Annotated in this window: 42 protein-coding genes; 23 read left to right on the forward strand and 19 right to left on the reverse strand. The window is 42.2% G+C overall.

The annotated features are described in order from the left end of the window. Positions 1-297: 297 nt before the first annotated feature. Positions 298-4,311, reverse strand: coding sequence for a rhombosortase-dependent M36 family metallopeptidase (locus ABMY41_RS13315; protein ID WP_349274989.1), 4,014 nt, complete (start codon positions 4,309-4,311; stop codon positions 298-300). Positions 4,312-4,438: 127 nt separating this feature from the next. Between ABMY41_RS13315 and ABMY41_RS13320 the strand changes: the two genes are divergently transcribed. After that, a complete protein-coding gene (locus tag ABMY41_RS13320; protein ID WP_349274991.1) occupies positions 4,439-4,933 on the forward strand; it encodes a hypothetical protein in 495 nt (164 codons plus the stop codon). 212 nt (positions 4,934-5,145) lie between these two features. On the opposite strand, the gene ABMY41_RS13325 is transcribed toward ABMY41_RS13320, so the two are convergent. Together ABMY41_RS13325 and ABMY41_RS13330 are read right to left on the reverse strand one after the other, a co-directional pair. After that, positions 5,146-5,847 (reverse strand): M15 family metallopeptidase, encoded by a 702-nt coding sequence (locus ABMY41_RS13325; protein ID WP_349274993.1) that lies wholly within the window; start codon positions 5,845-5,847, stop codon positions 5,146-5,148. A 51-nt stretch (positions 5,848-5,898) separates the two neighbouring features. Further along, the gene (locus tag ABMY41_RS13330; RefSeq protein ID WP_349274995.1) at positions 5,899-7,524 is read right to left on the reverse strand and encodes a sensor domain-containing diguanylate cyclase; all 1,626 of its coding nucleotides are present in this window, start codon (positions 7,522-7,524) and stop codon (positions 5,899-5,901) included. A 360-nt stretch (positions 7,525-7,884) separates the two neighbouring features. On the opposite strand from ABMY41_RS13330, the gene ABMY41_RS13335 reads away from it, so the two are divergent. Further along, positions 7,885-9,072, forward strand: coding sequence for a heparan-alpha-glucosaminide N-acetyltransferase domain-containing protein (locus ABMY41_RS13335; protein WP_349274997.1), 1,188 nt, complete (start codon positions 7,885-7,887; stop codon positions 9,070-9,072). Positions 9,073-9,129: 57 nt separating this feature from the next. On the opposite strand, the gene ABMY41_RS13340 is transcribed toward ABMY41_RS13335, so the two are convergent. After that, entirely contained in the window at positions 9,130-11,994 is a 2,865-nt protein-coding gene (locus tag ABMY41_RS13340; RefSeq protein ID WP_349274998.1) for an FAD-binding and (Fe-S)-binding domain-containing protein, read from the reverse strand. A 351-nt stretch (positions 11,995-12,345) separates the two neighbouring features. Between ABMY41_RS13340 and ABMY41_RS13345 the strand changes: the two genes are divergently transcribed. Genes ABMY41_RS13345 through ABMY41_RS13365 form a run of 5 tightly spaced genes read left to right on the forward strand, consistent with a single transcriptional unit; the run spans position 12,346 to position 17,446 of the window. Beyond that, positions 12,346-14,154, forward strand: a complete 1,809-nt coding sequence (locus ABMY41_RS13345; protein WP_349275000.1) for a glycoside hydrolase family 3 protein — start codon at positions 12,346-12,348, stop codon at positions 14,152-14,154. Between the two features lie 48 nt (positions 14,155-14,202). Continuing rightward, positions 14,203-15,000, forward strand: a complete 798-nt coding sequence (locus tag ABMY41_RS13350; protein ID WP_105180596.1) for a putative hydro-lyase — start codon at positions 14,203-14,205, stop codon at positions 14,998-15,000. A gap of 6 nt (positions 15,001-15,006) precedes the next feature. Next, a complete protein-coding gene (locus ABMY41_RS13355; protein WP_274168292.1) occupies positions 15,007-15,738 on the forward strand; it encodes a 5-oxoprolinase subunit PxpA in 732 nt (243 codons plus the stop codon). Next, complete coding sequence (locus ABMY41_RS13360; RefSeq protein WP_274168249.1) at positions 15,723-16,586, forward strand: glutamate cyclase domain-containing protein; 864 nt, start codon at positions 15,723-15,725, stop codon at positions 16,584-16,586. Before ABMY41_RS13355 ends, ABMY41_RS13360 begins: the two co-directional genes overlap by 16 nt. A gap of 2 nt (positions 16,587-16,588) precedes the next feature. Beyond that, entirely contained in the window at positions 16,589-17,446 is an 858-nt protein-coding gene (locus ABMY41_RS13365) for an aminotransferase class IV (protein ID WP_349275003.1), read from the forward strand. 49 nt (positions 17,447-17,495) lie between these two features. On the opposite strand, the gene ABMY41_RS13370 is transcribed toward ABMY41_RS13365, so the two are convergent. Further along, complete coding sequence (locus ABMY41_RS13370) at positions 17,496-18,476, reverse strand: WD40 repeat domain-containing protein (RefSeq protein ID WP_349275005.1); 981 nt, start codon at positions 18,474-18,476, stop codon at positions 17,496-17,498. Positions 18,477-18,951: 475 nt separating this feature from the next. Beyond that, positions 18,952-19,329 carry a VOC family protein gene (locus ABMY41_RS13375; protein ID WP_055021764.1) on the reverse strand — a complete coding sequence of 126 codons (378 nt, stop codon included), beginning with the start codon at positions 19,327-19,329 and terminating at the stop codon, positions 18,952-18,954. Between the two features lie 162 nt (positions 19,330-19,491). Here ABMY41_RS13375 and ABMY41_RS13380 point away from each other — a divergent pair, with 162 nt between their 5' ends. Further along, positions 19,492-21,513 (forward strand): S9 family peptidase, encoded by a 2,022-nt coding sequence (locus ABMY41_RS13380; protein ID WP_274168253.1) that lies wholly within the window; start codon positions 19,492-19,494, stop codon positions 21,511-21,513. Between the two features lie 825 nt (positions 21,514-22,338). Here ABMY41_RS13380 and ABMY41_RS13385 read toward each other — a convergent pair. Continuing rightward, positions 22,339-23,940 (reverse strand): isocitrate lyase, encoded by a 1,602-nt coding sequence (locus tag ABMY41_RS13385; RefSeq protein WP_274168254.1) that lies wholly within the window; start codon positions 23,938-23,940, stop codon positions 22,339-22,341. Between the two features lie 227 nt (positions 23,941-24,167). Between ABMY41_RS13385 and ABMY41_RS13390 the strand changes: the two genes are divergently transcribed. After that, on the forward strand, positions 24,168-26,345 hold the full coding sequence (locus ABMY41_RS13390) for a malate synthase G (RefSeq protein ID WP_349275035.1): 2,178 nt from the start codon (positions 24,168-24,170) through the stop codon (positions 26,343-26,345). A 187-nt stretch (positions 26,346-26,532) separates the two neighbouring features. On the opposite strand, the gene ABMY41_RS13395 is transcribed toward ABMY41_RS13390, so the two are convergent. The 4 genes from ABMY41_RS13395 to ABMY41_RS13410 form a co-directional block, all read right to left on the reverse strand. Continuing rightward, positions 26,533-27,258, reverse strand: coding sequence for a YebC/PmpR family DNA-binding transcriptional regulator (locus tag ABMY41_RS13395; protein ID WP_054553380.1), 726 nt, complete (start codon positions 27,256-27,258; stop codon positions 26,533-26,535). Between the two features lie 130 nt (positions 27,259-27,388). Beyond that, positions 27,389-28,006 carry an HAD family hydrolase gene (locus ABMY41_RS13400; RefSeq protein WP_054563153.1) on the reverse strand — a complete coding sequence of 206 codons (618 nt, stop codon included), beginning with the start codon at positions 28,004-28,006 and terminating at the stop codon, positions 27,389-27,391. A gap of 124 nt (positions 28,007-28,130) precedes the next feature. After that, positions 28,131-28,634 carry a DUF6702 family protein gene (locus ABMY41_RS13405; protein WP_055021252.1) on the reverse strand — a complete coding sequence of 168 codons (504 nt, stop codon included), beginning with the start codon at positions 28,632-28,634 and terminating at the stop codon, positions 28,131-28,133. Continuing rightward, a complete protein-coding gene (locus ABMY41_RS13410; protein WP_349275007.1) occupies positions 28,634-31,072 on the reverse strand; it encodes a M1 family metallopeptidase in 2,439 nt (812 codons plus the stop codon). The genes ABMY41_RS13405 and ABMY41_RS13410 overlap by 1 nt, the downstream gene beginning before the upstream one ends. A 271-nt stretch (positions 31,073-31,343) precedes the next feature. Here ABMY41_RS13410 and ABMY41_RS13415 point away from each other — a divergent pair, with 271 nt between their 5' ends. From ABMY41_RS13415 to ABMY41_RS13455, 9 genes are all read left to right on the forward strand, one after another. Next, positions 31,344-31,580, forward strand: coding sequence for a hypothetical protein (locus ABMY41_RS13415; RefSeq protein WP_274168257.1), 237 nt, complete (start codon positions 31,344-31,346; stop codon positions 31,578-31,580). A gap of 134 nt (positions 31,581-31,714) precedes the next feature. After that, entirely contained in the window at positions 31,715-31,951 is a 237-nt protein-coding gene (locus ABMY41_RS13420; protein ID WP_054553375.1) for a hypothetical protein, read from the forward strand. A gap of 69 nt (positions 31,952-32,020) precedes the next feature. Next, complete coding sequence (locus ABMY41_RS13425) at positions 32,021-33,253, forward strand: exonuclease SbcCD subunit D C-terminal domain-containing protein (protein WP_349275010.1); 1,233 nt, start codon at positions 32,021-32,023, stop codon at positions 33,251-33,253. Further along, complete coding sequence (locus tag ABMY41_RS13430) at positions 33,250-36,903, forward strand: SbcC/MukB-like Walker B domain-containing protein (protein WP_349275012.1); 3,654 nt, start codon at positions 33,250-33,252, stop codon at positions 36,901-36,903. The genes ABMY41_RS13425 and ABMY41_RS13430 overlap by 4 nt, the downstream gene beginning before the upstream one ends. Before the next feature lie 9 nt (positions 36,904-36,912). Then, positions 36,913-37,575 carry a class I SAM-dependent methyltransferase gene (locus ABMY41_RS13435; protein WP_349275014.1) on the forward strand — a complete coding sequence of 221 codons (663 nt, stop codon included), beginning with the start codon at positions 36,913-36,915 and terminating at the stop codon, positions 37,573-37,575. Positions 37,576-38,025: 450 nt separating this feature from the next. After that, entirely contained in the window at positions 38,026-38,286 is a 261-nt protein-coding gene (locus ABMY41_RS13440; protein WP_274168263.1) for a hypothetical protein, read from the forward strand. Positions 38,287-38,399: 113 nt separating this feature from the next. Next, entirely contained in the window at positions 38,400-38,636 is a 237-nt protein-coding gene (locus ABMY41_RS13445) for a hypothetical protein (RefSeq protein WP_274168262.1), read from the forward strand. An 83-nt stretch (positions 38,637-38,719) separates the two neighbouring features. Beyond that, complete coding sequence (locus tag ABMY41_RS13450; RefSeq protein WP_269408252.1) at positions 38,720-39,019, forward strand: hypothetical protein; 300 nt, start codon at positions 38,720-38,722, stop codon at positions 39,017-39,019. Between the two features lie 134 nt (positions 39,020-39,153). Continuing rightward, on the forward strand, positions 39,154-39,504 hold the full coding sequence (locus ABMY41_RS13455; RefSeq protein ID WP_274168261.1) for a hypothetical protein: 351 nt from the start codon (positions 39,154-39,156) through the stop codon (positions 39,502-39,504). Between the two features lie 1,035 nt (positions 39,505-40,539). Here ABMY41_RS13455 and ggt read toward each other — a convergent pair. From ggt to ABMY41_RS13480, 5 genes are all read right to left on the reverse strand, one after another. Further along, the gene (gene ggt / locus ABMY41_RS13460; RefSeq protein ID WP_349275017.1) at positions 40,540-42,237 is read right to left on the reverse strand and encodes a gamma-glutamyltransferase; all 1,698 of its coding nucleotides are present in this window, start codon (positions 42,235-42,237) and stop codon (positions 40,540-40,542) included. Positions 42,238-42,379: 142 nt separating this feature from the next. Further along, a complete protein-coding gene (locus ABMY41_RS13465; RefSeq protein WP_349275019.1) occupies positions 42,380-43,192 on the reverse strand; it encodes a transporter substrate-binding domain-containing protein in 813 nt (270 codons plus the stop codon). A 25-nt stretch (positions 43,193-43,217) separates the two neighbouring features. Continuing rightward, complete coding sequence (locus ABMY41_RS13470) at positions 43,218-43,586, reverse strand: response regulator (RefSeq protein WP_349275021.1); 369 nt, start codon at positions 43,584-43,586, stop codon at positions 43,218-43,220. A gap of 70 nt (positions 43,587-43,656) precedes the next feature. After that, positions 43,657-44,199, reverse strand: coding sequence for a hypothetical protein (locus tag ABMY41_RS13475; protein WP_349275022.1), 543 nt, complete (start codon positions 44,197-44,199; stop codon positions 43,657-43,659). Continuing rightward, a complete protein-coding gene (locus ABMY41_RS13480; RefSeq protein WP_062565438.1) occupies positions 44,196-44,645 on the reverse strand; it encodes a YaiI/YqxD family protein in 450 nt (149 codons plus the stop codon). The genes ABMY41_RS13475 and ABMY41_RS13480 overlap by 4 nt, the downstream gene beginning before the upstream one ends. 104 nt (positions 44,646-44,749) lie before the next feature. Here ABMY41_RS13480 and ABMY41_RS13485 point away from each other — a divergent pair, with 104 nt between their 5' ends. Beyond that, positions 44,750-45,283 (forward strand): lipocalin family protein, encoded by a 534-nt coding sequence (locus tag ABMY41_RS13485; protein WP_055198908.1) that lies wholly within the window; start codon positions 44,750-44,752, stop codon positions 45,281-45,283. A 210-nt stretch (positions 45,284-45,493) separates the two neighbouring features. Here ABMY41_RS13485 and ABMY41_RS13490 read toward each other — a convergent pair whose 3' ends face one another. From ABMY41_RS13490 to ABMY41_RS13500, 3 genes are read right to left on the reverse strand one after another with little or no spacing between them, the layout of a single operon-like run. Then, positions 45,494-45,829, reverse strand: a complete 336-nt coding sequence (locus ABMY41_RS13490) for a DUF3325 domain-containing protein (RefSeq protein ID WP_287245942.1) — start codon at positions 45,827-45,829, stop codon at positions 45,494-45,496. Then, positions 45,826-47,427 carry a PepSY-associated TM helix domain-containing protein gene (locus ABMY41_RS13495; RefSeq protein ID WP_349275025.1) on the reverse strand — a complete coding sequence of 534 codons (1,602 nt, stop codon included), beginning with the start codon at positions 47,425-47,427 and terminating at the stop codon, positions 45,826-45,828. The genes ABMY41_RS13490 and ABMY41_RS13495 overlap by 4 nt, the downstream gene beginning before the upstream one ends. After that, positions 47,424-47,768, reverse strand: a complete 345-nt coding sequence (locus tag ABMY41_RS13500) for a hypothetical protein (protein WP_349275027.1) — start codon at positions 47,766-47,768, stop codon at positions 47,424-47,426. The genes ABMY41_RS13495 and ABMY41_RS13500 overlap by 4 nt, the downstream gene beginning before the upstream one ends. A gap of 201 nt (positions 47,769-47,969) precedes the next feature. Here ABMY41_RS13500 and ABMY41_RS13505 point away from each other — a divergent pair, with 201 nt between their 5' ends. Genes ABMY41_RS13505 through ABMY41_RS13520 form a run of 4 tightly spaced genes read left to right on the forward strand, consistent with a single transcriptional unit; the run spans position 47,970 to position 50,373 of the window. Beyond that, positions 47,970-48,662 (forward strand): aspartate/glutamate racemase family protein, encoded by a 693-nt coding sequence (locus ABMY41_RS13505; protein WP_349275029.1) that lies wholly within the window; start codon positions 47,970-47,972, stop codon positions 48,660-48,662. Between the two features lie 9 nt (positions 48,663-48,671). Next, the gene (locus ABMY41_RS13510) at positions 48,672-49,034 is read left to right on the forward strand and encodes a VOC family protein (protein ID WP_062565443.1); all 363 of its coding nucleotides are present in this window, start codon (positions 48,672-48,674) and stop codon (positions 49,032-49,034) included. A 19-nt stretch (positions 49,035-49,053) separates the two neighbouring features. Further along, positions 49,054-49,635 carry a uracil-DNA glycosylase family protein gene (locus ABMY41_RS13515; RefSeq protein WP_349275031.1) on the forward strand — a complete coding sequence of 194 codons (582 nt, stop codon included), beginning with the start codon at positions 49,054-49,056 and terminating at the stop codon, positions 49,633-49,635. 3 nt (positions 49,636-49,638) lie between these two features. Further along, positions 49,639-50,373: a phytanoyl-CoA dioxygenase family protein gene (locus ABMY41_RS13520; protein ID WP_349275033.1), complete on the forward strand. Its 735-nt coding sequence runs from the start codon at positions 49,639-49,641 to the stop codon at positions 50,371-50,373. The last annotated feature ends 150 nt before the right edge of the window (positions 50,374-50,523 follow it).

Raw genomic sequence — 50,523 nt, forward strand, 5'->3', positions numbered from 1 at the left:
GGAATGGAGCAGGAATAAAGAAAGAACAAGTATAAACTGGATGTTTAATGTTGAATTAGCTCGTGAAAAACTTCAGAGGGCCTATGGTGCCCTCAACTAGTCAGAACTTGTGTGATGAAGTACTAGGCTCTAGGCGCTAGGTACTAGGCGTTAGGACACGATGTAAAATCGCTGCTACCTCGTACCTCGCACCTTTCCCCTCGCTAACTTTACTCTCGCTAACTTTCCCTCACTAACTTAAAACAAAAAAGCCCTTACAGCGAACTGTAAGGGCTTTGTTATCACTATTTAAAAGTCTTATTTACGTTTACGGCGACGGCCGATAAGCGCTAGTGGTGCAAGTAGTAGTGTTAAGAAACCAAAGCTACCGTTGCTAGATTTAGTTACTTTCTTCTCTTCTACTGGCTCAGCTTCGTTAGTTACGGCAACAGTGAACTGCTCTGATACAGAGTCTGTACCATCGCTTACTGTTACTTCAAATACTAACTCGTCATCGCTTGAGATAGCACCTGGCGTGAAGCCTAGAGTTGCAGTGTCAGCACCTGTAAGTGTTGCTGTAGTACCGCTTAGTTGCGTCCACGTGTAGCTTAGCGTGTCATCACTGTTACGGTCTGACGCTGTTGCCGTTAATGTGCCTGAAGCAGACTCAGAAACAGACTCATCACCCGATACAGAAAGTAATGGTAGTGCGTTATCACATGCTAATGCATCACCAGCAATTACATTTGAGAAGATTGGTGACGTTACATTGCTAACAGTTACGTTATCAATCCACCAGCCGAACTCACGTACTGCGCTGTCTGATGACATACGGAAACGTAATTTTGCACGGTTACCGTTTAGTTCAGTACCGAAACGAATTGTTTCGTAGTTACCATAAACACCGTTACCATCAACATTGTTACCTGTGAAGGTATCGCGATCTTGTAGCGCTTGCGCATCGTTTTCGATTAGTGGGCCATCGTAACCAACATCAAATGTGCCGCCCATTTCAGTAACATCTACCCAGTTACCACCGTTTACGCTGATCTCTACAACACCACCATCCCATTCGTTTTCGATTAGGTAGAAGTGCCAGAATGAAACTTCAAAATCACCAGCAAAACCGATATCAAACTCTCTTGATTCAACCGCAACATCTGACTGGAAGTCATTGTTGTTTAGGTACATGGTTTGCTCGCCAAGACCGAAGCCAAAGCTGTTGAAGAAGTTAACATTACCGCCGGTTGCCATGCTTTGTGTGCCAACCGCTAAGTCATCACCTGTCATTACGTTTTCTTTCCAGTCACGTAATGAAGCGCCTGCTACTTCCATATCGTCAGCAGTTTGTGAGCTAACTGGTGCTTTATCTTCAAAGTCCATGTTCACAAGGTAAGATACTGTATCGCTTGCAGCTTCAACAATCTCGTCATCTGCAGAAAGCTCTGGGAATGACACTTCGATTTCAAGTGTATCAGCAGTGCCTGCATCATTTAGTGTAAACGTGATAGGTGCGCTTGTTTGTGAAGCGTACGGGTTTGTATCGTCAAATGTGATTAAACCATCATTTTCGAACGTTACATCGTGACCACTAACAACCGTTAACTGTGCTTGTGTACCCGTTAGTACTTCACTACCTGTGTTCATGATGCTAACTGTTAATGTGCCTGTTTCACCTTTGTCTAGCACGTTATCGTTTGAACAATAACCTAGCTCTGCACCGTTGTAGTTTGGATTCATTGCCACATCTTTGAATGTGAAGCTAGCAAGTTTCATTTTGTCAGATTCAACAACACCTGTTAAATCTGTGCTGAAACGCTCTGGTGCTTCAGCACCTAAGCCCATACCACGCTTAGCAAATGCACCTAAAATTAGTTTGTAATCTTCTGGGTCAACTGCGTACGCTGCTGCTAAGATTGCATCACGTGCTTCTGTATATAGCGGAGCAACCGGAGTTAGCTTGTAACCAGCAACTAAGTAGTTAGCCATGCGGTTTTGTGCTTCTTCAAAGCCGTGCTCGTTGATAAGTGCTACATAGCTTTCCCAAAGCATAGTTGCCCAAATTTCACCTGCTGCGTGTGGCGAACCAACATTAGTTGGAGCAATACCTACATCAGCACCTTCATTTTCAGTAATGTGGCGGAAAGACAGCGGGTTGACTTCCATATTGGTTGAATATGGAACACGACGAATACCATAGTAGAAATCTTCTACGAATGTACCGCTACCGTACGCTTTTTGGAACTTGTCGTTACCTGGGATGTTAATGTCATCAGCTTTAGCAATGAACATCAGTGAGTGGAAATCACCCCAACCTTCGCCCATCGCACGGCCTTGGAAGTTGATAAGACCTGATGAGTTACCCACTAAACGGTTACTGATATAGTGACCCCATTCGTGAGCAATAATACCGTTATCTAACGTACCGTCTTTTAACGTTGCTTTGTTGAACATATTAACAGTAACAGTGTCGCCTGCAGCGATACCGTCGTAAAGTGCGTGACCGTCAGCATAGTTCAGACCCATGTTAGGAATGATAACGGCATCATCTTCACCGCCCATTGGCGCTGGTTCATCTGTATCAGGGTTGTTGTTTACAACGATTGCACCAATGGCACCCGCTTCTTGAGCGTGTAGTACTTTTGCTGTGAAGTTACAAGAACCACGATCGACTAGCGCAATTTTACCAGCCAGTTCAGCTGCATTTGTTGCAGGTTCACAGCCATCTGTTACGCTACCAGAATCTACATCATTGCTATCAACTAAACGAACAACTTCGCCTGCGATATCAGCAAATTGCATTTGACCAAAGCCAGATACTTTAGAAGACTCAAGTAGACCAATTGTTTCATCTGATGTTACAACCACACCAAAGTCTACACCCACTTTCGCATCTTTCGAGTTGTATAAGTACATTTGCATGCGTGGGCTTGCACCGTCAGCAGGTGTTGCCATATTAGCGTTATTTAAACCGCTATTATCTTGCGCTTGTGCTTCGATTGGGTCGCCTTCTACACCACCACGGCCGTAGTTTGATACTTGAGCAACATTTGATGTTTCGTCAAAGCCATGGTCATAGAAGAAATCGTGTAAGAAGTTGTTCATGTAGAACAAGTTAACGATCGCCGCTTTACGGTTGTCGTAGCTGTTTGCTACTTGATCAACTTGGTAAGGGTAATCGAATGTGTAATCTGATGTAGTTTCAGCAGTGAAGTCACCTTCAGTGTAACCTTGAGGTGCAATTACATCAGCATAAGCAAATACGTTGTTACCTGATGTTGTTGTAGCGTCATCAGCAAGCCACGGATCCATCGTGCTTAATTTTTTGTAGTAAGACAAGCTTACAAGTGGTGCATCTAGGATTTCAGTTTCATCAATTTGATCTGGGCCATCAGCTGGGATCACGTCACCGTGTGGACCTTCCCACGGATAACCATCTTCGTCAGCCCATACACGGTAGTTAAAGTCTGCCGCGTGTGCTTTTAAGTCTTTCTTGAAATAAACTTTGCTGTTTTGCGCGCCAATAACATAGCTGAAGTAATCGCTTTCTAGGCTGTTTTTGTCAGCAACTTCTACTTCAACATAGTATGCAGACTGCAGCTCACCCGCTACTTCAAAGAATACTTTCTTAGCACGTGGCTGACCTAATACAACTTTGTCACCACTTTGGTTAGACACAGTGTACTTAACATAGTCGCCTTGCTCAGTTGATTTAGTTAACGACACATTGATGTCAGCAAGTTCTTTAATCGCACGTTTAATGCTTTGCTCAGCACCTACAAACTCATCAAGTGGCGCGAACGACTGCGTTGCATTTGAACTTGTGTTAGCGAAATAACCAGAACCTGCAACTAGGTTATATTCTTTATCCATGATCAGGTTGTATTCACGGTTGAATACTTCAATGTCATGAACTTTTTGCTTGTATTTAGCTGTGATTGAGCCAAGCTTCTGCTCAGATAAATCTGCTAATACAGCGCTTGATACACCTTTTTTAGCTGTGCTAACGCCCGTCAAGGCATTTAAATAAAAATCTGCAGCGTAAGCATTACGTTGCTCAGGAAGCACCATTGCCATATCAGGCTTCGCTTGACCTACTGCATTCCATAAGAACGTAGCTTTACCTAATTGCGCATCGAAAATAGATTTGTGACCCGATACAGTGCGACGCTCAGCTAATGCACGTTGCTGAGATACTTGAGGATTAAATTGTACTTGAGAGCTAACGCTTGAAGCATTATAAAAGCGAGTTTGTTCACTTGCCTGTACTTGAGATGATGCCAAGATAGCCGTTACCATGGTAGCAACTGCTGTTACTTTAAATTGAGACATTCCTTACGTTCCCTATTGTTATATTTTTATTTTCGGTTAACAATCATAACCAAGCCCAATGTACCCAATACAGCAATTAAAAAACAGAATTAATTGTAAACAAAAGTAACAAACAAGCAGGAACATAATGAACCAAACAATTAAGATACAAGCACTTACACTAGCATTAGTACTAGTATCAGGCTGTCAAAAAAGTGAAATATCTGATCAAAATACAGTACAGCAGCCAACAACCAGTTCACAAAAAGAACAACTGTCAGTTAAAGATGTTAAAAAAGCTGTCGAAATCAACAAGCAAAAGTCGACGAACGCTTTTAGTAATAATGGCGAAAAAATTACCTTTGATGCGCCTACTTTAACCAAAGGCACAGAAGTCTTTAATCACGCAATGCAAGAGCGCGGCATCGCAACGGGTGCAATTTACTTAACGCTAAAAGAAAACAGCTTACCAGTAGCGCTTAGCAGCCAATATACACTGAAAAAAATGACCAACAAAAGCTATCGCTACCTTGCTGAAAAAGACACTGATTTATTAAATGTGCAAAACGCTTTTAAACAAAATGCCAATGTCGATGTTGTTGAAATTAAAGTTGATTATTCGCCGATAAAAGAGGTGATGTAGGTTGGGTAGAGCGCAGCGAAACCAACGTGAAGAAGCTGTCAGCCGTCAGACGCGCGAAACAAGTTTCACGCCTACTTGTAGCAGCGGGATTATCCCGCGTCATCATGTGCTAGGTTCTAGGCCTTAGGCTCTAGGTTCTAGGACGCGATGTAAAATCGCTGCTACCTCGCATCTCGTACCTCGCATCTCGTACCTCGAAACTCGCTAACTTACTACTCCACCACAAAATCAAAATAGGTGGCGGGATATGCTTGCGGTTGGTAGGTAAAATGCCACCATTCCATTGAATAAGGCGCGAAACCGGCTTCAATCATCAGGCTTTTAAGCTTGTATCGATTGGCTTTTTGCTCCGCACTAATTCGCGGGTCGTCGGTGTTAGAAAGAGTGTCGAACATATCAAACGGTGAGCCCATATCGAGCTCTTTGCCTTTTGTATCAACTAACGTTAAATCAATAGTTGAACCACGGCTGTGACCCGATTTAGCGGCGATGTAATCACCAAGCAGCTTGTCTTTGCCTAAGTTTGGATAAAACTCAGCTTTAGTGCGGGTATCTTCTAAATCGTTAACCCAACGTACAAAGTGATCAACGGCGCGCTGCGGGCGATAACAATCAAATATTTTTAAGCTCAGGCCTTGGGTTTGCGCTGCTATTTGCACATTTTTAAGCGCCGTAGCAGCAGTGCTATGCAATAAACATTTAGGTGCGTTGTAGCCATCAACAGGTTTGCCAACAAAGTTATGATGACCAAAATAACGGATATCTAACACGGCATTCGGGAGCAAAGCACCTACATCCACAAATTCGCTACGTTTATCATCGCCAGGGGTGGCACAAAGAGCACTTGCACTCATAAGCGCAATACCTAACAAAGAAGTGGATTTAGTTAAACGAGCCAAAAAAGTGAATGCCATTTTGATTTCCATAAATAACTTAATAGCATCCACTATTGCACATTAAATAACTTATTCCAAGATTGAAGGCTCAGAAACTGGAGCAAGGTCTTGGCTGTATGTGGCATCGACAACTGAGCGGTTACGACCGGTTTTTTTAGCTTGATATAAAGCCTGATCAGCAAGCTTAAATACTTCATCAATGCTTAATTGCTCAATTGGCCAGCCCGAAATACCAATTGATACATTAATGCAGCCAACCGGGTCAATGTAGCTTTCTGACACCCGCATACGCAAACGCTCAGCCAGCTGATACGCACGTTTAGCTTCGACTCTTGGCATAATCACAATGAATTCTTCACCACCTGTACGAGCAACTACATCACTATCACGAGTAACATCTAACAAAATTTTAGCTAACGACTGTAGAACCACATCACCAATGTCATGACCGAACTCGTCGTTAACCCGTTTAAAGTGATCGATGTCGATAGCCAATACAGCAAAAGGGCAACGTTGAGCTATCAAATGGCTAATTTTCATATCGAGGCTACGGCGATTATGCAGGCAAGTGAGGGGATCAGTTTGCGCTTCTTGACGTAATAGTCCTATTTTACTTTGTAATAGCCCGACCCCTTTTAACATGGCTTTTCTGAGTTCATTACTTTCAAAGTACCATGAGCGAATTTGTGTCAGCTCGATTGACGTTGAAGGGCGATCTAACGTATTTGCAGTGTCGGCTAACTGCCTTAAAGGCTGAGCAATTAAACGTGCTAACACCCAAATCAATATAAATGTGAGTACACCTATTGGGGCGGTTTTGATAAACACTTGCCACATTAAATCATCAAGCGGAGCAAGTGTGTTTTCGAGCGGGCGCTGAGTGACGACTCCCCATGGAGCAACTGTCATAGGAGCGTAGCCTGCAAGCATCTCAACGCCTTTGCTGTTGGTAACAAGCTGGGTGCCGGCGTTTCCTTTTAGTACTTCTTCAATTACTTGGTTATCAAACACTTGCTCACCAATACGGCTTTTATCTGGGTGATAGAGTAAGCGATGGTTTTCATCAACCACATACAGATAAGAGCCATCTTGATAATAATGAACTTGCAGCAATTCATTTAAAATACTGGCACGTTTTAAGTACAAAGTGCCGCCAATATAACCAATGAAGTTACTTTGTTTATCGAATAAAGGCTGCGACATAAAAATCAGTAAATTGCCTGCCATCGAAATGTACGGCTCGCTGATCATTGGAGTACGATACGACAAAGCCGCTTTAGTGCCAAAGCTATCTACTTTACGGTTTTGTAGTTTCAATGACTTTGGAGAAACGCCTAAAATATCGCCTTGTGCATTAACAATAATGGTCGAATTAAAACTATTGGTTTGTAGCCTTAGTCGGTCAGCCTCAGAATTAATTAAGCCTTGATTATTAAAATCGTCTTCAAGTATTTTTCCAACATAAGCAAGCTGTTGCTGAGCAGTCAGTAAAAAGTTATCGGTCGCCGACACCAACTTAGCGGCGTATGCTTTATGGTTATTTAGGGTTTTATCTATTAGTTGTTGCTTCTGAACTTGATAGCTCGAGTAATAACTATTTAGAAAGGTAATAAGCGTTGTAGAAAACGCTAACACTAAAATTAAGCGGCGTAGGTTTAAACCATGGCTAAGACTATTAAGCACGATATTTCTCACATACAGGCCCAAAGTCCATATCGGGAACATCTAATACCTTTATACTAGCAAGATGTTCTATGTACCTCTATAAAACTTTTGTCATAATTTGATTTAGCGCAAACAAATGAGTGCAATTACTCTAATTAAAGTAGCTCTATTTAATAACTTCAGATACCAAGTGCTCGTTAAACATGAACGACATCAAAGCCACTTACCAATAAAACAGTCGCTATTTAACATATTGAATTTAATAAACTATAAACTTAAGAAAGTTAAAAGAGCGACTAATACATACGATTTATATTGTTCAAAAAGCCGCTTGCTTTGATGTAATAATTTATTACACTTGTAAAAACAAAATGACAATAAAATTTTCCTATGCGTCAACACTGTGCTGAAATCATCAATAAACTCCCTTCACATCGCCTCATGGCGTTAGATGTAATGCGGGGCTTGACTATTACCGCCATGATATTAGTGAATAACCCTGGTAGTTGGGGAGCGATGTATTGGCCTTTGAAACATGCACAGTGGCATGGTTGGACGCCCACCGACTTAATTTTTCCGTTTTTTATTTTTATCGTCGGCATGTCTATCACGCTTTCAGTAAATAGCTTGCGCGCTAGAGGGATCAGTGATCAACACATACTAAAAGCAGGGGTTATTCGTACCATTAAACTCATTGCCCTCGGTTGGTTTTTAGCCTTGTTTTATTACAACTTTCGAGACCCTTCTTTTAGCTGGCTTGATGACAAGTTATTGCAGCTGCGTGTGTTGGGTGTGCTGCAACGTATCGGTTTGGTCTATTTAGTTGCTCTGTGTTGTTATCTCTATTTATCGCCTAAGAAAATAACCATTACTTGTATCGCTCTTTTATTATTTTATGGTGCCGCCATGCTTTATATCCCGTATACCTTGCCAAACGGCGAGGAAGTGAGTGGCTTATGGTTACATGGCAATAACTTAAGTGCCTTTATCGACAATGCCGTACTTGGTAGCCATCACCTGTATTATGCCAATGCTAAGCCACTGCCATTTGACCCTGAAGGGCTATTTTCAACACTGCCTGCCATTGCAAGTGCGCTTAGCGGCATGTTGACTGCGGTTTATTTAACTAAGCAACCCGACCTTAAAAAACAAGCCCATACACTTATTTTTCTGGGTACATTAGCTGTTATTGCCGGCTATGCAATTTCGCCATTAACGCCTATCAATAAAGCCTTATGGACGCCGAGCTATGTGCTACTCAGCTCAGGGCTGGCAGTGATTTTCTATGTACTGTGCAGTGCTATTTTAGATATTTATAAGCTGCGTAGTTGGAGCGCTCCATTTATTGTATTTGGTGCGAATGCGATACTCTTTTTTATGTTTGCAGGCGTGTTTGCACGGCTATTAATTATGATCCCGCTCGGCGATAGCAGCTTAAAAGGTGGTATTTATAGCCTAATACAATTAGTGATCAGCAATGATTACCTCGCTTCTTTTAGCTTTTCACTGCTGTTTTTAGTGGTGTCTTATGGGGTGATGTACAGCTGCTACCGCAAAGGCATTTTTTGGAAAGTGTAAGCTTTAAATTAGATGAGCCAGTCAATCACTGGCTCATCTAATTAGCAATGAAGCCTGTTATATTGCATGGCTTTGTTTATCGAGTAGATACAAAATTGACTGATAACTAATGCCACTGTGTTCAGTTAAACCAATTTCGCAACTACGGCTATTAGACACGCCACGACTACAGTTTTTTGGTACTTGTTGTTTAAGGGTTTTTAACGCGTTGCCATTGAGCTCTGGCAAGTTAAAGCCCTTATCACCGGCAAAACCACAGCACTCAATATCAGCTGGAATAATCACCTCATTACTACATGCCTTGGCAAGTGATACTAGGCTTTGCTCTTTACCTAATCGCTTAGAACTACAAGTAACATGGAGCATCACCGGCTCATTTACGGGCGTGACTTGCAAATAAGGCAGTAAATGCAGGGCTGCAAAATCGGCACTTTCATAAATTTTGAGTGCCGTATTTTGCGCGGCATTTACAGTAGTAAGTGCACAAGGGCTGGCATCAAAAACAATGGGATATTGGCCATTATTTGAAAGCGCCTCGAGCTCAATAAGTAACTGCTCACTTTTGTTTTTAGACTCTTTATTAAAGCCTTTGCTAGCAAATGGCATACCGCAGCAAAGTGAATCTGCCTGTTTAGGAAGTATCACTTCATAGCCAGCTTTGGCAGCGAGTGAATAGACAACATCTAGCAGTGGGCGCTTATCATCGGCAAGTTTATCAGCCGCAAAAATCCGGCTTGCGCAGCTTGGCATATACACCAACTTTTTCGCTTGTTGGGGTTGTTGAAGCTTTCTATTAATTGGTTGCTCGGCTCTTGGCCACGCCGAGTAATACAGCGGTGTACCAAGCAACTTATTAGCAGGTTTACTCAGGCTTCTTAGGTTACTGCTGCCGATTGCTTTTTCGAGCACCTGTATTACGGATAAGCCAAACCGTGCACCATTAGCAACAACCGCAAAATGCTTGCCTGCAAAGCGTGATAATGATCGCGCAACCTTGTTTGATGAGGCTTGCTCAGCTCTGAGCGATTTTATAAATTCGCCCGTGTTTATCCCCACCGGGCATTTAAGACCGCAAAGACCCGTTGCCGCGCACGTATCATTACCAAGGTATTTAAAGTCGGCCTCGATAACACTGAGCTTTTGATTTAACTTCTGCTTGCTTGCTACATCATCGGTTGTTAGTAATTGATTGTGTAGCTCTGTGCGGTGTCGCCATAAAGTAATACGCTGCCTCGGTGTTAAGCTAAGCCCTTTTGATGGGCAAACCACTTCGCAAAAGCCACATTCAATACAGGTATCGATAATATCATTACTTTTTGGCATGACTTTTAAATGCTGAGTGTGGGCATTTTTGTCATGATTAATAATAACCCCAGGGTTAAGAATATTTTGTTTATCGAATAGTGCTTTAAGCGCAACCATCACCGCGAAGCCATCGTCTCCCCATTCGGTAGCAACAAACGGCGCCATGTTACGCCCAGTGCCATGCTCAGCTTTTAATGACCCTTTTAGTTCAACCGCCACTAAATTTGCCACATCAGCCATAAATTGCTCGTATCGGCTTACTTGTTCAGGTGTATCAAAAGCTTGGGTGAATACAAAGTGTAGATTTCCGGCAAGGGCATGGCCAAAAATAATGGCTTCATCATAACCATATTTAATAAACAATTGATGCAGCGCATTCACGCCCTCAGCTAATTTATCAAGAGCAAAGGCAACATCTTCAATAATTACAGTAGTGCCAGTTTCGCGCACTGCGCCAACCGCAGGAAACGTGCCTTTACGGATATTCCAAAGTGCCGCATTACGGGCACTGTCTGCTGAAAACTCAATCGCTGCCAGTTGACTTTGCTTAAACTCAGCAAGAAGTTGCTCGGTGACCTTTGTGAGCGCATCAAGAGCCTGTGCATTTTCAGCTCTTAACTCAATTAGCAGTGCCGCTGATTGCTCAGGGTAGCTGGCCACTTCTTTTGGCATTATGGCATGCTCAGACACCGACATCAGAGCACGTTTATCTAGCAGCTCAACGGCCGCAACATCAAGTTCACTCAGCCTTTGTACCAGCTCACACACCTTGCTGATATCGTCAAAAATAAAGAAACCTGTGTGTTTGTACTGATGCTCAACCACGGTGTGGTAGGTGATATCAGCGATAAAAGCTAACGTACCTTCAGAGCCAATAATGAGGTGCTTGATGATTTCGATTGGATCAGAAAAATCCAGCAGCGCATTTAAACCATAACCCGTGGTATTTTTTAAACGGTATTTATGGGCGATGCGCTCACTCAAATCGGGGTTTTGCTTTACGCTCTCAACAAGGCTCATTAGCTCATCAACCCAAGGGCTATGGTTTTGCAAAAAGTCATTACAGCTTTGGCTATCAGCCGTATTAAGCACTGTGCCATCGGCAAAAATGAGGGTCATATCTTTTACTGTGTGGTAGCTGTTTTGCGCCACCCCACAACACATGCCTGATGAATTATTTGCCGCCATCCCCGCTATTTTGCAGCTATTAATAGATGCGGGATCAGGGCCAATTTTTTTACCAAACGGGGCTAATACTTGATTTACTCGAGCACCAATGATCGCCGGTTGTAAGCGTATTGCCTCGGCGTCATCAAGGACTTCAAACTTGCTCCAACTATCACACAACAAAACCAATACCGAATCGGTAATTGCTTGCCCAGATAAACTCGTTCCAGCGGCGCGAAATGTGATGGGTACCTGTTGCTCGTTGGCAGCAATGATCACTTGCCTTGCTTGATTTTGATTGCTCACTAATACAATTAATTCAGGTATTAATCGATAAAAGCTGGCGTCTGTCCCGTACGCATAACGGCGCGAGTAATCTTCTATTAATGCAGACTCTGGTAAAAAAGGTTTAATTTGCTGTTTAAATGCGTGCAATCGAGTTAAAGCCATCTCGCCCCCAGGCTTGTCATATTTACGCTGATGATTATGGAATATATTATTACTTTAAATTGTACTAAAAAGCGACCCATTAAATTGATAAATTATCAACTTGCCACGCTTTTAATAAGTATAAAGGTTTGTTTATTTAAGCCTGTTAGCCCTATTTGGTGATCTAACTTAGCTTTTTGCAGTCGGACTGAAAAACCGCTAGGGTAGCAAAAAAAATACTGTATTTATATTTAAAAACCCATTAACATCAAGAATAATTTATTCTAAAAACTAAATAAGCGTTTTGCTTTGGAGCTTGCTGTGTTAAATAAGTTTGCACTATCGTCACTGGTTATCGGATTAGGATGTTTCATGCCATTACAATCATCATTTGCTGAGTCTGCATTAACTTTAAAACAACAGTTAGGGCAAAAGCTCATGCTTGACCTACGTTATTACTGCGAGCAAGACCCGGATGAACAAAAATGCCGTACACCGGTGACAGAGCTGCCGGCCGATTTAGCGAATATCATCACTAAACATAATATTGGTGGGGTGATTTTATTTGCAGAAAATATCGATACCGTGCCGCAAGTGATCAAACTTAATAATGACCTACAAAAAGCCGCTGCTAAGTCAGAGTTAGGCTTACCGCTGTTTATTTCGATAGACCAAGAAGGTGGCCGAGTTGCCCGAATTCCTCGTGATGTAGGTACGTCGTTTACCGGTAACATGTCGATTGGCGCGACCTATAAAGAACATGGCACCCACTTCGCGACTGAGTCTGCACGCATCATTGCCGACGAGCTATTAGCACTGGGTGTTAATGTTAACTATGCACCCACGGTTGATGTAAACATGAACCCAGATAACCCAGTTATTAACGTGCGCTCTTACGGTGAAGATCCGCAATTGGTTGCAAAACTAGGTGGTGCCCAAGTGGCAGGGTTTGAAAACAACGGCGTTATTTCATCGTTAAAGCACTTTCCGGGGCATGGCGATACCAATGTAGATAGCCACACAGGCCTGCCAAAAGTAATGCATGATAAAGAAACCATTTGGCAGCAAGACTTACCCCCTTTTAAAGAAATTATTAAAAACCAACAACCGGGTATGATCATGACTGCACATATCCAATACCCAGCCCTCGACGACAGCACGTTTGTCAGTAAAGAAGGCAAAACCATGATCAAACCTGCAACGATGTCGCGCAAAATCATCACCGACTTATTACGTGATGAACTTGGTTATCAAGGTGTGGTGATCACAGATGCCCTAGATATGGCGGGGATCAGCCACTTTTTTGAACCAATTGAAGCGGTAGTAAATACCTTTGCAGCGGGTGTTGATATTGCCCTGATGCCAATCGAAATCAGAAGCCCTAAAGACTTAGCAGTACTTGAAGCCCTGATTGAGCGATTAGAGCAAGAAGTACATCGCGGCACGTTAAATGCCAACGAAATGAGTGCTTCTGCAACACGTATTTTAAAACTTAAAGAAAAGTTTAAACTTACCTCTTCACTTGATGACGAAGCAGCCATCAAAAAAGCGCAGCTGTTACTCGGTGATCAAAGCCATCGAAAAGTAGAATCTGAATTAGCATTAGCTGCTATCACCGAAGTGAAAAACGAGAAAAACACCCTACCGCTTAACATTAAATCGGGCAGCAAAGTGCATATTATTATGCCTGATACCCGCAAATGCTATGCTTTGCAGCAGGCGTTAATTGATAACACCGATAAGCTAATCAGCTTTAGCTGCACAAGTTTGCAAGGCTATGAGCCGCTTGCAACATTAAAAGAAATTAACGAAGCCGACATTATCATTGCCGCTAATGCGTCACCAAAACAAAGTGCTGTTGAAGTCGGCGGGATGGATGATTTAGCTGATAACCCTGAGTTTGCAATTGCTAAAGCAGATCAATCAGCGGCATTAGAGTCATTGTTAAAACAAGCAAAATTAGCCCATAAAAAGACCGTATTTGTCAGCTTACGAGCCCCTTACGATATTGCCCAATTTGGAAAATTTGGCGATGCTGTACTTGCCACCTATGCTTACAATATAGATGTAGATACAGATGAAAAGATTGCTGGCCCTGCTTTTACAGCGCTGGCAAACGTTTTACTAGGGAAAGCCCCTGCTAAAGGGCAACTGCCGGTTACTATTAATGACCTGAACTGAGTGTTATTGTAGCAACAATGGGCAAGTGTTAATTTCAAGGAGAGTCACATGCAAAAAAATGCATCTTTAACCACTCCAGCGGCTATTCGTAAAATGGTACGCGAGGGTGACTACACTGGCAATACATCGGGCTTTGCACCGGGCTTTGTGCAAGCTAATTTAGTGATTTTACCTAAACAATACGCGTTTGATTTTTTGCAGTTTAGCCAAGCAAACCCGAAAGCTTGCCCAATCATTGCAACTAGCCGCATACCGGGCGTTACCGATATGCCAACTGTTGGTGAAGACATTGATATTCGTAGCGACTTACCTCGTTACCGCGTCTTTAAACATGGCCAAATGGTTGAAGAAGTGACCGATATTTCGAATCACTGGCGCGACGATTTAGTCACCTTTTTAATTGGTTGCTCGTTCTCATTTGAAGAAGCGCTGATTGCCGCGGGTCTTGAGATCAGAAACATCAGCGAACAAAAAAATGTGCCAATGTATGTGACCAATATGGCTTGCCAGAGTGCAGGGATTTTTCACGCCAATATGGTTGTAAGCATGCGCCCAATGAAACCTGCCGATGCCATTCGCGCGATCCAAATTTGCAGCCGTTTTCCGAGTGTACATGGTGCACCTGTGCATTTTGGCGACCCTGCTGCAATTGGCATTAAAGATATCAACAAACCTGAGTTTGGTGATGCGGTGACCATTAAAGAAGGCGAAGTGCCCGTATTTTGGGCCTGTGGTGTGACTCCACAAGTTGCAATTGCCAACGCGGCACCTGATTTTTGTATCACGCATAGCCCAGGGCATATGCTGATCACCGATATTCCAAATAGTAAAATGGCAGCGTTATAAATGACGATGAAACTAAACTGTGACCTTGGCGAAAGCTTTGGCATGTGGAAAATGGGCTTAGACGAGCAAGTTATGCCACATATTGATATGGCAAATATTGCTTGTGGCTTTCATGCTGGCGATGCCGATGTGATGGCAAACACCCTAGCCCTCGCCAAGCAGAACAAAGTAATGGTTGGCGCGCACCCAAGTTACCCAGATAAGCAAGGCTTTGGTCGCCGCTCAATGGCTATGAGCGAAAAAGAGCTGACCAATTGCCTGCATTATCAAATTGCTGCAATTGATGGTATGGCTGCAGTACATGGTTTAACGCTTGAATACGTTAAGCCACATGGCGCATTGTATAACGACATGATGAGTGACGAGCAAACGCTGAATATTGTTATGCGTGCAGTGGCAAGTTATGCAAAGCCATTAAAATTAATGATTTTAGCTACCAACCAAGCTGCCAAACACAAAGTACAAGCAAAAGAGCTTGAACTAGAACTCATTTTAGAAGCGTTTGCCGACCGCCAATACACAGACGAAGGTAAACTTGTTGCACGTTCTTTAGCGGGCAGCGTACACGACAAACCGGCGTTAATGGCGCAAGTTAAACAGTTAGTTGCACATGGCACAGTCACTACACGAAGTGGTCAGCAGCTGGCACTTAATGCTGATAGTCTATGTGTACATGGCGATAATGAAGCGGGTATTGCGCTCATTCAAGAGATCAAAGCACTATGTCAGCAAGCCTAAGCGACGCTGCGCTCAGCCAACAAATTGAAACCATGATGGTTGAACAAAACCCGCGTGGAATGCAGCATTTATACGCAAAACAACTTACGGGTACGTATTTACGTGCAGCAAAATACCTTTATAAAGCTCAAGGCACTGTGTTGATAGGTACTGGCTTTGCGGTTAACAATACTTTCGAGACTGATGGTCCGGTTGGTGCAATTGCACTTTACAAGGTGCTCGAAAAGCTTGGTAAACAGCCCATTTTGGTTACTGGCAACCCCCTTTACAGTGCCTTGAAAAATGACTTTAACTGTTTTGAGCTGCCAATTAATAGCATTGATAATGCGCACACTTTTAGCATTAAAGCCCTTGAGCAGCTAAAACCTGAGTGTGTTTTATCAATAGAACGCCCGGGGCTTAACGAGCATCAGCGTTATTATAATATGCGCGGTATTGATATTTCGGAGCATTGCGGCTGCTTTGATTTTTTTGTGACAGAAGCACCTTGCCCCACCATAGCGATTGGTGATGGCGGTAACGAAATAGGCATGGGTAACCTTGCACAGCACATGCAAGCGCTAAACATCACTCCTTGTTTAACAACCTGTGATGAGCTGTTACTCGCCGATGTATCTAACTGGGCAGCATACGGGCTCATTGCCTTTTTAAGTCGCTGGCATAACACTGATTTGTTGGCTGATATTGAGCCACTCAACATTTTACATTACCTAAGTGAGCGCGGTAGTGTCGATGGCGTCACCCATAAAAATGAGCTCACCGAAGACGGCCTGCATGCAATGCATGGTCAACAATTAATAACTCGGCTTCGCCAACTTGGCGGCTTTACGACAGAGAATGAGGTTTAACAATGGGCACGGTATACCTAAACGGTGAATACCTTGGCGCTGATGAAGCAAAGATTTCACCCATGGATCGCGGCTTCTTATTTGGCGATGGCATCTACGAAGTGATCCCATCATACCAAGGCAAAATGCTTGGCTTTGGAGCACATATTGAACGTATGAATAACGGTTTAAACGAGCTTGAAATTAAGCTTGATTACAGTGCCGATACGTGGCGTAAAATCTGTAATGATTTATGCGAGAAAAACCAAGGTGATAACTTGGGGATTTATTTACACGTGAGCCGCGGCGCCGACACTAAACGTGCCCACGGTTACCCAACTAATATTACCCCAACCGTATTCGCGTTTGCTTTTGAAATTCCGGCAGAGCCAAAAAGCGACATAGATAGCGCAACAACTTACACCGTATCGCTTGAGCAAGACCGTCGCTGGCAACGCTGCCATATTAAATCAACGGCACTGCTTGGCAACGTGATCCATTACCAGCACGGTGCAGCAGCCGGTAACAAAGAAACCATTCTATTTAACCGCTTAGAAGAAATTACCGAAGCTAGTTCAAGTAACGTGTTTATTGTTAAAGATGGTGTGATCAGTACGCCACCACTTGATAACCAAATTTTACCGGGGATCACCCGCTGGTTAATCCTCAATATTCTTCACAGTTACAGTGACTTTAAAGTGCAAGAGCGCATTATTAGTAAAGATGAGTTACTTGATGCCGACGAAGTATGGATCACCAGCGCCACTAAAGAAGTTGGCCCTGTTGTAAAAGTAAATGGCAAGTTAGTTGGCGATGGTAAACCTGGTGCAGTTTGGCAACAAGTACAAAGCCTGTTTTCCAAGCATAAGTTTGATTACTAATTTAATCGCACTCAAAAACAAACGCCTACTGCAAGTAGGCGTTTTTGTTTTAGCTTTTATTTGCTTTATAAGGCCAAGCTTGCAATAGGCCGTCACTGGTTTCTGAATATAATTGCTTACCATCGTAAGCCACACTTAGTACTGACGTTCGCTGGCGCTGTTGTTTAGCTTCGTATTCAGCGATTAATTCACCATCTGCAACGCGATATAAACGCATCTTCATTTTTGGTGAGCCCGTTAATAGCCATTTATCTTGATTGATAAATTGCGATGCAGTGAATTCAATAAAGTTAGAGTATGAGGCCACTTCTGATAGCTCTTTTTGATTGGCTAAATCAAAAAATACACGATCATCAACCGAGTCAATTGCAAAGCCCAAGCTTGCTGTTTTATTTAAAGTAACGTGATTCACTCTAGTCGCTAAACGCTCTTCAAAGCGAGTGCTACCATCGCTCGTTGACCAAAGCTTTACGTACTTGTCGCTTGAGCCAGTAAACGCCCACTGACCATCAGCCGATAACGCCACGCTATTAATATCTAAACGATGAATATCAAAACGCTTAGTATCGCCTGTGCGGGTATTTATTACCTCAGCCTTGCCGCTACGATAAGCGATAACCAAAGTATCGCCTACGGCTGAAATAGCGATGTCTCTAGCGATTTCTTGCCCGGTAAGCCAAGTACCAATACTACGCCCAGTGCGAGTATCGTATAAAGTCACCGATAATCGATTTGAAATGAAAAAACGAGATTTGTTAGCGCTAAAGCCCACAAGCTCAACATGTTCAGCGCCCTGCCCTGTTATACAATCGTACAAACGCGCTTTTAACTGATTATCCCAAACGCACACCTCAGATTGAGTTGCCACTAACGCGTGACTCGCATCTTCGGTTAGCGCCGTGGCACTTAGTAGCTCATTGCCGTGGGCAAATTCACTACTAGCAGGGGCAGTAAACACCTCACCTCCACCACAGCCCACAAGGCTTAGTGCAAATACACAGCACAGAGGTTTAAACAGTTTCGACGTCATGATCATTCTCAATTTTTATAATTATTTTTGTATTGGAGCAGTGTAATAAAAATAAGCAGAAGTTGGTAGGGGAACTAGCTGTCAGCTTTCAGCCGTCAGCCATCAGAGTCAATAGATTTAAGTCGTTAGTTGTTAGATAGAACGAGTAACGAAATGCGAGGTAAGAGATGTGAGGTAGGAGGTGCTTTAGCGCCGAACAACAGCTTCCTAATCACAGCTTAAGATAACCCCACTACTTTCTTGTAAACATGAAATTTATTTCGCGCGAAGAGCCGGTAGTTATGCGATGTTACTGGCATGCCATGTAAGCGTAGCGTAAAGTAAAGTTAAGAGTTACGCGGCATAAAGCTACATAAGCTAGGCCCTATTTCCTAGAGCCTAGCGCCTGTTAACTTTACTCTTTCTAACTTTCCCCTTGCTACCTTTTGAATTTCAATCTGATAGCTGACGGCTGAAAGCTGACAGCTCACTCCCCTCACCCATGCGTAAAACAAAACACATTAAGTTTGTTACCGTCTAAGTCTCTAAAGTATCCCGCATAAAAGCCGGGCATTTCGCGTGGGCCGGGGGCGCCTTCGTCTGTGCCACCTAGTTCTATGGCTTTTTTATAAAAGGCATCTACTTGGGCTGGGGTTTCGACTGCTAGAGCAATCATAGTGCCGTTACCTACTGTGGCTTTTTCATCGTTATAAGGTTTGGTAACCGCAAAACCGGGCTTATCTTGACCTGTGCTCCATGCGACAAAGCGGTCAGTTTCTAAAAAGCGCTCGGCGTTTAGAGTGGCGAACAATTCATCGTAATACTTTACTGCTTTAGCTAGGTTGTTAGTGCCTAACATTGTGTAACCTATCATTGTGTGCTCCTTACGTTTAAAAGTGTCTGTACTCAACATAAAAGGGAAATGACCATCTGTCTATTGATTTCTCCATTCATCGCAATGGACTATATTTCTCATGGTTGTTACTTTATAACAGGTTAACACGCCCTAATTTCTGCTCACTAACAAGGAAATAAAATGAAGTTTAAAACGTCTTTAGCACTGCTTGCAGCAGCCAGCTTTTACAGCCATGCAGAAGCTAGCAATACCTTTCAACTTGAAAATGTTTTTGATCTTGAATACGCCAACCAAATAGAAATGACAAAAAATGGCGATACAATTTACTTTGTGCGTAATCGTATGGATATCAAAAGCGACCGTAAAGTCAGTAATATTTGGTCAGTAAATCCAGATGGTAAAACCATGCTACCGCTAACGTCTGGCGTGCATATGGATTACTCTCCGGTATTGTCGCCAGATGAAACTCGTTTAGCGTTTATTTCTACACGAGATGGCAGTAGCCAAATCTATGTAAAATGGTTAAAAACCGGTAACGTAGCAAAAATTAGTAACCTTACACAAAGCCCTGGCGGATTAACTTGGACGCCAGATGGCAAACAATTGGTGTTCAGCCAGTTTGTGCCAGCAAAATCAGCAAGCCCAGTGTCTCTACCGGGTAAGCCTGAAGGCGCTAAGTGGGCAGAGCCAGCTAAATATATCGACGATACCTATTACCGTGCCGATGGTGGTGGCTACTCTGAAAAAGGTTATCGTCACTTTTTTATCATCAGTGCAACGGGCGGCAATGCACGTCAATTAAGCGCTGGTGATTTTGATCATGGTGGTGCTATTAGCTTTAACGAAAAAGGCGATGCGTTTTATTTTTCGGCTAATCGTTATGAAGACAATGAATTACACCCAACTGAATCTGAAATCTATAAACTTAGCTTAGCGGATCATTCAATTACCCAAATAACAGACCGTAAAGGCCCAGATTCACGCCCTAAAGTCTCTCCAAATGGTCGTTACCTGGCATACACAGGCTATGATGACAAAAAGACTAACTATGAAAATAGCGACATTTATTTACTTGATTTGAAATCAGGAAAAACCTCAGTACTCACTGCTGACTTAGACCGCAGTGTCGAAAGCATTAAATGGGATGATAGCGGCAGAGGGCTTTATTTTAGCTACGATAGCGAAGGTAAAACACACCTAGCTTACCAGCCGCGTAGTGGTAAACATAAGGTGATTACCTCAGAGATTGGTAGTGTCGCCTTTGGTCGCCCATATTCAGGTGGTGACTTTGATGTGAGCGAAGATGGTGAAGTTGCATTCACACTCGCAGATACCCAGCGTCCAGCTGATGTAGCATTAATTAAGCGTGGTAAAACCGCACGTTTAACACAATTAAACGAAGATGCACTGGGTGACAAAGAGCTAGCTAAGGTTGAAGAAATTTGGGTTAAATCAAGCCACGACGGCTTGGCTATTCAAGGTTGGATTGCTTACCCACCGGGCTTTGATAAAAACAAAAAGTACCCACTTGTTTTAGAGATCCACGGCGGTCCTGTTGCAAACTACGGCCCTCACTTTAGCCCTGAAGTTCAATTATACGCAGCAAAAGGTAATGTTGTACTTTATATGAACCCGCGCGGCAGTGACTCGTACGGCAAAGAATTTGCGCAAACAATTCATCATAACTATCCAAGTAATGACTTTGATGACTTAATGACAGGTGTTGATGCTGTCATCAATAAGGGTTTTATTGATGAGAGTAAGTTGTTTGTTACCGGCGGTTCAGGTGGTGGTGTATTAACTGCATGGATTGTAGGTCATACAGACCGCTTTGCAGCTGCTGTTGTTGCTAAACCTGTTATCAATTGGATCAGCTTTGTACTAACTGCTGACTTCTACCCTTTCTTTGCTGACTATTGGTTCCCAGGTAAACCATGGGACAATATTGAGCATTATATGAAGCGCTCACCTATTAGCTATGTAGGCAATGTAAAAACACCCACTATGCTGTTAACCGGTGAATCAGACTATCGTACGCCGATTTCTGAAACCGAGCAATTTTACCAAGCGTTAAAGTTACAAGGCGTTGATACAGCGATGGTGCGTATTCCTAATGCCTCACATGGTATTACCGCGCGTCCATCAAACCTGATGACCAAAGTCGCCTATATTCAATGGTGGTTTGATAAGCATAGTAAGTAGTTGTGAGTTAGCAAGTTAGCAAGTTAGCAAGTTAGCAAGTTAGCAAGTTAGCAAGTTAGCAAGTTAGCAAGTTAGCAAAGCATTATGGCGCGATTTTATATCGCGCCATATCCGAAACGTAATTAAATAAAACCACAACGCGGGATAAACCTGCTGCTACTTTCTAACTTTCCCCTTTCTAACTTGAGAATTTCAATCTGATAGCTGACGGCTGAAAGCTAATAGCTCTCTTTTCCTGTAAACCCCCTTTACAGTTAAAATGTGAGTAACTCCTTACATACACTTTTTCAAATATCGGACATTAATCCAAAAGCAGTTAGTAAAAAATCGGTTTATAGCCAAAATCAGTAACTTGAGTTAGTAAAAAATCGGTTTGTGCCTCTAAAAACCTAGCTTCAGTTAGTAAAATTTTGGTTTGTGAGGATGTTGAGTTGGTAAAAAATCGGTTTATAGCTTGGGTGAGTTAATAAAAAATCGGTTTGTAAATCGCAAGATTCTACAAAACAGTCCTAAATTGCCGTTTATATGACCTAATTTTAGCCATTCTAGAGGCTTTGCTCTGCCAATAAGCCCTAAATTAAGGCCCATAAGGCGGAGGTAGTTAAATCCTGATCTAAAATTCTTAGGCTGGTAAATGCGTGATCTGTATTTTTATAAAGCTAGTAAATGGCTGATCCAAGACTTGGTTAAAGAGTGATCCGAACTGCTAGGTGCGAGATGCGAGTCTGATGGCTGAAAGCTGATGGCTACAAATGAAAAAGGGCCCGAAGGCCCCTAACAACATTATTGAATAGCTATAAAGGAATATTACATTTTACAACTTGGTTAGAACTGGTTCATGGTATTTGCTTCACCACCGGCTTTAAGTGCATTTTCACCAGAGAAGTACTCTTTATGAGTATCACCAATGTTAGAACCTGCTAGGTCTTGGTGTTTCACTGATGCTTGCTCACGGCGGATTTCTTGACGTTGTACGTCGCGAACATACGCTAGCATACCTAGGTCGCCGAAATAGCCTTCTGATAGAATATCAGTGCTTAGCGCCGCTGTATGGTAAGTTGGTAGCGTGATTAGGTGATGGAAGATACCCGCTTCACGTGCACCATCTTTTTGGAAGTTTTGTACAAGTACATCTGCTGCCGCTGCAAGCTCTGTGTTATCCATTTCTGGCGCCATTAATGCTTTATTGTCATCGATGCTTGGGTAAGCAGATAGGTCTTTACCTTGTTCTTGCCACTCAGCATATACTTGCTCACGGAATTTAAGTGTCCAGTTGAACGACGGTGAGTTGTTGTATACCAGCTTAGCATTTGGTACTTGCTCTTTAACGCGGTTTACAAGCTCAGCGATTTGTTTAACGTTTGGCTTTTCTGTTTCAATCCACAGTAAGTCTGCGCCTGATTGTAAGCTTGTTACACAATCAAGAACTACGCGGTCTTTCTCTGTGCCTTCACGGAACTGGTATAAACCATTATCTAAACGTGTTGGTTTGCAAAGCTGACCATTCAGCTTCATTGCTGTGTCGCCTTCATTTAAGTCATCTACACTGTTTACTGGTGTTGTTTCAAGGAACGACGTGTATTGGCTAGCAAGGTCGCCAGGTGTTTTAGATACTGGCACTTTTTGAGTAAGGCTTGCACCTAATGAATCTGTACGAGCAACGATAATACCGTTATCAATACCAAGCTCTAAGAATGCGTAACGAACAGCGTTAATTTTTGCTAGGAAATCTTCATGCGGCACAGTTACTTTACCAGCTTGGTGACCACATTGTTTTGCGTCAGATACTTGGTTCTCGATTTGGATAGCACACGCACCCGCTTCAATCATCTTTTTAGCAAGTAGGTAAGTTGCTTCTTCATTACCAAAACCCGCATCGATGTCAGCAATAATTGGCACAACATGGCTTTCAAAGTTGTCGATTTTATCTAATGCAGCTTGAACGTCACCACCGTTTGCTTTCGCTTCGTCTAGGTCTTTGTAAAGGTGGTCAAGTTCACGTGCATCAGCTTGCTTTAAGAAAGTGTAGATTTCTTCGATTAGCGCTGGAACAGATGTTTTTTCATGCATACTTTGGTCAGGTAATGGGCCAAACTCAGAGCGAAGTGCCGCAACCATCCAGCCACTTAGGTATACATAGCTGCGTTTAGTTGTTTTGTTATGACGTTTAATTGCCATCATCATTTGCTGTGCAGTGAAACCATGCCAACAACCTAATGATTGTGTGTATTGGCTGTGGTCAGCATCATAAGCTGCCATGTCTGCACGCATAATATCTGCAGTGTATTGAGCAATGTCTAGACCCGTACGAAAACGGTTTTGTAAGCGCATACGGCTTGCGTATTCTGGGTTGATTGACTGCCACGTTTTGCCTTGTGTTTGACATAAAGTAGCTAGGTTATCGGTTTCGCGTTGATATGTTGTCATAATAAAAATCCTTCGAACGGGTTATCTATTTTTTGTTAGTGAGAGTGGCTACTTGGCGTTTGCTTCGTAGCGCTTAATTCAACATTAGGCGGATTTTTTGGATTTAGTAAATTTATAGTTGTTATTGCCACTATATTTTTAGTGAATGGCAAATAGCCTGCTTATTAGCCTTTTTTACGATATGGTTGAACCATGAATGATCAAATTAAGCTCGTTTGAAGGACATTATTATGACCACTCTCTCACTTAACGGTTTAAGCGTTGATCAACAACTTGCACAGTTTGTTGAACAGCAACTTTTACCTGGAACAGGCATTAGCACAGACACCTTTTGGCAAGGTTTTGCTGATATCGTCAATGAACTAACGCCAATCAATCGTGCGCTTTTAGAAAAACGCGAACAACTACAAGCTAAGATTGATGACTACCATAAGCAGCAGCCGGTATGGGATGCAGCTAACTATCAAGCATTCCTTGAAGACATTGGCTACCTCGTTCCTGAGCCAGCTAGCTTCAGCATAGAAACAGAGCAAGTAGAGCCAGAAATCGCAAGCACTGCAGGGCCGCAGCTTGTTGTGCCAGTAAGCAATGCACGCTTTGCCTTAAATGCAGCAAATGCTCGCTGGGGCTCTTTGTATGATGCACTATACGGCACTGATGTGTTGAGTGAAGACGACGGCGCTGAGAAAGGCTCTACATACAACCCTGTACGTGGCTTTAAAGTGATGGCTTATGCCCGCCAGTTCCTCGATAAAGCATTGCCTTTAGCAAATGGCTCACACATCGAAAGCACCAGCTATTCGGTGGTAAATAATGAGCTTTTAATCACATTACGCGATAGTAGTCAGGTTCGTTTAGCAAACCCTGAACAACTTATTGGCTACCAAGGTGAAGCGCAAAACCCAAGCGCTATCTTATTGAAAAATAATGGCTTACATGTAGAACTGCAAATTGACCATCATCACCCAATCGGCCAAGCAGATAAAGCTGGCCTTAAAGATGTACTACTTGAAGCAGCCCTCACAACAATTATGGACTGTGAAGATTCTGTTGCTGCCGTTGATGCCGAAGACAAAGTAAACGTTTATCAAAACTGGCTTGGTTTAATGCAAGGAAACCTTGTAGAAGCATTTAACAAAGGCGGTAAAACCATTGAGCGTCGTTTAGCACAAGACCGCCAATACCAAGCTTTAAGTGGTGAAACAATCACGCTAAAAGGCCGTAGCATGATGTTTGTGCGTAATGTTGGCCATTTAATGACTAACCCAGCTATCCAAGATAGTGAAGGCAATGACGTGTTTGAGGGCATTATGGATGCCATTATCACCAGCACTGCAGCACTTCATGACTTAAAAGGTACCAACAGCCTTAAGAATTCAACGGCTAATAGCATTAATATAGTTAAACCAAAAATGCATGGCCCAGAAGAAGTGGCATTTACAAATACTCTATTTACGCGTGTGGAGCAGCTGTTAGGTTTGCCTGCAAACACCATTAAAATGGGTATTATGGATGAAGAACGTCGTACTTCAGCTAACTTAAAAGCCTGTATTTTCGAAGCTAAAAAGCGTGTTGTATTCATCAATACCGGCTTCTTAGACCGCACTGGTGACGAAATTCATACTTCAATGCAAGCAGGTGTAGTACTGCCAAAAGGCGCTATTAAACTTGAACCTTGGATCAGCGCATACGAAGACCGCAACGTAGATATTGGTCTTGCAACTGGCCTTAGTGGTAAAGCACAGATTGGTAAGGGTATGTGGCCAATGCCAGATAAAATGGCGTTAATGATGGAACAAAAAAGTGGTCACCCTAAAAGTGGTGCAAATACCGCGTGGGTGCCCTCTCCTACTGCAGCAACACTGCATGCTATGCATTATCACGATATTGATGTATTTGCTTGTCAAAAAGCGCTTATGGACCGCAAAGAAGCAAGCCTTACCAGCTTACTCACTCCGCCACTTATGAAAGATGCCAGCAGCTTAAGCAAAGAAGATATTCAAGCCGAACTTGATAACAATGCTCAGGGTATTTTAGGTTATGTTGTACGTTGGATTGACCAAGGTATTGGTTGCTCAAAAGTACCAGACATCAACCATGTCGGTTTAATGGAAGACCGTGCCACACTGCGTATTTCAAGCCAGCACATGGCCAACTGGCTGTATCATGGCGTTTGTTCTGAAGAGCAAATTAGAAAAACCATGGCACGTATGGCGAAAGTTGTTGATGGTCAAAATGAAGGTGATCCGGCCTACAATAATATGGCTGATTCAGCCGAAACTTTAGCACAAAGCGTTGCTTATCAAGCAGCTTTAGCCCTTGTATTAGAGGGAGTTAAACAACCTAGTGGCTATACTGAACCATTATTGCATGCGTTCCGTATAAAGTATAAGTCGTTAAATTAGCCACTACACAACTCCCCTTCGAGTTTCATGTGTCGTTCATAGCAGCCCAAGGGCTGCTTTTTTTTGACTAATATCAATTTAAATCATAACGACAGTGAATAGCCACCATTCATGGCATAATAAAAATCTATTAAAAAAGGGGCATTTGTTACCAAATGCCCCTTTTTACGTACTAATTTTTTAAAAATTAGTTTTTGACAATCGCATTGTGATAAACGTTTTGCACGTCATCACAGTCATCAAGCATAGAAATAAACTTTTCAAAGTTTGCGATATCATCTGGATCAGTGATGTCAGTATGAACTTGTGGAACAAACGTAATTTCGTCTACTTCAAAGTTAATACCTTCAAATGCTTCTTCAAGAGCAGTTTTTGCTTTGTAGTACTCAGTATGTGGAGCGAAAACTGACACTTTGCCATCTTCTACTTCTACATCCGTTACGTCTACATCAGCCATCATTAGCGCTTCAAGTACAACTTCGTCGTCATCACCTTCAAAGCCTAAAACAGCTAAGTGATCGAACATATGCGCTACACAACCCGGTGTGCCAATTTTTGAATCTGTTTTTGTAAACGGTAAACGTACATCTTTGATAGTACGGTTAGGGTTATCAGTTAAACAGTCTACAATTACCATACAGTTACCAGGGCCATAGCCTTCGTAGCGTGCTGGAGAATAGTCTTCCCCTGCTCCACCGGCGGCTTTTTTGATTGCATTATCGATTACGTGTGCTGGAACTTGGTCTTTTTTTGCACGCTCAATAATACGTTTTAGCGCTTGGTTAACTTCTGGATCTGGTTCGCCATTTTTAGCAACAACGTAGATTTCTTTACCGTACTTAGAATTTACTTTAGTTTTTGCATTGGCTGTTTTAGCCATGGCGTTTTTGCGGACTTCAAATGCTCTGCCCATCTTATGCCTCTATGAATACATTTGATAATTGCCGATATTTTAGCAACTCATGACGGCTTGGGCTAGTACTAGGACATTTTGAAAAATAAAAAACTAACAATTACTCAGGAAAAATAAAAAACAAGGCTATTTAACATAACACCTTATTTTCTTGGAATGAGTCAACCAAAGTAGGTAGTTCTGAAAAATGATGCATTACATAATCGGCCTGATTCGCATACTCAGGAATTTCATCTGGTGCGTACAAGCAAGCACGCATATTGGCATTATGCGCAGCCTGAATATCAAATAAGTAATCGCCAACATAAAGTAACTCTGATTGATCAAGCTCCCATAATGTCGCAATCGCATTCAAGGCACTTGGATCAGGCTTAGCTGGCGCATCAGAGCGAGTCAGCACAGTTTCTATTGGTAAGGGGTTATTCTTTAATTTAATAGCAGCTGCACGGTCGTAGTTACGAGTTACAATCGCCATCGGGATGTTATTTTCTTTAAGCCTAGTTATTGCATCAGCAACACCTGGCAATAAATGAGCGTGTTGTGCATCTATGAGTTCATGCTGATGAACTATGTTCATCGCCTCTTCACGCATGTAAGGCGAAGGTAATGATGCAATGTAAGCAAGTAAGTCATTCTCAACAGGACAGCCTACCTGCGCTTTGATCAGTGAAAAATCCAACTCTGATGAAACCAAAGTACCATCTAAGTCAAAGATTACACCACGGATATTGTTGTCATGGATAGTCATATAAATCCCTGTATATGAGAGTTGGGAAAATTTTGAAGCCCATTAATAAGATAGTTTACGAAATGGGTTAATTAAAGGATCAAAGGATTAAAAAAGGAACTTTTTTAATCCTTTTGGATTGGTATTACTCTGGATTGACCGACTCAAACCTTGCCTCAAGCCAGGTATCATCTTGGCTAAAGGTCAGTGTTTTTACCTTTCCTTTGCCTTCAATGTTTACCATATTCACTTGTGCAGGCCATAGGTCACGAAGTGCTCCGTTGCTCATACGAATGCCATGAATTCCCTCAGGTATCGTGACTTCTTGATAAACCCAAAAGAATTTACCATCAACTTGCGCACCCACATCTTTAAGTTCAAGTGGTTTGCCACCTAAAGTTTGTAGAGCAATATGTGACTCAACATAATCAGCAAAACGCTTTTGATCTTCTTTATTACTTAAGATATCAGCATTGCCGTCAAACAAATGTTCAACGGCGTGTTCTGTATCATGTAAATAAAAACGATGCATCAGCTCTATGTTGTTAGTGCGTTTGTTAAATAACACGGTAGTCACAGACGCTTTTAACTGGTGCGCCATGCTTGGCGCACTCAGTAACAAAGCAAAAATAATCGCTGCAAAGCGCATTATTTTTGCTCCTCAGCATCTTTTTCGTCGTCTTTTTTCAGCTCAGTTTTAATATCTTGCATGATATCGCGGCTAACTTTCGCTTTACTCTTCTCACGTTTGTACACTTCAATGCGTGATGGAATAATACGACGCGGGTAGTTATTGTTTTCTACATCAACATCCGCTGTTTCCCAGCGTGGGTCGACTGTTACAGATACTAGGTTTTTACCTTTTTCTGTAACAATTAGCTTTTGTACATGCTTGTGGTTACGACGCCAGATTTCAGCCGGAATGTACTGCTCTTCTTTCGTACCATCTTCATAAGTAAGCTCTAATAAGATAGGCATGACTAAGCCACCTAAGTTTGAGAACTCAAGTACGTAGTAGTTTTTATCTTCTTTGATTGCACGCTCAAACGTTTTACGTTCCCAAGGCTCTAAACCTTTAAGGAATTTGTTATACGCGTTGCGCTCTTTGTTAGTTACTGTAAAGCGGTCGTTTTCGTCGTAGAAGTCAGTTACGTCTGGGTTTTCTTCAACCCACAGTTTTTTGCCTTCTTCTTTATTACGTTTTACGAATAACGGCATTGGCTTGTCAGCTTCGATATCACGTAAACGATTAAAGTCGATATCAGGGTTTTTGGTATCTAAACGAAGTTGGTAAACCTTGTCTAGCGAGATGTCAACGTGATCTGTGGTGTAGAACCAACCACGCCAGAACCAATCTAGGTCAACACCTGATGCTTCTTCCATAGTACGGAAGAAATCTGCAGGAGTAGGGCGCTTGTACTTCCAACGCTGTGCATATTCTTTAAATGCAAAATCGAATAACTCACGACCAAGGATCACTTCACGTAAAATGTTAAGTGCAGCAGCAGGCTTAGTATAAGCATTAGGGCCTAAACGTAATACGCTGTCTGACTGAGTCATAACAGGCACTTGGTTTTCAGACTTCATGTATGCAACGATATCACGAGGTTCAACACCCCAAGGAATTGTATGGTCCCATTCACGACCAGCAACGCCATCTAAGAAGCTATTAAGGCCTTCATCCATCCACGTCCATTGACGTTCATCAGAGTTAACCACCATAGGGAAGTAAATGTGACCTACTTCGTGGATAACAACGCCGATTAAGAAACGTTTTTCTGCTTGTGAGTAAGTACGTGTACCGTCGTCTTGTAAATCAGTACGCGGACCGTTGAAGGTGATCATTGGATATTCCATACCACCTACAGGGCCATTTACAGACTGAGCCACAGGGTAAGGGTAGTCAAACGAGAAGCGCGAATACACTTCCATTGTATGGACTACAGCTTCAGTAGAGTACTTCTTCCAAAGGTCGCCACCTTCTTTCGGGTAGAAAGACATTGCCATTACTAACGGCTGATCTTTACCGCCTTGATGATAGCCTTTTGCATCCCACATAAATTTACGTGAAGATGCCCATGCAAAGTCACGTACATTTTCAGCTTTGAAGTGCCATGTTTTTGTTTTGTCTGTGCCTTCTTTCTCGTTTTCTAGCGCTTCTTCTTCAGTCACGATGAAAACAGGGCGCTTAGTATCTTCAGCTTGCTCAAGACGCTTACGCTGTGTGCTGGTTAAAACACTGCGAGCGTTATCAAGTTGACCCGTTGCCGATACGATGTGATCAGCAGGTACTGTAATTTCTACATCGTAATCACCAAACTCAAGCGTAAACTCACCGCTGCCTAAGAAAGCTTTGTTAGTCCAGGCTTCATAGTCAGTGTATGCAGCAAGACAAGGGAACCACTGCGCTAATAAGAAGATATCGTTACCATCTTCTTCAAAGTGTTCATAACCTGAACGCGCGCCAACGGCGTCTTCTTCAACAATGTTAAAGGCGAAGTCCATGCTGAACTCAACGTCTTTACCCGGTTTAAGCGGCTCGTTTAAGTCGATACGCATTAAGGTATCTACTACAGTAACTTTAAGCTCTTTTCCGTCTTCGTCTTTAACATTGGCGATTTCATAACCCAGCTCGTTGTCGGCCATGAATTGCTGACGACGTAACTGACCTAAGCTCAATTTAGTTGATTTTGGCTGAGGGTCACCTTGCAATGTTTTACCATTGAAAGTTGAAGTCATTTCAGCAATTGAGTCAGATTTAAAGATATTTTGGTCTAGTTGTAACCAAAGATATTTTAAAGTATGCGGCGAGTTATTTTTGTATTCGATAGTTTGGCTTGCTGTTAAGCGGCGTTTCTTTTCATCAAGCTTTACATCGATGTCGTAGTTTACTTGCTGTTGCCAGTAATTTTCAGCGGGTTCACCGGCTGCACTACGGTATACGTTTGGAGTTGGAAGTGCTTCATCTAGCTGACGGAACTTGTCAACGAATGAGCCTTTAGTTTGCTCAATAGATGACGCCATCACAGCTGAAGATACTGCTAAAGGCAATACCAAAGCACTCAATTTGAGAACTGCTTTTTTCATTGTTAATCCTGTAATTAATTTGCCAGCGTACCATCGCAAACTGCTAACAAAGTTGCAATAAAATAACGATAAAGTGCGGGATTTTTCGGGTAGTATTCGATGTTTTATTGAAGACCTATTTTTCACAAAAAAATTGCCTTGATTAACACCTTGTAAACCCCCTTTACAAAACACTGGTTAATTTTAGTTCAGCACTAATTCATCCCAAAGTATTACAGTTAAAAAGAAGGTAATCGACTTAAATTCTAGTTAATGATGAAAGGGTGATTAGATGAAGTTTTATATTGTAAAAAAAGACTCTCGTTTAGCAGCCATTCCTGCTCAAGAATCGATTTTAAACGAGTACAAACAACGCGGATTTGAATTTGTCGAAGTGATTGCAGCTTGTGATGAGTCAGATGCATTATCTCGCACGAACCCGAGTGTAAATGGGTCTAAAAAGTGGCTAATTTACCCGACTGCACTGGTAATTTTATCCTTAATTGCCATTATTTTTGCAATAAATTAAATTTTGCGACATTTGCTATTGAAATTTACTGCCATTTGTATTTAAAATCGCCCACTTTTTTGATTTTGGGGTCTGCGAAGCATGCATTTTAAACCCCAAAATGTTTGGTAATCAGCATAGAATTCGGTGAGCGTATGGATTTCTATATCCTAAAAAAACAACAAGAACTAATTGCAATTCCAGCGGACGAACAAAATTGTAAGCAGTACCTAGATTCAGGGTATTTTTATATCGACAAAGTAGCGGCATGTAATGAAACAAATGCCCTTAAGATTTTACAAGCTAAGCAAACCAAAGCGCTTAAAGTACCTATGATAATGGCATTGTTAGCATTGCCTATGGTGGTTTTTGCTTGGTATAGCTTAAGTTAACAAACCAGGCTGGGCATCTTGGCTCAGCTTAGGTATATTGACGCTCTTAATAAATAATAAGAGCGTTTAATGAAAGTCCTTCATACATCTGATTGGCATTTAGGCCAACAATTCTACGAGCATTCCCGATTCGATGAGCATCAAGCATTTCTAGCTTGGTTAACCGATACGCTTGTGTCAGAACAGATCGACTTACTACTGGTTGCGGGTGACATTTATCATACGGCAACGCCACCTGCCAGCGCAGAAAACCAACTCTACCAATTTATTAAAACCACTAAGCAGCATTGCCCTGACTTACACATAGTGATTATTGCTGGCAACCATGATTCAGCAAATCGTATTATGGCAGCAAAACCTTTATTAGCTCAGTTTGATACCCATGTTGTTGGCCGCTTTGATAGCAACGCTCCTCATGAAGTGGTACTGCCAATCAGCACAAAAAACGGCGATGCGAATGTTGTTGCCATGCCATTTTTACGTAGCAGTGATTTAAGCAGTTATAACCGCCAACAAGAGCAACCGTTAAGTTACAACCAAGCCGTTGCTCTTGCCTACAAAGATGCATTGCAAGCAGCAAGCGAGTTACCAAACGCGCCATTAATTGCTATGGGCCACCTGCATGCAAAAGGCGGAGACATCTCATCTGATTCTGAACGCAATTTAGTCATTGGCGGTGAAGATGCGATATCGGCAAGCATATTTACTGATCAACCTGATTATGTCGCACTAGGGCATCTTCATAAAGCTCAGACCGTCGCGAAGAAAGAGACCATTCGCTACAGTGGCACGCCAATGCCGATGTCATTTTCTGAAAGACGCTATCAGCATCAAGTTGTACTAGTAGAGATTAGTGACTCTGGTACTTCTGTAAACCCCCTTTACATTCCTAGCTTTTGTAAAGTCATGTTGCTACCAGAAAAAGACTGCGTGCCACTGAACGAACTCTGTGAGCTTATAAAACAACTCGATTTAACGGATGAAGATTTAGCGCCATATCTACGGGTTAAATTGAGCGCCCATGACACTGACACCACTTTCAGAGAACAAATAGAACAAGCCCTTGAAGGTAAGCAGGTTAAGTTTTGTGGCATTGAAAGGGTACGTCAGCAGGGCAATCAGCAAGACGATGAACAAACTCTATTTGAAGATGTCTCGCAAATTGAAGCGCTAAACCCACATTCACTTTTAGAGCAAGCATTTGCAAACAATAAAGATATGGCAGGGCAGGCGGTGCCAAAAGAACTAGAAGGTTTACTAAGCCAAGTGATCGATGAGTTGAATGCAGAGGACCTACTATGAAAATTTTAGCAATTCGTGTTCATCAACTCGCCTCTATCTTAGACGCCGAAGTCGACTTTAGCGCTTCGCCTTTAAAAGAGGCGGGGTTGTTTGCCATCACCGGTGATACTGGCGCCGGTAAAAGCACATTACTCGATGCCATTTGCTTAGCGCTTTATAACAAAACAGCAAGATTACGCGGCGATACAGGCAATAAAATTGACTTTAACGGCGACAATATCAAACTCAATGACTCGCGAAACTTATTACGCCGCGGGGCAGGGCAGGGCTATGCCGAAGTCGACTTTATTGGCCAAGATAAGCAACATTACCGTGCACGCTTAATGTTTAGCCGTGCACATAACAAAGCTACGGGTAAATTAAAAAAGGCTGAACACACCTTACACACCTTGCCTGATAAAACCCTAATCGCTGATAGGAGTGCTGCAAGTAAAGAAATCGAGCGTATTATAGGTTTAAGCTTTGAGCAATTCTCACGCGCTGTACTACTTGCGCAACATGAATTCGCGGCATTTTTAAAAGCAACAGGGGATGAGCGTGCGCAACTACTTGAATGCTTAACAGGCACCGATAAATTTAGCCGCATTGGACAGCGAATTTTTGAGCGCCATCGTGATCAGCTGCAAGCATTAGAGCAGTTAAAGTTAAGTTTAAGCAACTATCAGGTTTTAAGCCCTGAAGAGGTCGAAACGAAACAAGCAGAACAAAAAGCGCTTGAGGCTAAACTTGCTGAGTTGCAAAAGCAAATAAAACAATTTGAACAGTACCAAACGTGGTACAAGCAAGCATCTCAGCAGCAGCAACAGCTAAACCAAGCTGAGCAAGCAAAGCAAGAGTTACAGCAACAAATAAACGCGCTTGCTGAAAAAGCCACTGAAGCGAAACAAGCTCAGCAATGCTTAGAAATAAAAGATAACCGCGAGCGCGTTACTTCGATTGCTGCTCAACATGGGCAACTTATTAAAAACCGTGAGCAGCTTTTAAATGTTGACCATGAAACACTGATCAAAGACGCTGAGCAAACACTTGAGAAGCAAACCGCGCAACTAAACCAAGCAAAGCAAGCACAAAAAGACGCGCAACCTATTATTAGCCAGGCCCGTGAGTTAGATAAGCAACTTGCCGTATTAAACCAGCAAGCAGCGGCGCAAAAAGTACAAGCAGAGAAAGCTAAGCACCATCATCAAGAGCTGACTAATACACTAAATAGCCATAAAGCAGAGCAGCAAAAACAGCTCGATCAACAAGCGCAAATAAATAGCTATTTAGAAACGCATGCACAATGGCAACCATTAGCAAAAGACTGGTCATTCTTTAAAAGTGAGTTAAGCCGCTTTAGCCAGCAACAGCACACAATTAGCCAATCACAGCAAAACGTAAAAGCTCTTCAACCTAAAATTGATGAGCAGCAAACAGCCGCGCAGCAGTGCAAAACCCAGTTTCAAACCCTTGAGCAAGAAATTAAGCGCTTAGTTGATCAAGATACCGCCTTTAAATCGAGTTTAAACACCCAATCAATGGCAGATATTGATGCGGGGCTTGAAGCGATTAAGCACCTGATTGAAAAGCGCCAAGTGTGGCAAACTAATCATCAGCAGTTAAAAAATTGGCAAACCCAGCTAAGCACATTAAGCCAAACTGAGCAGCAACTACAAACAGCATTAAAAGATGCGCAGCAAGGTGCAGAGCAAGCACAGCAGCAGGTTTCGTTTTGTGAGCAAAACTTACAGCAAGTGCAGTTAAGAGCCAGTGAAGGGGTTAGCCAGTTACGCGCCACTTTAAAGGCAGGGGAGCCGTGTGCAGTATGTGGCTCAAAAGAGCACCCGTTTATGCATGAAGAAATGGTAAACGAGCAATTTAGTCAACTTATTAACGACTTTACCAACCAGTTAACTAACGCCAAACAGCACTTAAAAGCTCAGCAAGCATTACAGCAAGCAAAAAGTAATGAGCTGGCGGCATGCAGCCAACAGATAAGCTCGTTAACGGGGCAAATATCAGAACTAAGCGCGCAACAACAAAGCCTCAAAGAAACCATGGCGGCTAATCGTACTGAGCTAAATGATTTAACCGAAGATCAGTTAAACGAGCGTCAGCAACAGCTAAGCTTGCAAAAACAGCAATACTACAAAACCCTCGAGCAGCAACAGCAGCTGCAAAACACGCTTGCGGCTAAGCAAGCTGAGTATAATCAGCAAGGGCAAGCGCTTCATAGCAAAGAGCAGCAGTTAAACGAATTACAGCAACAGCTGAATAATCAGCAAACACGTTTAAACGAGCTCAATGATGAGCATCAGCAGCTTTATACGACACTGAATCAACAGTTCACTAGTGCACCTTGGTGGCAGGCACTCAATACACAAAGCATTTCTTTAGAGAACATTGCAGAGCACGTTGAGGCTTATCAAGCTTCGCTGCAAACGGCAGATGAGCTTAAAACTAGCTTAAAAGCCATTGAGCAGCACCTTGCACATGTAACGCCGCAGCTTGACGAAGCACATACCTCTTTAACTCAGTGCAACGAGCAACTAAGCCAAACTCAAAACGAACTCACGCAGATACAATCAAAGCGCGAGGGCTTATTTAGTAACGCGGCGATATCGGTAGATGAGTTTATAGCAGAGCTTGAAAAGGCGATAGATTCAGCGCAGCAAGCACTGCAACTTGCCCAGACAAACCATAGTAATGCGGTGAAGGCGCGTGACGAACAAGCCATTCAAATCGCCAATATTGACGAGCGTGAAAAAGAGCTCACCGCTGAGCAAGCAGCGCTTAATGAGCGATTTAGCCTGTGGTTTAATGATTTTAAAACGCAGCACCCAAGTTTGGATGAGCAAGCCGTTAGTCAGCTATTAACGATAAACCCCGCTGAAATAAAACAAACTCTGGCAGATTACCACACCGCCGAAAGTAGCTTAAAAGACGCAGAGGCGCTTTTAAAACAACGACAACAAGCGCTGGCTCAGCACCAAAAAGACAAGCCAGCTCTCGGTGAAGATGAGCTGCAATTACAGCTTAATCAAGCCACAGAGCAACAAGTACAAGCGAATAATGCACTATTGCAAGTTGCGACTGAGCTTAAAACCCATCAACAAAATAGCGAAGCGCTTGAAGATAAACAAAAGCAATTGGTTGAACAGCAAAAAAGCTATGAGCACTGGCATTTACTCAATAAGGTGCTCGGGGATGCCAGCGGCAAAACCATGCGTAATTTAGCGCAAACGCAAACCTTAAAAATACTGCTACATTATGCGAATAGTCACTTACAAACCCTAAATAAACGCTACAAACTAACAGCCATAGGGCAAACGCTCGATATCGCTATTATCGATAAAGACATGGCCGATGAGCAGCGCTCTGTTAATACATTATCGGGGGGTGAGTCATTTTTAGTATCGTTAGCACTAGCGCTTGGGCTTGCTTCGTTGTCGTCGAATAAAGTACAGATAAACTCTTTGTTTATCGACGAAGGGTTTGGTACGTTGGACAGTGAAACGTTAAGCATCGCGATGGATGCTCTTGACTCACTACAAGCACAAGGCCGCAAAGTAGGGGTTATTTCTCATGTATCAGAAATGACCGAACGTGTTGCCACGCAAGTGCATGTAGCGAAAAAGCCAGGTGGTTATTCGACCATCTCAGTTATTTAAAGGATTAGCATGCCAACTTTTAATCTCGAAGAAGCAAATCACTACGACGAACGCATTTTGCGCCTAGTTCCAGGTTATGAGCTATTACATCAAGCAACCGCAGCCCAATTAACAAGCACGCTGAACGATGATGCGTGCATTTTAGTGGTTGGTGCCGGAACTGGTAAAGAAATCATCGAATTAGCGGCGCTAAAACCAAGCTGGCAGTTTATTGCTCAAGATATTTCACAAGACATGCTCGATATTGCCGAGCAACAGTTTGGCCAGCATAACATCAGCGACCGCGTAACAGTACACTGCGGTGATATCAACGACATCGACACTCAATGTGACGCCGCACTGTGTTTACTGGTAATGCACTTTGTTGAAGATAACGGCGATAAAAAAGCGTTATTAAAAGCGATTCACAGCAAACTTAAAAAATCGAGCAACTTATACATAGCCGATTTAATGCGCCCAGAAACCGCTTTTGAGCGCGAATCTCAACTACAGCTTTGTACGCAGTTAGGTTTAACCGAAGTCGGCGTAGAACGCATGCGCCACAACCTAGAGCACGAGTTTTACCCATTAGACCGCATTCGTTTTTCAGAGTTAATGAATGAAACCCGCTTCAGCACCCCAAAACAGTATTTTAAAGTGCTTGGTTTTGCTGGGTATGTGGTTGGGAGTTAGCTACGTTCTAGAGCTGTCAACTCGTAGGTTGGGTAGAGCGTAGCGAAACCCAACTAAAGTTAGCGAGTTAAAAGGGGAAAGAGTAAAGGCGCTTTAAGCTGTAAGTCATAAGCTTTAAGTCGTTGATGCCTACTCGCTGCTGAGATGGATTAGTTACCGTAGGCGTGAAATTTATTTCGCGCGATGGTTCATGGCTCGCTAATTCCCAACCACATCCCCTGCAAATAAGATGAAAATCAGCGTTGAGCAATTTTTCTTTCTGAACATCTTTAGTATCAATAAAAATTTATAGTTAGCAATGTATTACGTTATTTGTTTATAGTAGATTTACTAAATACATTAGCGTGACGTCGCTAGAAATATGCGAGATGCATACATTGTAAAATTTTTATCTGCTATGAGGAAACCTCTATCAGTTACTCCGAAAAAGCACTTATTGAATGTTGCAATTTGATTGCGGAAGACTTAGGTGTTCCAAAACCAAAATCAAACGACGTAGTAGATAAATTAACGGAAATTCTGGTTAACCGGGAAAGCTATATTTGCATGGAAAAAGGTATTATAACTCAAGACGAATTAGCTAATCTTGTGTTTCAACACCTCTATAGCTTGGTAAATAGGGAGTTAGCTTCTGCCCATTCAATAACCTGCTCAAAAGGTGTTGAAATACATGCCAAAATCAAACAAGCACTTTTACAAAATGCCATATAACAAAAGCATGGATTCGTTCCATATAGTTATTGGGGCAAAAACACGGCGCTGCTTCGTCGCTAATTTAGGCCAATAATTTTAGCCCTTTATGGGGGCGTGTATATCGAGAGTTGATGTTTAATTTACTAAAAGAGAAGCTAAAATTTGCTATTTTACTTGCGCCAGATGCTTTTGCTTATTCTCTAGTTTGTATCGTTTGGGAGCCTCTTTATAGACTATGTATTTTAGCCGGTCTTGCAGAAACAGGCTTGGAGTGGTTTCCATTTAAATTTGGTTTAATAGTATTTGCTCTGCTTTTCAGTTATCGATACACCGTCTATTTAATAAAGAGAAAGAGTAAGAGTAAGTAACCTTATAACAAGCCGTTTAAACGAGGGTGTCTAAAACTTAGCTTACGCTCGTAACTTGCCGCTTATTGGGGGGTTGGTATCAAATGAAAAGCTCTGAGTTATATGAAGATTGGGGTTTACCTTATATCATCATCGGATCAGGTGTTCTAATCGCTCGTGAACAGGCTTTAAGAGTGATTGAGTTGTTATACGAAAAAGGTTTTTACTTCTTGGGGTATGACGCCTTTACAGTTTTCCCTGATGGTACTAGACAACCACATATGGAATTCAACGCATCATTCAGCAGGGAAAGACAAATAACGTTTATGGAAGCTATTGAAACTATCAATGAAGATCCATCAGAGGTTACTCACTATGAATTTTATTTTCGGCCACAAGCCTAACAAGCGCATCAATACACCGCTTCGCTTACCCAACGAGCTCTAAAGAATGAAAAACGCTTGGCTAGTGCTCGTTTGTCACTAATTTTAGCCCATATTTTCACCCGCAAACCGGGTGTTACATGCAAAGGATATTCATGCTCAGATTCTTAGTTTTAAGTTCTCTTTTAGTAACCTCAATTTATTCCACAGAGGTTCAAGCTGACTGCGATATCTCTGGTATTTGGAAACATTCAACTAAGCCAGCAAAATTGCTAGTCGACTTAAGTAAAGGCGAAATCTCTGTTCATTCTCATGATAACAATGCTAAAGCAGTCGGGTTAGTAGTTTTAAAAGGCCTTAAGTCTGGTTTAACTTCAGCAAATTGGGATGCAAAAATGTATAGTGCAGCTCAAGATTCATTTGTCGATGTTCAAATAATATCTGAAGGTTGTATTCAACTAAGTGTTAACTTTAACGGTGAGGAGGTTTTAGCGCTTGCCAGATAAAAGTATGTTCAATAAGTTAATGCAACGTGTTGAGACTAAACTAGCTATTAAAAACTCAATTAGCGTAAAAGTTAAAATTACGTATAAGGTCATAGCTTCATTACTTTTTTGCGTTGCTTGCCTAACTTACGAAGATAATTCTATCGTATTCATTGCTTCAATAGTTGGGTTAATTGGAGTATGGATTTATATCCAAATACTTTATTACTTATCCAAAGATAAAGATTAAAGTGCATATAAAAGCTCATAAATTAATGGATGGATGTCTAAAGTCTGGCTAACGCTCCTTCACCGCTAATTTTAGCCAGGGATTTTGTGCTGCTTAACACGGCCGTTATATGTCAGGAAGAATAGTTTCCCAATTTTACTTTTGCTGTTTATGTGTCAGGAGTTGTTGATTGCTAGAGTTTATTTCTGAGATTGGGAGCTGTTTTAAGTGGGTCTACCGTGGCTGGCTATATTTTCTATCGTCTTCATATCAGCAAAGGATTCTCATTGAGTATTCAAAGCGTGGCGCAGTATGGAAGGTTTTTGACATTATTATGAGTGTCGTGTTTATGGGCTTAGAAATACTTCTAGTTTTTTATTTAACTAGGCAGCTTTAGGCATTGTCATATAGCAAACTACTTAAACCGCTTGCGGGTTCGTTGGGGCAGTAACATATGGGGAGTGCCACTTCTCTCCGCATTTTAGCCAAGCATAATCTGCCCGCTATGCGGCGTTATCTCGAAATAAACTTTACGCGAAACTCACCTAATACAACCGACTTCTTAAAATGTACATATTCAGAATTGAGTTGCTTGAATCAAGGCAGGATAAAGTTTGTAAATTCAAAGAGTAAAGTTAGAGCCATCGCGCGAAATAAATTTCACGCCTACGCGATGTAACTTTACTTTTTCCCCTTGAAACTCGCTAACTAGTTGGGTTTCGCTGCGCTCTACCCAACCTACGAGCTGACAGCTCTTTTAACTCGCTAACTTTACTCTTGAAACTCGCTAACTTGTTGGGTTTCGCTCCGCTCTACCCAGCAATAGCCTAATACCCCGCGGCCTGGCCGTCTTTACGGGTTTCAGATGCGCCGTAATAAACGCCGGTTTTCGGGTCTTTCAATATTGCTTGATAACCACCGTATGGGCCCACCGCGTCTTGTAAGGTGTGGCCTTTTTTCATTAACTCACGGCGGGTTTCCATCGAAAAACCTGACTCTAAGCTAACAAAACCGCCGTCTTCCATGATCTCACCTGTCGGCTGCGATGAACCTGTGTGCAGAATACGCGGTGCATCACCGGCTTCTTGTAGGTTCATGCCAAAATCAATCATGTTGATAAGTATTTGAGCGTGCATTTGTGGCTGTGTGGCGCCGCCCATTACGCCATAACTCATATATGGCTTGCCATCTTTGGTGACAAACGCAGGAATGATTGTATGAAACGGTCGTTTGCCTGGCTCATATTGGTTCATGTGGCCTTTTTTAAGCGCGAACATTTCGCCACGGTTTTGCAATACAAAACCTAATTTTGCCGGTGTCATACCTGAGCCCATGCCTCGGTAATTACTTTGAATAAGTGAAACCATGTTGCCGTCTTTATCGGCGGTCGTCATATAAATGGTATCGCCTTCTACTGGGCCTGCATGGTCGCGTTTTGCGGCTTTATTAGGGTCTATCAGTTTGCGTCTTTGGTCAGCATATTGCTGCGAAATAAGTGTTTGTACGGGAATGGTGTTAAACGCTGGATCGGCGTAATACTTTGCACGATCTGCAAACGCGAGTTTTTTCGCTTCAACAAAGGTGTGTACGTATTCTGGGCTATCAAAGCCCATAGCTTTGATATCGTAACCTTCAAGAATATTCAGAATTTGCTGTGCAGCAATACCTTGGCCATTTGGTGGCAATTCCCAAAGCGTATATCCTCTATAATCGGCGCTCACAGGCTTAACCCATTCACTATGGTGCGCAGCTAAATCTTCATACGATAAGTAGCCGCCGTTTTCTTTCATATAGCGACCAATTTCTTTAGCAATATCGCCTTTATAAAAGGCATCGCGGCCGCCTTTGGCAATTTTACGATAGGTGTTTGCAAGGGCAGGGTTCTTAAAGATTTCACCTTTTTCAGGCATTGCCCCATCAGGCATATATACATATTTAAAGCCTGGGTATTTACCTCGTGCAGCCACACTTTTTTGCATGTAATAAGCAATCAGTTCAGACACAGGGAAGCCATTTTCAGCGTAGTCGATAGCAGGTTGGAGTAAGGCTTTCATTGGTGTTTTGCCAAACTTTTTATGTAACTCAAACCAACCATCTACTGCACCAGGTACCGACACAGGCAATGGCCCATAAGCAGGAATGTAGTCACCTTGTGCTTTTAAAGTATCAAAAGACAAGCTTTGTGGTGAACGACCAGAGGCATTTAAACCGTAAAGTTGCTTGCTTTTGTTATCCCAAACAATGGCAAATAAATCACCACCAATTCCACACCCAGTCGGTTCAACCAGACCAAGCACTGCATTTGCCGCAATAGCTGCATCAATGGCATTACCACCGTCTTTTAATACTTGTAAGCCCACTTGCGTAGCTAACGGCTGTGATGTTGCAACCATACCTGATTGTGCAATGACTTCAGAACGACTAGCAAAGTTATGGCCAGTGATGCGATCGTAAGCTTGAGAGGCGCCTGTTGCGCCTAAGCATACTGCTAGCACTAAGCTTTTAAATAGTGGAGTTGGTTTCATAATTTTTTGCCCTTGTTATTGTTTTAACCACTATAAAAAGCAATTAAAAATCAGGCAATGGCTTTGCGTTCGAGCGCGAAAAATCGCGATTGACTTCTAAAATAAGAAATACAGCGACCAACTTACCTAAAACCTCTCCAAGTTAGTAAATGGCAGAGCCATTTAAGCACTGCTCTGAGACTTTGGATGCTTCGCCGTGAGAGTGCCTATCCTCTGCTACAAACTGATCAACAAGAGAGTCAATCAGGTTTTCTTCCTTCATGGTATCGAGGGCGTGTTGCAGCTTAGTGATCAACTCTGGCGATGTGTTTTTGTTAAGTGCTAAGTAATTACCCACTAAAGCAGGGTGCTTTAACTCAAATACCGGTGTGACTTGGTCTGGGCTCATACCTACATTCATCAATTGTGATGACAGAGTGAGAGAGGAGCCAATCAGCAAGTCATGCTTACCTTGCTTAAACATTTTTAGCTCTTCAAACTTTTTTGAGTAAGTTAAAAATTGCTGGCCTTCAGCAAGGTTAAAATCAGCAAGAACGGTTTGATAAACATCACCACGAGATACGCCAATGGTGTAGTTTTGCAACGACTGTGTACTTGTCACTTTAATGTCGTTGCGAGCATTTAAACGGTATAAACATGAATGTCCAGATACCAAAGGACCAACCCAGTAAAATTGAGTTTCTCGCTTTGCGGTGCGTGAAGTAGAATAAATTCCAGCATTGGGTTGGGCGAGTGTTAGTGACATTGCGCGCTTCCAAGGCAATACACTAAACGTACAGCTCAACTTGGCTCTTTCGCACAAAGATTCCATGATTTTGGTGTTAATACCGGTGAGTTGATTGTGCTGCACAAAGTTATAGGGAGGGAATACTTCGGTGTATAAAGTCAATTGTTCTGCACTCGCCATGGCAGTGCTGGCAGTGAATAAACTCACTATTGTTAAATGCTTAAACATCGCTCTTAACTCCAGTTGTTGCAGGTTATTCTGGTTTAACAATTCGACTTAACTGCTTTTGCAGTGTATTTAAACAAAATGGTTTAATGATAAAACCGTTCACTTTTGCTGTGATCATCTCATTGACCGTTTGCTTACTGTCTTCGCAGGTTACCATTAAAACGGGTAAGTCACTTAGGAGCGGGTTTTCGCGAATATGATTAAGCAAATATTTGCCATCCATTTTCGGCATATGCAAATCAGTAATCACCAGATCAAAGCTGTGTTTTTCCAGTAAATCAAACGCTTGAGCACCATCAGTCGCCTCCGTTATATCGTTATAATCAAGCCTGCGCAACATGTTTATCAACACATGGCGCATAAGTGGCATATCGTCAACGACCAATATTTTCATCTAGATAACTATTAAGTTTTACAGTATTTAAAGCTTAGTTTGCTAACTCAATAACGCAATAAACCAGAAACTAAGAAAAAATATCTGCAACTAGCTGGCTAAGTCGTGCAATTTTAATATTGCTCAACTGGCGGTAATCAAAATATGGGCAAACAATCACTTTATCTGATTTACTAATAGCAAATTCATCATCAAGCCAAGTTAATTGGCAATGCAAAAGCCCGTCATTTATAAGCTGCTTAGCATGGGTTCGCCCTGCAATTATATGTAATTGCTCTGGTTTGCCTAATATCGGTGGGCTAAACAGTAATGCAGTTTGGCTATATGCTTGCAGTAGTTGTTCATCGCGAAAGCTCTGCCAATCAGCCGCTCTTTTAGCAAAATCATAATATTCACTTGGTAGTGCAAAAAGTACTTTGCCATACACATTAAAAACTTTGCGCCAACCATTACCACATGCTTGGTTTATTTCGTTTATTTGGCCGGGTTGCATTGCATGCAAATGCATAAGCTGTTGCCAAGCAGGCATCGGCGGGCGCTTTTCTATATAAACAGCGACTTTAAAGGCTGCATCACCAAAACCCTGCAGTGGCACACTTTTAACGACACTCATGACTTTTTAGCGAGGATTCGATCAAGATTATTTGCAAAGTTTTGGCGGTCTGCTTGGCTTAAAGGCGGCGGGCCACCGGCCATTTCAACGCCACTTGAGCGCATAGTTTCCATAAAATCACGAACGTTTAAACGTGAGCGAATATTTTCGGTCGTATACAACTCACCGCGTGGATTAAGCGCTTGTGCGCCTTTTTCGATGACTTCAGCTGCTAAAGGAATATCACCGGTGATCACCAAATCATTCGGCTCAATACGTTTAACGATTTCGTTATCAGCAATATCAAACCCCGAAGATACCTGCAAACGGCTAATAAACTTTGAGGGTGGCACTCGCATCGCATGGTTCGCCACTAATGTGGTAAAGGTCTGCGTGCGCTCTGCGGCACGAAATAATATTTCTTTAATAACGACGGGGCAGGCGTCTGCATCAACCCAAATCTTCATGCTGTTCTCAATCTTTAATTTTAGACATTAATAGTTTACCGTAATTGAACTAAATTAGTGCTATTAACGTATTAATTTGTTTAATTTTTAAAGGGAGTAAAAACGTGCAAACATCATTAAAGTTAATCGGGGTTTTATGTATCACAGCCATTTTATCTGCGTGTACAGGCGTGCCAGATAACATCAAACCCGTCGATAATTTTGAGTTAAACAAATACACAGGGACCTGGTACGAAATTGCACGTTTAGATCATTCATTTGAACGCGGCCTTGAGGGCATTACCGCTGAATACTCAATTAACCCTGATGGCAGTGTAAAAGTTATCAATAAAGGTTATAGCGCTGAAGATAAAGAATGGCAGCAAGCTGAAGGTAAAGCTAAGTTTGCAGAGCAACAAGACATAGGTCACTTAGAGGTATCATTCTTTGGGCCATTCTATAGCTCATATGTAGTGTTTGAATTAGACAAGCAAGACTATCAATACGCTTATATTACTGGCTATAACAAAGAGTATTTATGGTTTTTGTCGCGCACTCCTAACGTTACGGAACAGCAAATGCAGGACTTCATAAATACAGCAAAAGAATATGGTTTTAAAACAGACGAGCTTATTTATGTTGACCATGAGAGCTTGTAAAGGGGCTTTACAACTGTCTTTAAACTATCACGAATGTGCAACACAACTGTAATGGATGCTAGGCAAACTTAGCGTCGTTAATTTGAAACAACATGTGATCCCCCAATTTAATCCCCTGCTTGGGTAGGCATTGCCTACCCATTTTTTTAACTATTTGCTCAATTAAGCTTTATTGCAAAATGGCATTAGATCAGCTTTTTACTAACTAAACTAGAAAATCATCACCGAAAAGCCACTTAACAGCAAAACAGACATAGTTAATACACTGACATGCTTCACCCATGAAACAGTAAAACTGTATAAAATCATGAGCATAAGTACGCTTAAAGCCATATAACCGCAAAACAGCAATGCGCCATACCCAGCATCTGACAGCACACAAAGCACTAAACTTAGTAAAATACTGATCCAGCCGCTGAATAAAAAGCTACTTCGCTGTTTTTCGGTTAATTTCTTTTTAAACACATCACGAAAGTGATTGAATTTTGCAAGAGCAAAACAATTAAACCCAAAAAAGCAGAGACTAAATTGCAGTAACTCCATCATCCCTGTTGCTCCTTTAACAGCCTGTTTTTATTTAATTTAGCCTTGTTTGTAGCGGTTTTATGGCTAGGTATTTTTTTGCTTTGTAGTAAAAACAACAGCCCAGCACAAATAAATGCACTATCAATACCGAATAAAGCCCACTGCTGAGTTAGTAAATACGTGATCCAATTGCCATCTGTTGTCAGCGCATTTACCACAGGTACTAATAAACAAGCAGCAGCGTTAAGCCATGCACAATAGCGCCAATGATGTTTTTCTCGGCCGAACACAGCAACAACTAACATCGCCAGCCAAGCTAAGAAAAACACGAGTATTTCTTTATCGGCACGCCCAGCTAACTCTAAAGGCAATAAACGATTGGCAATGAAGAACGCTGAAGTTGCTAGCGGTAAGCCCATCAGGGTGGCTAAATTTAGTGTCTCAACGAGCTTAAGCCCAAAACTTGGTTTTTGGTCTGCTTTGAGCCTTTCGCGTAAGCGCTTTGCCCACATGATGCAGCCTGTAGCTATCATGGCACAGCCAGCTACACCACAGAAAAAATATAGCCAACGTAGCAACGGCTCGGCTAAACGACCACTATGTAATGCTGTCATTGAGTCATAAAACTGCGCCGAAGCGCTCCAATCTTCGCCAGAACTGGCTTCAAGCTCACCTGTTACACCATTGAATAAGTAGCGTGGTCCGTTATCTACAACCTCTTTGCCGGTTGCCAAATAAACCACGATTTGTGAGGTCGCTGTATTGGCATTTCTTACAAACACATAGCTAATGTCGGCATTCGGTGACTTAGTATAAATCTGATCTAGCACATCTTTGATTACCACCATAGGGCGCTGCTCTTCACTGGGCTTTGCACGTTTATTAATAGGCAATGCCTCTTCAAACATTTGCCTTAAGCCATTTTCATATACGGTTTCGGCAGGGTAGGGGAACAGCATAAATATAAGTGTGATAATCCCCGTGTAGGTGATCATAATATGAAATGGTAATGCCAGCACCGACGAAACATTGTGTGCATCAAGCCAGCTTCGGCTGCCTTTGTTTGCTCTAAAGCTAAACATATCTTTAAAAATACGTTTGTGGATCACGATGCCTGTTATAAGCGCTACCAACATAAATAATGAGGCTAAACAAACAATTATCCGTGCAGTAAATACATCTATGTAATGTAAATCAAAGTGTAAGCGATAGAAAAAGTTCCCTCCCTTGGTTTCCCGAGGTTCGGGTAATTGCTCTAAGGTATTAGGGTCTAGATGTGTATAGTTGAAAGGTGCTCGGCGCTGGCCTGGCTGTTTAGGCTCAGCAAACCCATAGCTTAAAACAGGGTTACGTGGCTCAGGTAAGTTTATGCGCCAAGATAATGAATTAGGTGCCTGTTGCTGTAATTGCGAAAACACATAATTAATTTGCTCGGCTTGAGACTGAACCCGTTGTGCTTGATGCTGCACATGGTGTGTTTCGGGCTTGGCCCAAATAGTGATTTCATCTTTAAAAAAGCTGATGGTGCCAGCAAAAAAGATTAAGAACAGTAACCAGCATACCAGCAAGCCAACCCAGGTATGAAGCCAAGTCATTGAGCGGAAAAAGCTCTCTTTCATAACCAATCCTTAATCAATGAAAGGGCCAGCAATTGCCCACTAGTTGTTAGTAAAATAGTGATCCAAACAGTCTTTAAAGACTTAACTGCAAACACCCAAATAAACACACAACAGTAAAAAAATACCGATAGAGTCGTGGTTAACAGCACGCTGTCGAGTTTATTAAGTGGTAATAACACAGCTAGTAATGAGGTAAGCACACTGGTAAAGGCGTAACCACCAATGATGGCTGCAACGAAACGCAAAAACACAGCAAGACGATAAGATAGGCTCACAGAGCGCTTTTTAGCTGTATTTTTAGGGCGATTGGTAGTCACTGCATCTAATGATTGAGAATGCATGATAATCCCTTAAAAAATAACACGAGAAGAAAACCCCGTATTATATCGCCGACAAACAGAAAAGATAGTAGTTATCATTTGCATGCACGTATTAAATAATGAAACACAACCAACTAAGTCGATCTGTTAGTAAAATAATGATCTGCTAGCTTTGTTCTGTGCAATATCATATGGTGTTAAGTAAATAAAAAGGGAGCTGAAATGAAAACAATAGGCTTAATCGGTGGCATGAGTTGGGAGTCTACACAAAGTTACTACCAGCTTTTAAATCAAGGTGTTAATAACAAACTGGGGGGGCTGCATAGTGCCAAGATAGTACTCGTTAGCCTCGATTTTGCCCACATAGCAGCTCTGCAAAAGCAACAAGATTGGCCACAGATGGCCGAGATACTCATTAAGGCCGCTAAGCAAGTTGAAGCCGCGGGCGCGGATTATTTATTAATTTGTACCAACACCATGCACAAACTCGCTGAGCAAGTACAAGCTGCAGTTTCAATTCCTTTGTTACACATTGCAGATGCAGTTGGTGAAAACCTGATCCAACATAACTTTAAAAAAGTGGCTTTGTTGGGCACCCAGTTCACTATGGAACAAGACTTTTACAAGCAACGCCTAGCTGATAAATTCGCCATAGACGTGTTAATTCCTGATGCACAGGGGCGTGAAACAGTGCATCGTGTGATTTATGATGAACTATGTAAAGGCATCATCAGCCCAGAATCTAGAGCTGAGTATTTAACCATTATTGATGATCTAACTCAGCAAGGTGCAGAAGCCATTATTCTTGGTTGCACCGAAATAGCCTTGTTAGTTCAACAATCAGATACGTCTATTCCATTACTTGATAGTACAGCACTTCATTGCGCTATGGCGCTTGAGAATAGTTTTAATTAGGAGCACACCATGTCGAACCACCATAGCTTAAATTATGTTGAATTTGCTGCTAAAGATTTAGCCGCAACAAAGGCATTTTTTCATCAGGTTTTTAAATGGCAATTTACCGACTATGGCCCTGAATACACGGCCTTTAGCGCTGAATCAGCGGGCCTTGATGGCGGTTTTTATCAAGCCCCATTAACTAGCTTAACCAATAATGGCGGCGCGCTACTGGTGCTTTATTCAAATAATATTAAAGAGACTCAAGCACAGGTGGAAAAACACGGCGGCACAATTATTAAGCCCTTGTTTGATTTTCCTGGAGGCTGTCGTTTTCACTTCACAGAGCCAAGTGGTAATGAGTTAGCAGTTTGGTCAAAGCAAGCATAGATCATATTTTTACTAACTCATGAATACTCAATCATTATTAGAACAAGTTAGTAAATGCGTGATCTGCGAGCCTCATTTACCACTCGGAGCGCGGCCCGTTATTCAATTTAATCCGCAGGCTCGTATTTTAATTGCCGGTCAAGCGCCGGGAATTAAAGTACATGAAAGTGGCAAACCTTTTAATGATGCAAGCGGGCAAAGGCTTCGCTGTTGGCTTGGTGTAACAAGCGATGAGTTTTACGATGAGCGCAATTTTGCTATCTTGCCGATGGGCTTTTGTTACCCGGGCAAAGGAAAATCAGGTGATTTACCGCCAAGAAAAGAGTGCGCGATTGCATGGCGTGAAAAACTCTTAGCGCAACTAAATAATATTGAGCTCACCATTATCTTAGGTAAGTACGCGCAGACATATCATTTACCCAACACTAAGCAGCTACCCTTAACTGAGTTAGTAAAATCGTGGCGTGAATATTGGCCAAATTACTTGCCACTTCCTCACCCAAGCCCTCGCAATAATATCTGGCTAAAGAAAAATCCGTGGTTTGAGCAACAAGTATTGCCTGAGCTTAGTAGTAAAATACGTGCAATTTTAGCAAGGTAAAAAATGGAAAATAACTTTTTTGCTGAAAACGGCTACTACTATGTAAAGGGCCTTTACACAGAGAGTGAGCTTAGCAAGGTAAGGCCAATTCTCGATAAATTTCATCAACACTGGTTGCAAGAAAACCAATCTTTTTACCAATCTAGAGGGATTAATAGCTCAGGTTTGACTGGTGCTGCATGTTTAAGTGTTGAGGAAAAGTTTACTCTTTTTGAGTTTGTCAGCGCCAACACACTATTGAAACAGGTTAAGGGTATTGTTGCTGAGCCCCAGTTTATGAATACTCAACTATTCTTTAACCCTTACAACCCTAAACAGGCAAATTATTGGCATCGCGATATGCAGTATCACTTAGAGCTTGATGCGCAAAAGGCCGCTCTTAGCGGCCCTGAAGTGTTGCATTGCCGCGTTGCTTTTGAAGATGAGCCGGGAATAGAGCTAATACCAAGCAGCCATAAAAACTGGGATTCAGATGAAGAGTTAACAGTTAGATTAGAACAGCAGGGCGCTCGAAATAGTGACTCACTAACTCGTGGTAAAAGTGTAGCACTCAAAAAAGGTGACTTACTCATATTTTCGGCAAATATGATCCATCGGGGCTTGTACGGTATGAATCGTTTTGCCCTAGATATTTTGTACTTTGAACGTCACCCAAGCCTTAATGAGTTTGTACAAACTGGATTTTTACCAACTGCAGAACAAAAGCAGCATCTAAAAAACCCTATGGTATTCAAGTAAGCATAAAAAAGCGGCTCACTCGCCCAATGCCAGTCAGTTAAGCTGACTGGCATTTCTTTTTTTATGTGGGTACTTTGATGGCTTAGGCTTTATCGCTCTTGGGTATCGCCTATCTTCTCTTCTTGGTGGCAGTTTAAATAGTCTCAGCGT

Source organism: Pseudoalteromonas sp. BZA4 (assembly GCF_040104395.1).
In the GTDB taxonomy this organism is placed as follows: domain Bacteria; phylum Pseudomonadota; class Gammaproteobacteria; order Enterobacterales; family Alteromonadaceae; genus Pseudoalteromonas.

Coding starts and splice junctions, on each gene's coding strand:
- ABMY41_RS13315 (WP_349274989.1), bottom strand. CDS start 4,311: ATGTCTCAATTTAAAGTAACAGCAGTTGCTACCATGGTAACGGCTATC.
- ABMY41_RS13320 (WP_349274991.1), top strand. CDS start 4,439: ATGAACCAAACAATTAAGATACAAGCACTTACACTAGCATTAGTACTA.
- ABMY41_RS13325 (WP_349274993.1), bottom strand. CDS start 5,847: ATGGCATTCACTTTTTTGGCTCGTTTAACTAAATCCACTTCTTTGTTA.
- ABMY41_RS13335 (WP_349274997.1), top strand. CDS start 7,885: ATGCGTCAACACTGTGCTGAAATCATCAATAAACTCCCTTCACATCGC.
- ABMY41_RS13340 (WP_349274998.1), bottom strand. CDS start 11,994: ATGGCTTTAACTCGATTGCACGCATTTAAACAGCAAATTAAACCTTTT.
- ABMY41_RS13345 (WP_349275000.1), top strand. CDS start 12,346: ATGCCATTACAATCATCATTTGCTGAGTCTGCATTAACTTTAAAACAA.
- ABMY41_RS13350 (WP_105180596.1), top strand. CDS start 14,203: ATGCAAAAAAATGCATCTTTAACCACTCCAGCGGCTATTCGTAAAATG.
- ABMY41_RS13355 (WP_274168292.1), top strand. CDS start 15,007: ATGAAACTAAACTGTGACCTTGGCGAAAGCTTTGGCATGTGGAAAATG.
- ABMY41_RS13360 (WP_274168249.1), top strand. CDS start 15,723: ATGTCAGCAAGCCTAAGCGACGCTGCGCTCAGCCAACAAATTGAAACC.
- ABMY41_RS13365 (WP_349275003.1), top strand. CDS start 16,589: ATGGGCACGGTATACCTAAACGGTGAATACCTTGGCGCTGATGAAGCA.
- ABMY41_RS13370 (WP_349275005.1), bottom strand. CDS start 18,476: ATGACGTCGAAACTGTTTAAACCTCTGTGCTGTGTATTTGCACTAAGC.
- ABMY41_RS13375 (WP_055021764.1), bottom strand. CDS start 19,329: ATGATAGGTTACACAATGTTAGGCACTAACAACCTAGCTAAAGCAGTA.
- ABMY41_RS13380 (WP_274168253.1), top strand. CDS start 19,492: ATGAAGTTTAAAACGTCTTTAGCACTGCTTGCAGCAGCCAGCTTTTAC.
- ABMY41_RS13385 (WP_274168254.1), bottom strand. CDS start 23,940: ATGACAACATATCAACGCGAAACCGATAACCTAGCTACTTTATGTCAA.
- ABMY41_RS13395 (WP_054553380.1), bottom strand. CDS start 27,258: ATGGGCAGAGCATTTGAAGTCCGCAAAAACGCCATGGCTAAAACAGCC.
- ABMY41_RS13400 (WP_054563153.1), bottom strand. CDS start 28,006: ATGACTATCCATGACAACAATATCCGTGGTGTAATCTTTGACTTAGAT.
- ABMY41_RS13405 (WP_055021252.1), bottom strand. CDS start 28,634: ATGCGCTTTGCAGCGATTATTTTTGCTTTGTTACTGAGTGCGCCAAGC.
- ABMY41_RS13410 (WP_349275007.1), bottom strand. CDS start 31,072: ATGAAAAAAGCAGTTCTCAAATTGAGTGCTTTGGTATTGCCTTTAGCA.
- ABMY41_RS13415 (WP_274168257.1), top strand. CDS start 31,344: ATGAAGTTTTATATTGTAAAAAAAGACTCTCGTTTAGCAGCCATTCCT.
- ABMY41_RS13420 (WP_054553375.1), top strand. CDS start 31,715: ATGGATTTCTATATCCTAAAAAAACAACAAGAACTAATTGCAATTCCA.
- ABMY41_RS13425 (WP_349275010.1), top strand. CDS start 32,021: ATGAAAGTCCTTCATACATCTGATTGGCATTTAGGCCAACAATTCTAC.
- ABMY41_RS13430 (WP_349275012.1), top strand. CDS start 33,250: ATGAAAATTTTAGCAATTCGTGTTCATCAACTCGCCTCTATCTTAGAC.
- ABMY41_RS13435 (WP_349275014.1), top strand. CDS start 36,913: ATGCCAACTTTTAATCTCGAAGAAGCAAATCACTACGACGAACGCATT.
- ABMY41_RS13445 (WP_274168262.1), top strand. CDS start 38,400: ATGTTTAATTTACTAAAAGAGAAGCTAAAATTTGCTATTTTACTTGCG.
- ABMY41_RS13450 (WP_269408252.1), top strand. CDS start 38,720: ATGAAAAGCTCTGAGTTATATGAAGATTGGGGTTTACCTTATATCATC.
- ABMY41_RS13455 (WP_274168261.1), top strand. CDS start 39,154: ATGCTCAGATTCTTAGTTTTAAGTTCTCTTTTAGTAACCTCAATTTAT.
- ggt (WP_349275017.1), bottom strand. CDS start 42,237: ATGAAACCAACTCCACTATTTAAAAGCTTAGTGCTAGCAGTATGCTTA.
- ABMY41_RS13465 (WP_349275019.1), bottom strand. CDS start 43,192: ATGTTTAAGCATTTAACAATAGTGAGTTTATTCACTGCCAGCACTGCC.
- ABMY41_RS13470 (WP_349275021.1), bottom strand. CDS start 43,586: ATGAAAATATTGGTCGTTGACGATATGCCACTTATGCGCCATGTGTTG.
- ABMY41_RS13475 (WP_349275022.1), bottom strand. CDS start 44,199: ATGAGTGTCGTTAAAAGTGTGCCACTGCAGGGTTTTGGTGATGCAGCC.
- ABMY41_RS13480 (WP_062565438.1), bottom strand. CDS start 44,645: ATGAAGATTTGGGTTGATGCAGACGCCTGCCCCGTCGTTATTAAAGAA.
- ABMY41_RS13490 (WP_287245942.1), bottom strand. CDS start 45,829: ATGATGGAGTTACTGCAATTTAGTCTCTGCTTTTTTGGGTTTAATTGT.
- ABMY41_RS13495 (WP_349275025.1), bottom strand. CDS start 47,427: ATGAAAGAGAGCTTTTTCCGCTCAATGACTTGGCTTCATACCTGGGTT.
- ABMY41_RS13500 (WP_349275027.1), bottom strand. CDS start 47,768: ATGCATTCTCAATCATTAGATGCAGTGACTACCAATCGCCCTAAAAAT.
- ABMY41_RS13505 (WP_349275029.1), top strand. CDS start 47,970: ATGAAAACAATAGGCTTAATCGGTGGCATGAGTTGGGAGTCTACACAA.
- ABMY41_RS13510 (WP_062565443.1), top strand. CDS start 48,672: ATGTCGAACCACCATAGCTTAAATTATGTTGAATTTGCTGCTAAAGAT.
- ABMY41_RS13515 (WP_349275031.1), top strand. CDS start 49,054: ATGAATACTCAATCATTATTAGAACAAGTTAGTAAATGCGTGATCTGC.
- ABMY41_RS13520 (WP_349275033.1), top strand. CDS start 49,639: ATGGAAAATAACTTTTTTGCTGAAAACGGCTACTACTATGTAAAGGGC.